Annotated in this window: 53 protein-coding genes and 1 tRNA gene (2 of these 54 running past the window's edge); 27 read left to right on the top strand and 27 right to left on the bottom strand. The window is 46.7% G+C overall.

The window, feature by feature from the left end; all coding sequences use genetic code 11:
- The 4 genes in view from ACO0KY_RS05565 to ACO0KY_RS05550 are tightly spaced (at most 57 nt apart) and all read right to left on the bottom strand, a layout consistent with a single transcriptional unit that may run on beyond the window.
- Positions 1-748, bottom strand: partial view of an ABC transporter permease gene (locus ACO0KY_RS05565; protein WP_246447047.1) — the 5' portion only. Its footprint begins 395 nt before the window's first position; only the first 748 of its 1,143 coding nucleotides appear in the window; it begins with the start codon at positions 746-748; its stop codon lies beyond the left edge, outside the window.
- Positions 745-2,517 carry an ATP-binding cassette domain-containing protein gene (locus tag ACO0KY_RS05560; protein WP_186910470.1) on the bottom strand — a complete coding sequence of 591 codons (1,773 nt, stop codon included), beginning with the start codon at positions 2,515-2,517 and terminating at the stop codon, positions 745-747. The genes ACO0KY_RS05565 and ACO0KY_RS05560 overlap by 4 nt, the downstream gene beginning before the upstream one ends.
- Entirely contained in the window at positions 2,514-3,491 is a 978-nt protein-coding gene (hlyD, locus tag ACO0KY_RS05555) for a secretion protein HlyD (RefSeq protein ID WP_423044781.1), read from the bottom strand. Before hlyD ends, ACO0KY_RS05560 begins: the two co-directional genes overlap by 4 nt.
- A 57-nt stretch (positions 3,492-3,548) precedes the next feature.
- Complete coding sequence (locus ACO0KY_RS05550) at positions 3,549-4,199, bottom strand: TetR/AcrR family transcriptional regulator (RefSeq protein WP_186910468.1); 651 nt, start codon at positions 4,197-4,199, stop codon at positions 3,549-3,551.
- A 271-nt stretch (positions 4,200-4,470) separates the two neighbouring features.
- Between ACO0KY_RS05550 and ACO0KY_RS05545 the strand changes: the two genes are divergently transcribed.
- From ACO0KY_RS05545 to ACO0KY_RS05530, 4 genes are all read left to right on the top strand, one after another.
- Entirely contained in the window at positions 4,471-5,577 is a 1,107-nt protein-coding gene (locus tag ACO0KY_RS05545; protein WP_423044780.1) for a patatin-like phospholipase family protein, read from the top strand.
- A 7-nt stretch (positions 5,578-5,584) separates the two neighbouring features.
- A complete protein-coding gene (locus ACO0KY_RS05540) occupies positions 5,585-6,331 on the top strand; it encodes an acetoacetate decarboxylase (RefSeq protein WP_422994285.1) in 747 nt (248 codons plus the stop codon).
- Positions 6,332-6,340: 9 nt separating this feature from the next.
- Positions 6,341-7,123, top strand: a complete 783-nt coding sequence (locus ACO0KY_RS05535) for a 3-hydroxybutyrate dehydrogenase (protein ID WP_423044779.1) — start codon at positions 6,341-6,343, stop codon at positions 7,121-7,123.
- A 405-nt stretch (positions 7,124-7,528) separates the two neighbouring features.
- A complete protein-coding gene (locus ACO0KY_RS05530) occupies positions 7,529-8,329 on the top strand; it encodes a hypothetical protein (protein ID WP_423044778.1) in 801 nt (266 codons plus the stop codon).
- 222 nt (positions 8,330-8,551) lie between these two features.
- Here ACO0KY_RS05530 and ACO0KY_RS05525 read toward each other — a convergent pair whose 3' ends face one another.
- The 4 genes from ACO0KY_RS05525 to gor form a co-directional block, all read right to left on the bottom strand.
- Entirely contained in the window at positions 8,552-8,992 is a 441-nt protein-coding gene (locus ACO0KY_RS05525) for a ProQ/FINO family protein (protein WP_423044777.1), read from the bottom strand.
- Between the two features lie 543 nt (positions 8,993-9,535).
- Positions 9,536-10,720 carry a YeeE/YedE family protein gene (locus ACO0KY_RS05520; protein WP_423044776.1) on the bottom strand — a complete coding sequence of 395 codons (1,185 nt, stop codon included), beginning with the start codon at positions 10,718-10,720 and terminating at the stop codon, positions 9,536-9,538.
- Positions 10,721-10,794: 74 nt separating this feature from the next.
- Positions 10,795-11,274, bottom strand: a complete 480-nt coding sequence (locus tag ACO0KY_RS05515; RefSeq protein WP_423044775.1) for a DUF1348 family protein — start codon at positions 11,272-11,274, stop codon at positions 10,795-10,797.
- Between the two features lie 109 nt (positions 11,275-11,383).
- Positions 11,384-12,769 carry a glutathione-disulfide reductase gene (gene gor, locus ACO0KY_RS05510; protein WP_423044774.1) on the bottom strand — a complete coding sequence of 462 codons (1,386 nt, stop codon included), beginning with the start codon at positions 12,767-12,769 and terminating at the stop codon, positions 11,384-11,386.
- Positions 12,770-12,875: 106 nt separating this feature from the next.
- Here gor and ACO0KY_RS05505 point away from each other — a divergent pair, with 106 nt between their 5' ends.
- The 7 genes from ACO0KY_RS05505 to ACO0KY_RS05475 all read left to right on the top strand — a co-directional run bounded on the left by ACO0KY_RS05505 (position 12,876) and on the right by ACO0KY_RS05475 (position 17,538).
- On the top strand, positions 12,876-13,205 hold the full coding sequence (locus ACO0KY_RS05505) for a phage virion morphogenesis protein (protein ID WP_423044773.1): 330 nt from the start codon (positions 12,876-12,878) through the stop codon (positions 13,203-13,205).
- Positions 13,206-13,277: 72 nt separating this feature from the next.
- Positions 13,278-13,913, top strand: coding sequence for a GIY-YIG nuclease family protein (locus tag ACO0KY_RS05500; protein WP_423044772.1), 636 nt, complete (start codon positions 13,278-13,280; stop codon positions 13,911-13,913).
- A gap of 462 nt (positions 13,914-14,375) precedes the next feature.
- Complete coding sequence (locus tag ACO0KY_RS05495; RefSeq protein WP_423044771.1) at positions 14,376-15,035, top strand: DUF2059 domain-containing protein; 660 nt, start codon at positions 14,376-14,378, stop codon at positions 15,033-15,035.
- 176 nt (positions 15,036-15,211) lie between these two features.
- Positions 15,212-15,382, top strand: coding sequence for a hypothetical protein (locus tag ACO0KY_RS05490; protein WP_423044770.1), 171 nt, complete (start codon positions 15,212-15,214; stop codon positions 15,380-15,382).
- 12 nt (positions 15,383-15,394) lie between these two features.
- Positions 15,395-15,841 (top strand): phage baseplate assembly protein V, encoded by a 447-nt coding sequence (locus ACO0KY_RS05485; RefSeq protein ID WP_423044876.1) that lies wholly within the window; start codon positions 15,395-15,397, stop codon positions 15,839-15,841.
- 54 nt (positions 15,842-15,895) lie between these two features.
- Positions 15,896-16,279 (top strand): hypothetical protein, encoded by a 384-nt coding sequence (locus ACO0KY_RS05480; RefSeq protein WP_423044769.1) that lies wholly within the window; start codon positions 15,896-15,898, stop codon positions 16,277-16,279.
- Positions 16,280-17,055: 776 nt separating this feature from the next.
- Positions 17,056-17,538 carry a hypothetical protein gene (locus ACO0KY_RS05475; protein WP_423044768.1) on the top strand — a complete coding sequence of 161 codons (483 nt, stop codon included), beginning with the start codon at positions 17,056-17,058 and terminating at the stop codon, positions 17,536-17,538.
- Positions 17,539-17,852: 314 nt separating this feature from the next.
- Here ACO0KY_RS05475 and ACO0KY_RS05470 read toward each other — a convergent pair whose 3' ends face one another.
- The 6 genes from ACO0KY_RS05470 to ACO0KY_RS05445 all read right to left on the bottom strand — a co-directional run bounded on the left by ACO0KY_RS05470 (position 17,853) and on the right by ACO0KY_RS05445 (position 22,469).
- Positions 17,853-18,344, bottom strand: coding sequence for a TlpA family protein disulfide reductase (locus tag ACO0KY_RS05470; RefSeq protein ID WP_423044767.1), 492 nt, complete (start codon positions 18,342-18,344; stop codon positions 17,853-17,855).
- Positions 18,341-19,000, bottom strand: coding sequence for a TPM domain-containing protein (locus tag ACO0KY_RS05465; protein WP_423044766.1), 660 nt, complete (start codon positions 18,998-19,000; stop codon positions 18,341-18,343). Before ACO0KY_RS05465 ends, ACO0KY_RS05470 begins: the two co-directional genes overlap by 4 nt.
- Positions 18,997-19,710 carry a LemA family protein gene (locus ACO0KY_RS05460; protein ID WP_423044765.1) on the bottom strand — a complete coding sequence of 238 codons (714 nt, stop codon included), beginning with the start codon at positions 19,708-19,710 and terminating at the stop codon, positions 18,997-18,999. The genes ACO0KY_RS05465 and ACO0KY_RS05460 overlap by 4 nt, the downstream gene beginning before the upstream one ends.
- A gap of 531 nt (positions 19,711-20,241) precedes the next feature.
- Positions 20,242-20,317: transfer RNA gene (locus tag ACO0KY_RS05455), tRNA-His, on the bottom strand.
- Between the two features lie 401 nt (positions 20,318-20,718).
- On the bottom strand, positions 20,719-21,756 hold the full coding sequence (dusA, locus tag ACO0KY_RS05450; RefSeq protein WP_423044764.1) for a tRNA dihydrouridine(20/20a) synthase DusA: 1,038 nt from the start codon (positions 21,754-21,756) through the stop codon (positions 20,719-20,721).
- 161 nt (positions 21,757-21,917) lie between these two features.
- Complete coding sequence (locus tag ACO0KY_RS05445) at positions 21,918-22,469, bottom strand: glycoside hydrolase family 19 protein (RefSeq protein ID WP_423044763.1); 552 nt, start codon at positions 22,467-22,469, stop codon at positions 21,918-21,920.
- Positions 22,470-22,640: 171 nt separating this feature from the next.
- Between ACO0KY_RS05445 and ACO0KY_RS05440 the strand changes: the two genes are divergently transcribed.
- Positions 22,641-23,390 carry a S24 family peptidase gene (locus ACO0KY_RS05440; RefSeq protein ID WP_423044762.1) on the top strand — a complete coding sequence of 250 codons (750 nt, stop codon included), beginning with the start codon at positions 22,641-22,643 and terminating at the stop codon, positions 23,388-23,390.
- A 51-nt stretch (positions 23,391-23,441) separates the two neighbouring features.
- On the opposite strand, the gene ACO0KY_RS05435 is transcribed toward ACO0KY_RS05440, so the two are convergent.
- The 4 genes from ACO0KY_RS05435 to ACO0KY_RS05420 all read right to left on the bottom strand — a co-directional run bounded on the left by ACO0KY_RS05435 (position 23,442) and on the right by ACO0KY_RS05420 (position 28,881).
- Positions 23,442-27,524 (bottom strand): DEAD/DEAH box helicase, encoded by a 4,083-nt coding sequence (locus tag ACO0KY_RS05435; protein ID WP_423044761.1) that lies wholly within the window; start codon positions 27,522-27,524, stop codon positions 23,442-23,444.
- An 82-nt stretch (positions 27,525-27,606) separates the two neighbouring features.
- Entirely contained in the window at positions 27,607-27,927 is a 321-nt protein-coding gene (locus ACO0KY_RS05430; RefSeq protein ID WP_423044760.1) for a hypothetical protein, read from the bottom strand.
- A gap of 79 nt (positions 27,928-28,006) precedes the next feature.
- Positions 28,007-28,339 carry a DMT family transporter gene (locus tag ACO0KY_RS05425; protein WP_423044874.1) on the bottom strand — a complete coding sequence of 111 codons (333 nt, stop codon included), beginning with the start codon at positions 28,337-28,339 and terminating at the stop codon, positions 28,007-28,009.
- A 107-nt stretch (positions 28,340-28,446) separates the two neighbouring features.
- A complete protein-coding gene (locus ACO0KY_RS05420; RefSeq protein WP_186914157.1) occupies positions 28,447-28,881 on the bottom strand; it encodes an EamA family transporter in 435 nt (144 codons plus the stop codon).
- A gap of 433 nt (positions 28,882-29,314) precedes the next feature.
- On the opposite strand from ACO0KY_RS05420, the gene ACO0KY_RS05415 reads away from it, so the two are divergent.
- Positions 29,315-30,130 carry a M48 family metalloprotease gene (locus ACO0KY_RS05415; RefSeq protein ID WP_423044759.1) on the top strand — a complete coding sequence of 272 codons (816 nt, stop codon included), beginning with the start codon at positions 29,315-29,317 and terminating at the stop codon, positions 30,128-30,130.
- A 286-nt stretch (positions 30,131-30,416) separates the two neighbouring features.
- Here the strand turns inward: ACO0KY_RS05415 and pmbA are convergent, their stop codons facing one another.
- Positions 30,417-31,769 (bottom strand): metalloprotease PmbA, encoded by a 1,353-nt coding sequence (gene pmbA, locus ACO0KY_RS05410; RefSeq protein ID WP_186914155.1) that lies wholly within the window; start codon positions 31,767-31,769, stop codon positions 30,417-30,419.
- A 180-nt stretch (positions 31,770-31,949) separates the two neighbouring features.
- Here pmbA and yjgA point away from each other — a divergent pair, with 180 nt between their 5' ends.
- The 3 genes from yjgA (at position 31,950) to ACO0KY_RS05395 (ending at position 34,047) form a co-directional block, all read left to right on the top strand.
- Positions 31,950-32,558, top strand: coding sequence for a ribosome biogenesis factor YjgA (gene yjgA, locus ACO0KY_RS05405; protein WP_423044758.1), 609 nt, complete (start codon positions 31,950-31,952; stop codon positions 32,556-32,558).
- Positions 32,548-33,162 carry a molybdopterin adenylyltransferase gene (gene mog, locus ACO0KY_RS05400; RefSeq protein ID WP_423044757.1) on the top strand — a complete coding sequence of 205 codons (615 nt, stop codon included), beginning with the start codon at positions 32,548-32,550 and terminating at the stop codon, positions 33,160-33,162. The genes yjgA and mog overlap by 11 nt, the downstream gene beginning before the upstream one ends.
- A gap of 213 nt (positions 33,163-33,375) precedes the next feature.
- The gene (locus ACO0KY_RS05395; RefSeq protein WP_423044872.1) at positions 33,376-34,047 is read left to right on the top strand and encodes an alpha/beta hydrolase; all 672 of its coding nucleotides are present in this window, start codon (positions 33,376-33,378) and stop codon (positions 34,045-34,047) included.
- A 491-nt stretch (positions 34,048-34,538) separates the two neighbouring features.
- Here ACO0KY_RS05395 and ACO0KY_RS05390 read toward each other — a convergent pair whose 3' ends face one another.
- Both ACO0KY_RS05390 and purU read right to left on the bottom strand, forming a co-directional pair.
- Positions 34,539-35,081, bottom strand: a complete 543-nt coding sequence (locus ACO0KY_RS05390; RefSeq protein WP_423044756.1) for a YaeQ family protein — start codon at positions 35,079-35,081, stop codon at positions 34,539-34,541.
- On the bottom strand, positions 35,081-35,950 hold the full coding sequence (gene purU, locus ACO0KY_RS05385) for a formyltetrahydrofolate deformylase (protein ID WP_423044871.1): 870 nt from the start codon (positions 35,948-35,950) through the stop codon (positions 35,081-35,083). The genes ACO0KY_RS05390 and purU overlap by 1 nt, the downstream gene beginning before the upstream one ends.
- A gap of 264 nt (positions 35,951-36,214) precedes the next feature.
- On the opposite strand from purU, the gene ACO0KY_RS05380 reads away from it, so the two are divergent.
- Complete coding sequence (locus tag ACO0KY_RS05380) at positions 36,215-37,240, top strand: NADP-dependent oxidoreductase (RefSeq protein ID WP_423044755.1); 1,026 nt, start codon at positions 36,215-36,217, stop codon at positions 37,238-37,240.
- A 126-nt stretch (positions 37,241-37,366) separates the two neighbouring features.
- On the opposite strand, the gene otnI is transcribed toward ACO0KY_RS05380, so the two are convergent.
- Together otnI and ACO0KY_RS05370 are read right to left on the bottom strand one after the other, a co-directional pair.
- Positions 37,367-38,155: a 2-oxo-tetronate isomerase gene (gene otnI, locus ACO0KY_RS05375; RefSeq protein WP_423044754.1), complete on the bottom strand. Its 789-nt coding sequence runs from the start codon at positions 38,153-38,155 to the stop codon at positions 37,367-37,369.
- 10 nt (positions 38,156-38,165) lie between these two features.
- On the bottom strand, positions 38,166-39,125 hold the full coding sequence (locus ACO0KY_RS05370) for a bile acid:sodium symporter family protein (protein ID WP_423044753.1): 960 nt from the start codon (positions 39,123-39,125) through the stop codon (positions 38,166-38,168).
- A gap of 384 nt (positions 39,126-39,509) precedes the next feature.
- On the opposite strand from ACO0KY_RS05370, the gene pepF reads away from it, so the two are divergent.
- The 4 genes from pepF (at position 39,510) to ACO0KY_RS05350 (ending at position 45,383) form a co-directional block, all read left to right on the top strand.
- On the top strand, positions 39,510-41,375 hold the full coding sequence (pepF, locus tag ACO0KY_RS05365; RefSeq protein WP_423044752.1) for an oligoendopeptidase F: 1,866 nt from the start codon (positions 39,510-39,512) through the stop codon (positions 41,373-41,375).
- A 233-nt stretch (positions 41,376-41,608) separates the two neighbouring features.
- Positions 41,609-42,208, top strand: coding sequence for a hemerythrin domain-containing protein (locus tag ACO0KY_RS05360; RefSeq protein WP_423044751.1), 600 nt, complete (start codon positions 41,609-41,611; stop codon positions 42,206-42,208).
- A gap of 419 nt (positions 42,209-42,627) precedes the next feature.
- On the top strand, positions 42,628-43,521 hold the full coding sequence (locus ACO0KY_RS05355) for a DUF1186 domain-containing protein (RefSeq protein ID WP_423044750.1): 894 nt from the start codon (positions 42,628-42,630) through the stop codon (positions 43,519-43,521).
- A 587-nt stretch (positions 43,522-44,108) separates the two neighbouring features.
- Entirely contained in the window at positions 44,109-45,383 is a 1,275-nt protein-coding gene (locus ACO0KY_RS05350; RefSeq protein ID WP_422996787.1) for a dicarboxylate/amino acid:cation symporter, read from the top strand.
- Between the two features lie 175 nt (positions 45,384-45,558).
- On the opposite strand, the gene hrpA is transcribed toward ACO0KY_RS05350, so the two are convergent.
- Positions 45,559-49,602 carry an ATP-dependent RNA helicase HrpA gene (hrpA, locus tag ACO0KY_RS05345; protein WP_423044870.1) on the bottom strand — a complete coding sequence of 1,348 codons (4,044 nt, stop codon included), beginning with the start codon at positions 49,600-49,602 and terminating at the stop codon, positions 45,559-45,561.
- 278 nt (positions 49,603-49,880) lie between these two features.
- On the opposite strand from hrpA, the gene ACO0KY_RS05340 reads away from it, so the two are divergent.
- The 3 genes from ACO0KY_RS05340 to ACO0KY_RS05330 all read left to right on the top strand — a co-directional run bounded on the left by ACO0KY_RS05340 (position 49,881) and on the right by ACO0KY_RS05330 (position 52,928).
- Positions 49,881-51,155 carry a tetratricopeptide repeat protein gene (locus tag ACO0KY_RS05340; protein WP_423044749.1) on the top strand — a complete coding sequence of 425 codons (1,275 nt, stop codon included), beginning with the start codon at positions 49,881-49,883 and terminating at the stop codon, positions 51,153-51,155.
- A gap of 103 nt (positions 51,156-51,258) precedes the next feature.
- Positions 51,259-52,569 (top strand): amino-acid N-acetyltransferase, encoded by a 1,311-nt coding sequence (gene argA, locus ACO0KY_RS05335; protein WP_186914142.1) that lies wholly within the window; start codon positions 51,259-51,261, stop codon positions 52,567-52,569.
- A gap of 86 nt (positions 52,570-52,655) precedes the next feature.
- Complete coding sequence (locus tag ACO0KY_RS05330; RefSeq protein ID WP_186914141.1) at positions 52,656-52,928, top strand: oxidative damage protection protein; 273 nt, start codon at positions 52,656-52,658, stop codon at positions 52,926-52,928.
- Positions 52,929-52,989: 61 nt separating this feature from the next.
- Here ACO0KY_RS05330 and rpiA read toward each other — a convergent pair whose 3' ends face one another.
- Together rpiA and ACO0KY_RS05320 are read right to left on the bottom strand one after the other, a co-directional pair.
- Positions 52,990-53,661, bottom strand: coding sequence for a ribose-5-phosphate isomerase RpiA (gene rpiA / locus ACO0KY_RS05325; RefSeq protein WP_423044748.1), 672 nt, complete (start codon positions 53,659-53,661; stop codon positions 52,990-52,992).
- 96 nt (positions 53,662-53,757) lie between these two features.
- Complete coding sequence (locus tag ACO0KY_RS05320; protein WP_423044747.1) at positions 53,758-54,765, bottom strand: serine/threonine protein kinase; 1,008 nt, start codon at positions 54,763-54,765, stop codon at positions 53,758-53,760.
- Positions 54,766-54,897: 132 nt separating this feature from the next.
- Here ACO0KY_RS05320 and ACO0KY_RS05315 point away from each other — a divergent pair, with 132 nt between their 5' ends.
- The gene (locus ACO0KY_RS05315) at positions 54,898-55,599 is read left to right on the top strand and encodes a UPF0149 family protein (protein WP_186913635.1); all 702 of its coding nucleotides are present in this window, start codon (positions 54,898-54,900) and stop codon (positions 55,597-55,599) included.
- A 205-nt stretch (positions 55,600-55,804) separates the two neighbouring features.
- Complete coding sequence (locus tag ACO0KY_RS05310; RefSeq protein WP_186913634.1) at positions 55,805-56,056, top strand: acyl-CoA-binding protein; 252 nt, start codon at positions 55,805-55,807, stop codon at positions 56,054-56,056.
- On the opposite strand, the gene ACO0KY_RS05305 is transcribed toward ACO0KY_RS05310, so the two are convergent.
- The gene (locus ACO0KY_RS05305; RefSeq protein ID WP_423044746.1) at positions 56,048-57,016 is read right to left on the bottom strand and encodes a 2-hydroxyacid dehydrogenase; all 969 of its coding nucleotides are present in this window, start codon (positions 57,014-57,016) and stop codon (positions 56,048-56,050) included. The two genes, ACO0KY_RS05310 and ACO0KY_RS05305, sit on opposite strands and share 9 nt — an antisense overlap.
- Before the next feature lie 388 nt (positions 57,017-57,404).
- Between ACO0KY_RS05305 and fdxA the strand changes: the two genes are divergently transcribed.
- Positions 57,405-57,671, top strand: the 5' portion of a protein-coding gene (gene fdxA / locus ACO0KY_RS05300; RefSeq protein ID WP_186913632.1) for a ferredoxin FdxA. Its footprint extends 57 nt past the window's final position; the window shows 267 of its 324 coding nt (coding positions 1-267); it begins with the start codon at positions 57,405-57,407; its stop codon lies off the right edge, out of view.

The raw sequence follows: 57,671 nt of genomic DNA, 5'->3' as shown, positions 1-57,671 counted from the left end.
TCAAACACAAAGTCATTGCTGCCATCCCCAACACGTAATAGGGCAGAATTTTTGACAACAGCAGTTCAAGTTTGGTCACTGGTGTGGCAAGCAAGGCTTCCATCGTGCCACGCTCCCATTCGCGCGCCACCACCAATGAGGTCAGTAAAGCACCAATAATTGTCATGACGACCGCTATCGAACCGGGCACTAAAAAGTTTCTACTTACGTTCGATGGATTAAACCAGGTTCGCGTTTCTACATTAATCGTCGGCCCCGATTGGATAGAGCGATTTTGTCCCATCGCCGTTTGCCAGCGTGCCCATGCACCATTCACATACGCAGAAACAAATTGCGCCGTATTTGGTTCGGAGCCATCCGCCAACACTTGAATTGCGGCCGCGCCTTGCCCTTGTTGCACCTTGGCGGAAAAATCGCTTTTAATAATCACCATGCCGCGAATTTCGCCACGCACCAATGCTGCCATCAATGCCTGACGGCTATTTCCGCTACGGACATTAAACGCGTTACCGGCACGCAGCGTTTGCTCAAACTGCAAAGCAGCTGATCCGGTATCTTCTACCAGCAAACCAATGCGCAAATAGTTGGCATCAAGGTTAATCCCGTAACCAAATACAAACAGCAAAATTAACGGCATGACAAATGCAATCAAAATACTGCTCGGGTCACGCACGATCTGATAGGTTTCTTTGCGACATAAGGCAAACAAACGCCGGATAGATAAAGTGGGCATTTTCGAATGGCTCATTGATCGGCCTCCAGCACTAATTCGATAAACGCGTCTTCCATCGTCGGATTGGGTCGTTGCTCCGTCGCGACCTTGCGTTTTAAATCATCTGGCGTACCCAGCGCCAGCAGTTTGCCACGGTAAATCAAAGCGATGCGATCACAATATTCGGCTTCATCCATAAAATGTGTCGTCACCATAATGGTCACACCTTTATCTGCCAAACCATTAATATGTGTCCAGAATTCGCGCCGTGTCACCGGATCAACACCAGAAGTAGGCTCATCGAGAAACAGCACCTGAGGTTCATGCATCACCGCACAGGCGAGCGCCAGCCTTTGTTTGAAACCAAGGGGTAGTTTTTCGGTTGGTGTATTCAGATAGGGTTGCAAAGCAAACGCATCAAGCATCTGCGCTATTTTTTTCTGCTGTGAATTTCCGCGTAAGCCATAAATACCAGAAAAAAATTCCAGATTTTGTTGCACCGACAATTGCGCATACAAAGAAAATTTTTGCGCCATATAACCAAGTAACTGACGCGCTTTGGATGGGCTATCTTTTAGATTATTGCCCATCACCAAAGCCTGACCAGATGTCGGCTTCAACAAGCCACATTCCATTTTAAAAGTCGTCGATTTACCAGCACCGTTGGGCCCGAGTAGGCCAAAAATTTCACCACGTGCCACTTTAAAACTGACGTGATCGGTCGCCACAAAATCGCCAAAGCGCTTAGTCAGATCGCGGGATTCAATCACAGGTATCGGGTTTTGATCATGAGACGAATTAAGCTTATTCAAATCAGGCATCAACGACGCTAACACCGATTCTCCACCCGGGCCACCACCTAAGGCACTGATAAACGCATCTTCTAATCGTGGTGCCACTTCTGATAGCGCGGCATCCAGGCCAGCATCAAGCAACTGCATATCAGGGCGCTTACTTACATCACGCAGAACCAAACGCACGTTTCGCCCTTGAATCACACCGTCCATCACTTCAGGTAAACGTAAGGCTCTACGCAAGACATCACGTCGGTGACCAGTAATGCCACTCACATGTAAACAGCGGCCACGCATCTGATCCATTAATGTTTGCGGCGCGCCGCTGGCTAAAATAGTGCCATTGTTCATTAAGCGCACGTCATCGCATAACTCGGCTTCATCCAGATACGCGGTACTCCAGAGGACGGTGATCCCGCCTTTTGCCAACTCGCGCACCATCTTCCACAGTTCACGCCGCGAGATCGGATCAACACCAACACCAGGCTCGTCGAGCAGCAATACTTGCGGCGTACCCAAGAGCGCGCATGCCAGACCAAGCTTTTGCTTCATGCCGCCAGACAATTTTCCAGCATAGCGATCAGTGAAACGAGTCAGATCCGTGAATGCCAATAATTTTGCAAAACTCTGCTCACGCTCCGCACCAGTCACATTACGCAAATCTGCATACAAAGTCAGGTTTTCGATGACACTCAAATCTTCGTACAGACCAAATTTTTGTGGCATATATCCGACGTGCTCATGCAGCTCATCACTTTGTGTAAACGGATTGATGCCATTGATGCTGACAGTACCCGAAGTAGGTTGTAGCAAACCGGCAAGCAAACGCAAAAAAGTCGTTTTACCAGCACCATCAGGACCAACCAGACCAGTGATCGTTCCGCGCGAAATTGAAGTATGAATACTCGCGACTGCGTCAACATGCTGGCCTTCAAACCGCTTCACCAGATCGGTAATGACAATCGCGTCATCACCACCTGACAACGAAGAAGATGGTGTCACCGATGTCATTGAGCCAGCCCGATGGTAACTGGCATACCTTGCCGTAACTGAACATCCGCATCTTCAACGACAACCCGGATGCGATAAACGAGCGAAGTACGTAAATCCGTCGTTTCAACTGATTTTGGAGTAAATTCTGCAGTTGGAGAGACAAAACCAACGACACCGTGATAAGGCTTTCCCGGGCGAGTATCCGTGCTCAGCAGCACGTGTGCGCCAGCTGGATAGTACCCCAATTGCGGCTCAGGCACATAGGCACGCACCCAGACCGGTTTCGTCAGCGACAAATTAAACGCAGGTGTTCCTGCCTGCACCATCGTGCCAACCTCAATCGCTCGCGTCAGGACAATGCCATCACTAGCGGCCAGCAGATTGGCATCGCGCACCGCCAATTCTGCCGTCGCCAGGTTGGCTCGCGCCTGAGCTAATTGCGCATCGGACTCTGCAATCTCTTCTTTTCTGTAACCACGTTGCAATTCCAACGCCTGTTGCTGTGCAACTTTTAATTGCGCGACCGCCTGATCGCGCGCTGACTTAGCGTCATCCAAAAAATGCTGCGTCGATGCTTGCTCTGCCACCAATGCACCTTGTCGGGAAAATTGCTTTTCAGCGTTGGTAAGAGCTGCTTCTGCGGCAGCTACCTTTGCTTTCGCCTGCTCGACATCTTCCTGACGATAACCTGAATGCATCATGCTATTGCGAGCGCTCAATGCCGCCAGATTCGCCGTCGCACCGTGTAAGCTATTGTTTAATGGCTCTATATCCAGTACGGCAAGTACGTCGCCTTTTTTTACAATTGCGCCTTCGTCCACCCTGACCTCAGAAACCCGTCCGCCGCTACGAAACGCCAGGGTCGCCTCACGAATATCGACGTTGCCGTAGATGGTCGCATTAGCATCTGTTTTGTTTTTCGAAAAAAATCCAACATACGCAACCGCCAATAAACCCAGCACCACCGCCAATACAATCAGTTTCTTGTTCATAGCTATCCTTAATCAATTCAATATTCTCGAACGCACGACATTCTTTTATTCACAAAACTATTTCTGAAAAGCGATGCCGGCTAATGCCCAAAGCAATCGCTGTTTAGCCGAATCAGGGTCACGCATCAGATCACGAATTTTTTGCGCATCGTCAGGCAACCAATCACAACCCTGCATCATTTCACCAGCCAATAACAAAGGCATACCCACAGCTGTCATCACAAAAATTACCAAATGCAAGGTTGAGCCAGAAGCCACCGATTTTTCTTGCTGCGCCTCACTCATCAGGCGATAAATAATTTGTGGGTGGCGATTTGGTAGATTCAGTAAAAATTTTTGCGCAGCAACTTCCCCGGCAAAGGCATCGGCAAATAAGTGGCTGATGAATGGCGCTTTGGCACTCACCAGATCGATCAGATTTTCCACGGTGCTTTTTAAACGAGATAATGCTGACGCATTACCAGCAGCTTCACTCGTCATTCGCAGTTGTTGGTACATGGGCTGATACCAGATCTCTACCAATTCAGCCAAAAAATTATCGCGATTACGGAAGTGATACACGAAACTACCTAAATTGACGTTCGCATGCGCCGCTAACTCACGCACAGTGAGCCCACGCAAGCCTGTTAATTCCACCAGAACCAAACCACTTTGCAATAGTGATTCGCGGGTACTGAGATTCTTTGATGATTTCGAGTTTGATTTCATGAATTTATTTTATACATGCGTATAAATAATCACAAGGAACAATATTCAACGTAATGTATCAAACACCGAAGCTTGCAAAATCAACAAAAGACCCCACCTTGAAACAGTTGCTTTAATATCAAAATTTATTTTACATTTTTGCATTAAATTAGTTCCCCTAAGTAACAAAGCGGTCATACAATTAATGCAAGATTCGGTTAATATTTACAATCGAATGATTGTTCAGATTCAAAGATCCAAAGATATTCAGTCTTCATCCCGAAAGGACAGCATGACGCATCAAAGCACAGTTCTCATCTTGCAAGGCGGAGGCGCACTAGGCGCTTACCAAGCAGGTGTCTATCAGGAATTGCATGAACATCACACCCCGCTTGATTGGGTCATAGGAACCTCAATTGGTGCAATTAACGGCGCACTTATCGCCGGCAATCCACCGGAAAAACGCGTTGAACAACTACGCGCCTTTTGGGATAGCTTGGCTCCAAACGCAGTGCACCGCTCCAGCTTCTGGCCTTCTATGGCCCCTTGGGCAGGCGTTAGCAGCACCCTCAATACCGTAGGCACAATGATGAACGGGGTTGATGGTTTTTTTAAACCACGGCCAGGTGCAGCATGGGACATCAACGCCAAAGTTCCTTTGAATCAGGTGGCGTTCTACGATACCTCCCCACTTAAAAGCACCTTAGAAAAATACGTTGATTTTGATTATTTAAATCAAGGCAAGGTGCGCCTTTCTGTCTGCGCCGTCGATCTGGACAACGGACAAAGCGCGGTATTTGACAGCAAAAAACAAGTCATCCGTCCCGAACACATTATGGCAAGCGGCGCATTGCCGCCCGGCTTTCCACCAGTTGAAATTGATGGGCGAGCCTATTGGGATGGTGGCGTGTATTCAAATTCCCCATTAGAAATTTTTTTGGAAGAAGGCGATAAAAACGACGCTCTCTGCTTCATGATTGATTTATGGGACCCCACAGAAACCCGTCCGTCTTCAATTTCAGAAGCAATGGCACGCTACAAAAATATTCAGTACGCGAGTCGCTCCAAAGAACAATTGCTGGCACATCAAAAAATTCATGATTTGCAAAAGGCGATCAGGACTTTATCTGAACATCTGCCTGAAGCTGAACGTAATAACAAAAAACTCAAACCACTGATTTCACTCGGATGCGATCACACCATCAACGTGGTCAATCTGATCATGAAAGCTTTGCCTGACGACCATTATTTCAAAGATGTGGATTTCAGCTCCAGCACCATACAAACGCGCTGGGAATCGGGAATCCACGATTGCAAACGGGCGCTCAGACACAAAGCATGGCTACAACCATTGCCACCCCACGCAGGGCTTATCATCCACGAACTTCCACAGGAATAGGACGACCATGACCGAAGAAGAAATTCGCCGTAATGCATTTGCAATGCCATACACTAATCCTGCGTTTCCTCCAGGACCATACCGCTTCACCGACCGTGAATTCCTGATCATTAGTTATCGCACTGATCCTGCGCTGCTGGAAAAAATTATTCCAGCACCATTAAAATTGGCTGAACCCATCGTGAAGTATGAGTTCATCAACATGCCGGACTCAACTGGCTTTGGTCACTATTGCGAATCTGGACAAGTTATTCCAGTCACGCTTGATGGCGTACATGGCTCTTATGTCCATAGCATGTACCTGAACGACCATCCACCAATTGCTGGTGGCCGTGAAATCTGGGGCTTCCCCAAAAAATTAGGCGATCCTGAATTACGGGTACACAAAGACACGTTGATCGGCACACTGGATTACAGTGATGCCCGCGTTGCCACTGGCACCATGGGCTTCAAGCACACACAACTCGATCACGCTGCAATCAAAGCCTCATTGGAAGTACCGAATTTTCTGTTAAAAGTGGTCCCCCATGTGGACGGCACACCTCGCATTTGCGAACTGGTGCAAGTCAACTTTACCGATATCGTTGTGAAGGGCGCCTGGGGTGGACCGGGAGCATTGGAATTGTTTGCCAATGCGCTCGCACCTGTCGCCAACTTACCGGTATTGGAAGTACTCTCTGCTGTGCATATTTTGTCGGATCTGACTCTGCCTTACGGCAAAGTCGTTCACGATTATCTCGCCCCAACCAAGTAAAGGAAACCTATGTTACTCAAAGATAAAGTTGCTCTGATTACTGGCGCTGCCAGCGGTATCGGTAAAGAAATTGCGATTGAATACGCAAAACAAGGCGCAAAGATTGTCATCGCTGATATGGCATTAGAAGCAGCACAAGCAACTGCTAAAGAAATCGAACAATCCGGTGGCATAGCGATGGCTGTTGCCATGAACGTGACGGATGAAGCACAAGTTGATAAAGGTGTTGCCGATGCAGTCGCCGCCTACGGCACAGTCGATATTTTAATCAGCAATGCTGGCATTCAAATCATCAGCCCCATCGTTGATCTGAGCCTCGATAACTGGAAAAAAATGACGGCGATCCACCTCGACGGCGCTTTCCTGACTACACGCGCATGCATGCGCGCGATGATCGCCAGCGGCAAAGGCGGCAGCGTGATTTACATGGGCTCGGTTCACTCCCATGAAGCGTCCCCATTGAAGGCTCCTTACGTAGCTGCCAAACATGGTTTGATCGGACTGGCAAAAGTCGTTGCGAAAGAAGGTGCGAAACACAATATTCGCTCCAACGTCATCTGCCCTGGCTTTGTTCGCACACCATTGGTCGATAAGCAAATCCCAGAACAAGCTAAAGAGCTAGGCATCACAGAAGCCGAAGTCATCAAAAACGTGATGTTGAAAGAAACAGTCGATGGTGAATTTACGACTGTTCAGGAGGTTGCTCAGACCGCATTGTTCCTCGCTGCTTTTGGCACCAATGCGTTGACAGGTCAATCCGTGACTGTAAGCCACGGCTGGCATATGCAATAAGAAGTTAAGCGAACTGGCGTATCAATGCGCCATAAAACCAGAGCCCTCAGCCTTAAAAGCTGCGGGCTTTTTTTATAGAAATACTGGAGAAAAACACCATCGTTTTTTATGAAAAACTGATGATTTAATCGAAAGTAGTTATCTTAATGCACGTAAAAATATAATTTACACAATAAATTTTACAAGAAATGTGAATTCTGATACGTGCCGACCAATTTCCAATTAACTAGGTGATTCCACCAGATATAATGCTTTTGGGCAAACGGTACTTTCAAGCCAAAGCAACAAATCCAGAAAGTAACCTATAAAACCATGAAAACTGCGTTAGCACCGCAAACAAAGTGCATCTCGACAGCTTGAACTGTAATCAACTCACTCGGTTTTCAGGCTGCATGAAAGTTGATAATGCCGGTGACACTTACTCTAAAAAATATTCTCAAGAAAATCCTTCATCGATTTTCTTTTGTCCAGCGTCCACAACAGAGACGACATTTGCTCGTGCCACTCATTGTCACGTTGACGATATCAACAAACCTTTATGCCGAGCCGATAAAGCTGTACTACGAAAACAGGGTGCCATTCATGTTTTTGGAGAATAACCAACTTAAAGGAACATTGGGCTTGCCTGCCACGGAGACGTTCAAAGCTGCCGGGCTAGCGTTCACGTTATCAGAAGCCCCCGTGGCCCGCCAGGAATTAACGATCACGAACAATACAGAGGCGGCATGTGCAATCGGCTACTATTGGACGACCAACCGCGCCAAATCAGGCAAATACACCCTAGCTATTGCGCATGGCATGTCGCAAGGGATCATTATTCGTAGTGATAATCCAAAGATGCACGCTATCAACACCATGGAAAGCCTATTAGACGCCCCCTCACTCACCATCGCGTTGCGTCACGGTTATTCGTATGGCGAAACGGTAGATAAGCTCCTGCTGCAGTCAAAAGCGCGAGTCCTTCGTCCATCAGATGATAGTCATGGAAGAGTGAAATTAGTTGCAATGGCAATAGTGGACGCGGCTCTGTTTACGCCTGAAGAAGCAGCGTATCAAATCAAACAATTCGGTACGCAAGCAAATGGCCTTACTTTCAGACAGCTTCACGATTCGCCAGAAGGCAAGCCACGTTATCTGTATTGCAGCAAAATGGTGGGGGATGAGACTATTCAGAAACTGAATGCAGCAATAAAAAAACGGCGTTAGTCCATTAATAAAACTAACTACCTGCAAAACTAACTACCTGTAAAACTAAACCGCTTATTCTCAACGATACAAAACATTGTTGCGAACCGCATGGCCTATTATCGCCCAATTATCACAGGCATTTTGTTTGTGATATGAAGTGCATAGCTCGTAGCAACGTTAGTGAATTTGCGCCGCATTTCTATTTGAAGATTTTGCGACGCTTATCAGTAAACGACAAGTTTATTTGGCAAATTTCATTGCCAGTCGATTCAATTTCTCAGCACGTTTTTTGGCGTTTTCCGCTTCTTCTGCTTCGGCTTTTTTCTGACGTTCAAAAGCGGCCTGCTCTTTGATACGCGCAGCATTTTTTTGTGCTCTTTCTTTGAGCATCGTCACCGCATAGGCTCTATGCGTATCATTCAGTGCATCAGTTGGATTGCCCTCGAGATCAAAACGAGTTTCCGCTTTTGCGAGTTTTTGCAAATAGCGCGTTGACTTCGTGTGATAGGCAAGCGTCATACGCAACACTTTGCGATCCACGTCTGGCAGCTTAGCGATAATCTGTTTATCAATACCGATTGACAGCGGTTCGCTATTCAAAAAGACCGGAAACGCCTCTTTCAAGGTTTTTAACAGCGCCTGTGCAGCTGAAACAGGAATAGACTTACTTGTAGTTTGCATGAATATAAAAGTAAAATTTCACAAAGTCCTCTAGCATAACATACGTGCCACGCCTCTCCCGCAAATCATGCGAATTCAACGGCAGCTCGCCCCTCAGATCGAATAAGCGACTTAACAGTAAGCAATCGACAATTTATCTCTCGTCGTCACGCCAGACATTGTCAATATTAGCAACGATCTGAAGGACTTTCAAATTGCAAATGCGAAATATCAAAAAGCATATTATTAGCGCACTTTCTCTGGGAATCTGATGATTGCCTAATTTTTAGCATCTACGAGGAGAGCGAGGCTGGGCGCCATTTTCAGCAAAGTTATACACAGAAACTGTGGATAATAATTTAGTCGTTTTAACTCTTTAGAATTTACTTTTTACAGTTTATTTTTTACCGTAAAGCAACTTCTTAAATACATGGCGAAAATAGTATTTTGGATGGGAGAATAGCCCAACAAGGTTACCATGCGCAGCCTGTGCCGAAACTTGTGCAGCTTATATTGCTCAAAGCAAGGTGATTGCAGCTTAAGTTATCTCCCGATCACCCATGATTAAAGCTTAGGTAAGCCAAAAAAGGGACGCAATTGAATACCGATCCAGCTACGTGGAAGTGCGCACGCGATCCAAAGCCAGCCGTGTAAACTGGTAGATGCGACGCCAGAGAAAAAAGCCCCGACATTGCAACCAAAAGCGATGCGGGAGCCATATCCCATACACAAACCACCGATCAAGGCTGCCATCAGAGAACGTCGAGAAATGACGCGGGTGGGAGAAAACTTGCCAGCCAATGCCGCAGCACATAGAGAGCCCAGCACTAAACCCATGTCCATCACGGCGGTAACATCTTCAAAGATGCTTGATTCCAGCGCATCCTGCTGAAATCCACTATTCCAGAAGCTACTCAGCGCAGGATCCCATCCAAACAACAATGCTATTTTAGCCCCCAGCAAAGTAAATCCCCAGGTGATGCCCCATGGTCCGCCAGCGATTAACAACGTCGCAAAATTCAACAATGCCAAGGCCAGAGCCCCCATCAGTAAAGGCCAGGGTCCGGACAAACAGCGACGCCAGGTTATTGCTCCTGAAGTGACTACCTGCACGCGATTCCAACGGCGCAGAACAAACCATAGCGCTGCAAGAAACCCGCCCTGCAGCGCAACGGCAGTGGGCCAACCCAATAGCTCACCGAGCACAATTGGCGGCGCAGAAGGCAAACTTTGCCACCATGCCATGTGCAGACTGGCAAGAAAGGAACCGCCAATAAAGGTAGAGAGAGTGAATAACATACGGGTGCTACCGCCACCCAGAGCGAACAAGGTGCCAGATCCACATCCATTGCCGAGTTGCATGCCAACACCAAACATCAATGCACCAATCACTACCTGTGCTCCTAAAGGCGCGACAGCCCCACTCGCAAGATCACCAAACACGGAGCCAGTGGCCAATACCGGCGCAAACAATAGCATCGCAACCGCCAGCATAACCACCTGCGCTTGCGCACCAGCGCTATCACGGGCAACCAACAGACGCCGATAAGCGCCAGCAAATCCAAACGTCGCGTGATACAAGCTCAAACCAAACAAGACCCCCACCACCAACAGCACGGCCAACCGCTCTTGCTGACCGCTGAATAACCACACAACCACAGCAGCAATCGCGGCGAGACCGGTCGCCAGCGGCCTATATTGAACCGGGAGCACATCAGCGCTAACAACTTCTTTCACATGTTGATCCACCAAAGCACTCCTCAGCTTGACTAACAGTTCAGATCAACACACTCTTCAGCCCATATCGTGCCACACAGGTTACATCACAAGCCAAGTTCGCTTAACCCCGGATAATCATCCGGTCTACGCCCTTGTGGCCAATGAAATTTCCTGTCGCTTTCTGAAATCGCCAGATCATTGATGCTTGCATAGCGCAGCTTCATTAAGGCATGAGAATCGAATTCCCAATTTTCGTTACCGTACGAGCGAAACCATTGACCCTCGGCGTCATGCCATTCGTAAGCAAACCTGACAGCAATACGATCGCCATCGAAAGCCCATAATTCCTTGATGAGTCGATATTCTTTTTCGCGCTCCCATTTGCGCGTTAAAAACTGGACAATTTCTTCACGACCTTGCGGAAACTCAGAACGATTGCGCCATTTGCTGTCGCTTGTATATGCCAATGAAACGCGGACAGGATCACGACTATTCCATCCATCTTCCGCCATTCTGACTTTCTGGATAGCAGTCTCGCGGTTAAATGGAGGAAATGGCGGACGCACTTCTTCAGAAATATTCATCGTTTTTATCCTTCAATAAAATTAAAACTCTATCTTAAATCTACCGACAGAAACTGCGAGGTAAAAACGTAATTTATCACCGATAACTTTCTTTCGCATAGAGCCGGCTTCATAAGGTCTTTCTGACTGCGGATTTCATCGTCACAAACTCCTCAGCAACGGTCGGATGCAAAGCAATCGTTGCATCAAAGTCTTGTTTCGTCGCCCCCATCCGCAAAGCAATGGCGACCATCTGAATAATTTCCGGCGCATCATCTCCTATCATATGCACCCCGAGCACCTTTTGCGTCTCTACTTCAACAATGAGCTTCACCAGCACCCTTTCTGTTCGCCCCGATAAGACATGCTTTAAAGGCTTGAAATGGCTTTCGTAAATATCGATATTTTTATATTTACTCAGGGCTTGTGCTTCGTTCAAACCGACAGTTCCGATTGCTGGCTGTGTAAATACGGCGCTCGGCACAAGCGATAAATCAACCGATGTAGGTGTACCACCAAATAGCGTTTGTGCAACAGCATTACCCTCTCTTATGGCAACTGGTGTCAGCGCCACGCGGCTAGAAACATCACCCACTGCGTAAATGGAATCAACAGAAGTTTTGCCATATTCATCCACCTCAATGGATCCATTTTTAGCAAAACGAACACCAGCAGAACTCAAATTTAAATGATCTGCGTTGGGAGATCTTCCTGTTGCAAACATCACCTGATCAACACCAAACAGAGCTTGCTGTTGATCTTTAAAGTAAACGTTTAGGGTGCCGGATGAATTTTTTTCTATACGTTCTACTTCACAAGAAAATTCAAACTGAATATTCTTTTTGATGAGCTCTTCTTTGATGTGCGCCCGGAGACTAGAATCAAAACCCGCCCCCAGCAAATCTTGGCCACGATGTACAACAGTGACTTTGGTGCCTAGCCCATGAAATATTCCAGCAAACTCAAGTGCAATGTATCCTGCACCAACGATCACGATGTGCTTTGGTTGCTCTTTTAAATGGAACACTTCATTGGAGGAGATCGCATATTCAACACCATCAATAGACGGCAAAGCAGGACGACCGCCTGTGGCAACTAATATATATTTTGCCGTGATGCGGGCATGTTGCCCATCGTTGATTTCAATCGTATGTGCGTCAATGAAAGTGACGTGACCGCGAAGCACTCTCACATTCGCATTTAGCAGGTTTTTTTCATACACAGAACTTAACCGGGCAATCTCTTCATTCTTCCCTTCAATGAAGGTTTTCCAAGAAAATGAGCGATCGCCCACAGACCACCCAAAACCTTTAGCATCCTCAAAAAATTCCGAAAAATGCGAGGCGTAGACCATGAGTTTTTTTGGAACACAGCCCCTGACTACACAAGTACCGCCATATTGAAACTCTTCTGCGATGGCAACTCTCGCACCCAATTGACTTGCAATCCTGGCAGCCCTCACCCCTCCAGAACCACCACCAATGACGAAAAAGTCCACATCAAAATCTTGTTCCATAGATCACGATCCATTTCTAGTAAGCGAGTTAGATTAGCTAAGCCTACTAGCAATTCTATTTTGCTGCAGATTTTTTGATAAAGAATAATATTCATAATCAATACTCGTGTTTACAAATATTTCCTGTGGACGCTACACGCCACGCAAACAGCACAAAGAATTCAAGAATAAACAAGGTCGGATAAAAAAACAGAAAGCGACCATGTTCGCCAAGCTGCGCACGAATGCGCATATGAAAACTTCGGCAGACGCAAATCAGATCGAGGTGGGGTTTTACGGCAGAGTTGCGCGGATTGCGCGGGTGCATCAGCTTGGGTTAAGGGATAGGGTCAGCAACACTGGACCAGCGATTACATATCCCAAAAGAGATTTGATCGGATTCAGTGAACGAGATTGGGAATTGATAAAAGCATCTATGTTGAAATTTAATAGATAAATTATCAAAATAATCATAAGAATTTCAGCATTCATTGGTAAAATTTCAATTGAACACTACCTATATATTTTTATGTCAAACTTTACCAACCTGATTCGTGAAATCCTTCTTGAGCATCCAGAGGGAATGACTCCACAAGAAATCCGGGAAACAATTAAACAAAGCTATCCCGAATACTACGGCACAGACTCTCATAAAAGAAACGTCGAGAAAAAACATTACAAAGATATAGATCATGCGTTGCTTGCACAAATTTATCTGATCTCACGATCAGCCGGAAATATCACCGCAGATAAATCTCAAAAGCCAATTCGCTTAAGTCTTAGTCCAGAATCCGACACCGCGAGTGGCTTGCACGAAGAAGAAATAGATACCGAAAATCTAGAACGCCTTGAAGCTGATCTCGGAACCTTATACGTTCTTGGTACCAATTTATTTACCAAAGATGGCGATGAAATCATAAAAATTGGCATCACCAGCGGCAATGTCAACAACCGCATCGCTCAGCTTTACACAACTGGCGTCCCATATCGTTTCAGGGTGATAACCCAACATGAAACAAAAAATTACGCTGAATTAGAACACGCTTGCCACAAACTACTTGATCCATTTCGCCTAAACCAATCACGAGAATTTTTCTCGGCTAAGTGTTTACCGCACGTTGAGCAAATTGTTTCGTTGCACAAAGATATTTTGAATGTAAAGTAATACAGGAGGCCGTAGAATCTAACGTCCCCTACTACCCAAAACATGCGGCATATCAACACACATCACAATGTTAAGTTGGGCAAGAATCAGATCGAGCTAAGGTTTTATGGCAGAGTCGCCGGGATCGCCGATAGCGTACGGGATTATACAATTCAAATTGTCAGCTATCACCGACAACGCATTATCGATGCTGCTCTTGCTCTTAGACAGCGTTGGTGAAAACCTGTAGTTAAAAACATGGGACTCGATTAGTAAGGTCAACAAGTAAAATTGATGGAAAAATTCAATTCAACTAGCGAGATACCCCCCTTGTTGCCGAGGATGTTGCACTGACTAAGCGTGTTGAGCACCTACGGAAAGTATTGCACCAACAATTAAAAATGAGATGCAATGCGGACTTTTTATTGTTATTCTGACGGCATTTTTTAGACACCATCAATTCCAGCGTCAGGAAGGTTTATTTTGCGAAAAACGATCAAAATTGGTACCACACTTTTATTGTCCCTATGCACAGTCGCCCACGCCGACGAACAGGCGAGCCTAGAAAAAGTTCGTCAGATATTGAGCCTGGCAAGGTTGGATGAAGTGGAAACTATCTCAGAGCAAGTTTGCACCGAGAGCTATCAATCTTCGTATCTATCGCCAGATGCCTCAGTCAAAAAAACAGGCAACTACTATGGCTTTACGCCCGAATCAAAAGAGTGGCCAGAGATCAAGGCACAGTTCGAACGGAGCACCGCTAGCTATTGCAAAATCCTTAAGCACGAGGATATTGCAGCAATTTACGAAAAACATTATCGCCAGTTCTTAAACGACAATGACGCGGATAAATGGATTGCTTTTTATCAAACTGAGAGTGGTCAGAAGTTAGCCAACAACCAAAAGACGTTGATTGCCGACGTAGCCCGCTATCAATATGCAGTTAGTTTGGCTCAGGCTCAAAAAGCAGCGCCTGACAGTGTTTGGCCATCAAAAGAGGCAAATGAAAATAAACACACAGATCGAGAAAACGCTTTCCCATTTATCTTGCTACAGTACGGCGCGATCGCTTTGATCGTGTTTTTTATCGCGACCTGGGTAATGATGTTTTACAAGCTGTTTATTAAAAAAGAGCGGGATTGATTTTTACCATTATGGACAATTTATGAGTATTGATCAGAAAAATCGAGCGAAATAAGACCCAACTTCTAAATAAATTCGCTAAGGGAAATTAAGTCGAAATTATTGATTGGTCGGTAATCCCCTTATCAGCCCGCCACCACATGACCGAATAAGCATCTCCGGTCATCATCGTCAGCATGGAATTTAATTTTGCTGACCTCTCCCGCTGCTTACAAAATCTGATTCGCTTAGGCACGATTGCCGAAGTGAAGTACAGCCGCATTCCGCGTGTGCGCGTGACGGTGGGTGAGATCACTACTAACTGGCTGTCTGTTATCACTACTCATGCTTCAGCGACCAAGGCCTGATCACCACCTGCGATAGACGAGCAATGCCTGGTGTTTTCTCGTTCGGGTGACTTGGCGGCTGGTGTGGTGTTGGCAGGTATCAACAGCAGCCACCAGCAGGCGCCGGATGATGACCCGCACAATACGTGCATTGTTTATCCCGATGGTGCAAAAATTGATTACAACCATCAATCGCATGCCTTCAATGTGACTTTACCCGATGGCGGTTCGGCAGTAATTGAGGCGCCTGCGGCTGTCACTGTTCGCTTTGCCGCCGTCACACCCGATGCGCCACCGACCACATGTACCCGGAATTTGCTGGTACAAAAAGCCCCAACCTACATGGGCGGCATGAGCGGTCAAGGCTCTGGCGCAGTAGCTGCGGCGTGGTTGATTGTGAAAGTGACCCATAGCCTGAGCACACAAGGGTTGACGACGCAACTGGAGATGGGATCGAAGAACAATGAAAAAGAATCGTAACGCACTATAAAGATTGATAAAATATCAAATCAATCAAAACTATATCCATTTGTCATGTCGATCTTAATCTTCTTGTCTATTCTCTGCATGTTTGCCGTCCACACTTCATTCGTCAAGTTGGCGGCATTTTTATACAAGAGAACCATTTTAAGTTGGAAGCATGCCTTTATATATACCACTGGCATTACTGTCGTATCGATGTCCTATGCAGCTTTAACCATACTCACAGAGCACCTAATTCCTGTACCAGTAACGATATTGATAGGATTAGCAATGCAACTTGGATTTGGCGGATGGTATCTCGGTAGTAAAGCGCAGGCAGCCAACAACGGGGCTTTAGGTTTCAAACAAGGCGTATGGATTGCTGTCATTGCATATGTTCTTCTATCAGTCTGCACTATCCCAATGTTCGTTTTTATTTTCCTGAGCTTCCCCTGAAATTTAGTTCCCCAAAGTTGCGTTTATTTTACGTCACTTTTGGGGAACTAAATTTGAGGAGAAGTTCAAGCTTCGCCCAAGCTATCTATACGCCCCCCGTCTCTAGCTCGCGAAGGTGACAGTTTATTGGCCGGTTTGATTCAAATAATTGGTTTTCTCGCTTCTACTGTAGGTCTTGTTATGATTGGCTTTCGTGTATTTAAACGCTATCGTGTTCGTAATGCATAACATAGCAGTCGATAGTGACGCCGTTGTATTGTTTGCTCTTCGTGTAAGCTGCGACTCGCGGCGCACATCACTTTTGCGTTAAACCGATGGAAGAAGACGAGTTTCCTTTCCAGGCCGAGTTCGAAGGGAGAATGCGGCGCGCGCGCGAGCATCTGGGGCTCTCTGTCGGTGATATTTACGAGGACTGCTCGTACCACCCAGTGCTGTGTGTTGCCGTGGATTACGAGCAGGACGAGATTTCAGGCGTTTCCTTGATTGACGGAACATACCCACGCTCCTGCAGTCTCTGCCATTGCGGTGTGAGGAAGCTCACCGTCGAAGAGGCTTGGGATATCCGCCGAAAGGGTCCGCGAGACCCCGATGTAAGGGAGGAGTTCGCTGCCGAACGGAGGTGGTGGCGTGGGTAGCTACGCAAATGTCGAGCGACCCTGGTTTAACAGGTCGTTCGATGCGTAAACGCACAGGCAAGGCGTCGCAAGCGGGACGCAACACCGTACGTCTCGCGGCGCCTTGCCTGTGCGGGCCGGTCAACTCCGACGTTCGGCGTCATGAGTAACGAAGTAACCGTTCTGGCTGAAATTGAATCCGCATTCGGTAACGTTCCGAGGCCGGAGCATTTCACAAACTTCGAACATTGCTCAGAGTGCCTTGAACACGACCAAACACTTCTTTCGTGCGAACGTGAGGCCCTTGGGCGCGACCACGTTGGTACGCCAGGCTGGGATCCAGTTACGTTTTGCAAGCCAGTAGCAAAGGCCTATCTCTTTCCCGCCCTAGCTCGTATCGCCCTAACCGGTCAAGATGAAAAATATGATTGGTATCCCTTCCAACTTTTGAATCATCTGTACTCGGGTTACCAATACAACGATTTCTACCTCTATTGCGATCCAAGGCAACGCCAAGCCATCGCTGCTTTCCTCTGGCATATGATCGATAGGCACGCAAAAACCATTGACTCATACAATGCGGCTGATGAGTTCATCCGCTGCCATGAGCTCTGGAGCGGCGTAGAGCAAAGCAACGCAGAGTAAGTACACGGGGAGGTATATCAGCTCTAAATAGCAGCTTAAGAAATTATACTTAAGCGACAACTGGCTTGAAAAATTCCAAATTAGTTTGAAAGCAATCTTGTACCATTCCAGACCAGCGCATCGTTATGTCGTTTTAGGAAAAGATCGCAATTCAACTGAATGGATCAAAAACGTTACGGTACGTTTATTTGAATTTGAATACATACCGAATGTCAGCGTGAATCGGTTAGAAAAAATAGGATGCGGTGTTTTATTACCAAGATGCCGATCCGTTAGAAATGCCACACTAAAAATCAACTAGAGTTAAACTAAAACTACTTTCCTAAATTGCGCTCAAATTCTTTTTCCATCCATTCCCTAAGTAGCTCACTACCTGCGAAATTGAGCTTCTCATCTGCAGCAATAAGCTTGCCATTCTTCCCGAAGATTAAAATGCACGGCGCAGAATAGATTTTCCAGCGATAGTCTCTGATCGCCTTATTGTAAGCATCACCATCCACGCTCATGGCAATTTTTCGTATTGCGACATCGGGACGTATCTTCACGAAGTCTTCCATGTCCCGATCCATTTTCAGACAACCCGGGCATTTGATATCATGAAAATAGATGATAGTAATGACTCCAGGTTGCACCAAGTCCTTTGGCGAGATGGGCAAGCGACTCTCTTCTACTTCAAGAAAGCGGTTACCCACTTGCTCAGAGGAGTAATTGACAGTGGAGAGCAGAACAATATCAAGCGCACTTTTTCTGGTCGCTAGAATTAAGATACTCACCCCAATAGTCAAGAAAATCAATATATGTTTCACCTCATTTCCTTGTCTTTCTTGGCGCGAGAATAAAATATAACTATAGCGTACATCACACCCAATACAACCAATATAGCGATCAATATATTTTCAGGCTTTGTTGGTGTATAGGGCTGCGTATAATCATAAAAAGTTGCACAAGTATCTTCCCCTTCTGCGATTTCGATCATTTTTTCCATGCCAGCGATAACCGCGTCAGACTCCCCATTACGCTCATTAATCGGCGTAATGATTTCCCGGAAAATTCTAGCCAACTTCACATCAGGTAAAGCTCCACTAATTCCCTCGCCGGTCTCAATAAAAGAACCTTTTTCACTGACCAAAAACAGCACCCCATTACCCTGATGATTATTCCCAATATTCCATTTCATGAAGACTCTATGAGCATAAGCTTCAACGCTCTCTGCGCCCACAGATGGAACAGATAAAAAGATAATTTGAGTTCCATTGTGTCGCTCTAAGGCCTGCAATTTTTGTCTCAGAGGTTCTACTTTCGACAATCTCAGAACGTCGCCATAATCATTGACAAAATCATAGCGATCAGGAATTGGAAACGCATTGCTCACTGGGTTCTCGGCACCCAAACCAACTACTGGAAGCAGCGTTATCGAAAAAAAAATATGAGTAAAGAAGCGAAAGACAACGCTCACATTCATCTCAGATCCACTTTAGGAACAAGCCCGATCATCGCCTCGTTTTCTACATTGAATTTTGGCCTAGATGTAAGACCAGTTTGCTTTGCCATAACATTGGTAGGAAACGTTCTGATCACCATATTGTATTCTGCGATGGCCTCGATATAACTGGAGCGTGAATAATTGATTCTATTTTCGGTTCCCGCAAGTTCGACCATCAGATCCTGAAACAATGCACTCGACTTAAGCTCAGGGTATTTTTGAGCAACTAAAAGTAAGCGAGATAGCTGCGCTGAAAGTTGATTTTGCGCTTGCGTGAACTGATCAAGAACCAATGGATCACGGCTTTGATTAGTCGCTTTTGAAATCGCATTTAGCTGGGCTCTTGCATTAGTGATTTCACCATATAGCTCAGACTCATTCGCAGCATAAGACTTCACTACCGTTACCAGATTAGGAATAAGGTCGGCACGGCGAGCATACTGGCTTAATACCTTAGACCACATGGCATCAACATATTCATCCTGGCGTTGTAAATTATTATATTGAACCGTTGCGTACCAGGCACTCCAAGTCAGAAACAATACAGGCAAAATAATAGAAATCACTATCCAATGATTTTTTGAAAAGGTGAATGTTGCCTCCGTAAAACGAACACCACGAGGTTCAAATCCAAACTCGTCACTTGTGTCATTCGACGAGTCAGTTCTTTTATCGGGAGTATTGTTCATCATTTTCATTTTTCTAAATTAGTAATCAGCCAAGGCCTTATCCAGCCAACAGATGTTGTGGAATTAATGTTCAGCACTCGTCGCCAAACGTCAATACCGCGCATCGAAACATTGCATAATGTAAAGATTATCACAATAATCTCAATTTTTTTGAATTCCGCTGAATTCCCTCTAAAAAAGACAAGCAATTCGCCCCTGAACACTAAGCTAGAAATGTCATTTAAATGAAACTCGAAGTAAAATATTTTTGAAAAATTTACGTCTTATTGACCTTACATTTTCTACCCAAGACCAAAATTGCATCAGCAGATACGCGCAGGAATTTACTGGCGCCAGATTACCTGAAACGCGCGCGCGCGAATAAATCACAGTTACCGACTCTGCGACTAATTAAACCAGGAAGATAACTAAATGACCTGGCATTTTGCAAATCGGATTACACCGCAGTTACATGGATTCGAAAAGCAAGTAGACAAAAAAAAAGGGTTACACGCCTAAGCATGTAACCCTTTGATTTTACAACGTATTCGGTGGGGTGGACGATGGGGCTCGAACCCACGACAACAGGAATCACAATCCTGGACTCTACCAACTGAGCTACGACCACCACTGAAACCCTTAGTGAAATACTGCACCAAGAGAGCTCCGCATTATACAAGTCTTTCGACTAATTAGCAATAGTCAGTCCAAATGACATTTTTTATTCCCTTTGGGCCCTCCTGGCGATGCACAGAAAAGCGTTTCCTGCCGATCATGCAGTCCATAGCGAATCACTCATACAAAAAAGCCCGCACTAAAAAAATTTAGAGCGGGCATAAACTCACACCTTAGTGAGATGAGGAGCGTGCAGTGAAACAGGCGACAATATAGCGGTTGAAGCTATACTCACTTGCAGTTATTACAAATTTTTACGCTTACCACTACCGCGACACAAATACGTATTCAATGCTTACATTTGCTAACGTATCAGAGAAAAATTAGCTGGCACCGTCCAATAGGTCAATAGCCTCAGGCAGATAATTCTTCCGCACTTCTATCGTAAGCCGTAATCGTCTGCATGCGTTCAATTGCTTCGATCAAAATGTTCGGGTTACCCAGCGCGAGTTTTTTGCTATCAGAGAGAGTTTGACGGAAAGCGCGGGCACCAACCATGCCCATCATCAAACCCAGCATGTGACGAATCACGCTATTGATGCGCAAGCCTTTGCCACCATTGCCGTACAGCTCTACTTGACGATGAATATACGGGATCATCGCGTGCAAAATTTCTTCTCGTGTTTTTACCGGACTATCATCACCATAAAAACGCGCATCAAAACTCGCCATGAAATACGGGTTGTGATACGCCTCACGCCCTATCATCACGCCATCTACGTGCTGCAAATGCTGCGTCATTTCATCGGTCGTTTTGATGCCACCATTCAAAATAATTTCTAACTCAGGAAATTCTTTTTTGAGGCGGTACGCATAGTCATATTTGAGCGGCGGAATTTCACGATTTTCCCTCGGACTCAAGCCCTTGAGAATCGCATTGCGTGCATGGACGATAAACGTCTTGCTACCAGCTTCTGCCACTTGCCCGACAAAGTCACGCATGAATTCATATGAATCCACATCATTAATCCCAATCCGATGCTTAACGGTGACATCAATGCTGACAACATCTTTCATCGCCTTAACGCAATCTGCGACCAATTGCGGCTCTGCCATCAAGCACGCACCAAACGCGCCTTTTTGCACGCGCTCGGACGGGCAACCACAATTGAGATTGATTTCATCGTAACCCCACTCCTCCCCCATCTTCGCGCATTGCGCCAGATCTGCAGGCTCACTACCGCCTAATTGCAAAGCAACAGGATGCTCGCCCGGATTAAATTCCAGATGACGCTGCACGTCACCATGTAACAAAGAGCCAGTCGTCACCATCTCGGTGTACAACCAGGTATGACGCGTGATATGACGATGAAATTCGCGGCAATGGCGGTCAGACCAATCCAACATCGGGGCAACCGACACGCGGCGTGGGGGTAAAGCAGAAGTAGTCACAATAGAAACAACAAATATTCAACAAAGCGCTATTGTACCTTGAGTGCCCCGTAACAGTAGAAATCACCAAAGCTAACGAAGTGGAATGGAGAAATTTCAATCAACATGTGCACAAACATCGGCAAAAAACTCTTTAAAAAACCTTACCCTTATCAACAAGTTCAACCCAGGCAACGTTGAGACTTTTTTTCCTCATTGTCTAATAAAACAGCCCTTGCTGCGGCATATAAAGCAAAGCGATTCGACAAATTACATGCGGCGCCATTAATGCGCCTTGTGATCATGATAAAGAGTCCATCATCTGCGAGCTCATTGAGTCCTTCATTTTTCCAATACCAGGCGGCTGAACGCGCGGCAAACGCTGGCTGCTCCAGCAATTCTGGTTGGTCGAGACAATCAATACCGAGACCTTTCATGACGGCGCTGTAATTTTTGCGCCCAGTAATATTGATCAAACCACGCCCTTTATACCTAATCCCGTCACCCTTTTGCGTATTACCAAGATCAATGCGTCCCTCATATGTCCGACCACTCACTGGCTCTTGCACATAGAGCAGTTGCGCACTTTCGTGCCCCACTTGCGCCAGAAACGCTGATTGACGCCAAGCCGTATTGATTTCAAATTCCTGCATTGCCTGAGTTAGTGGAGCGAAAAACAATTCAGCCTGGGAACCTGCAAGTGGAAAGATGCTGTGCAATTGTTCGAGAGTCAATTATGTCTCCTTCTATTTTTAGCAAAACAACTATTTACGCCGTATAAGTGGAACGTCGCGATTTAAATAAGAAAAGCAAAGTTTCGTTTCTATTTGATACATAAAAATATAGCATTGCTATACAACAAAAGCAAGCCAAGCTATAGTTTATTTTCTATAGCATTGCTATGCATGGATATATGGACAACAGAAGAAGAAGCTCGCCACTTAAAAGCCAGGTTTGAGAAAATCAACCGGGCAAAGTTCGCTCGCGATCAACATTTGCGAGGTGGTCAAGCAATGATTTATCAGCACATCAATGCTGTCCGACCAATTAGCCTGGAGGCCGCATTAATTTATGCCAGAGGACTAGGCGTGACTCTCGCTGACATAAGCCCCCGCCTCGCACAGGAACTCAATTCCGCAGTAAAACAAGTGAGCATCGACCCTTCATCAGAGAAAACAGATTCTTTTTCAACACACACAGCTGGTAAGGTTGGCGTAGCAAATGATGCTGCGCCGTATTTAATCGAAGTCCGAAGGGTTACATTTCACTTGTCTGCAGAAACAGTTGGCTTTGCCACCGATCAGACATCTGACGATGACCAGCCGCTCGCATTCAGAAAAAGCTGGTTTAAAAAAAACAACTACAATCCTGAAAAACTTGTCGCCATAAAAATTAAAGATAAATCGATGGAACCTGCACTGTATGCTGGCGATACAGTGATCATCAATACGGAAGACAAAACACCAAGCGATGGAGAAGTATTCGCAGTGAACTACGAAGGCGAGGCTGTCGTTAAACGCCTCGTTCGTGACAACGGTCAATGGTGGCTTTTCTCAGACAACCCCGACCAACGAAAATATCGTAAAAAGATTTGCCAGGGCGATGCCTGCATCATTGTTGGAAAGGTGATTTATAAGCAGAGTGAAAGGATTTGATTCCTTAGTTCCATCAGGCGGGCGCAAGCCGCCCGAGGTGACGACGTCGCTTTACACACTTTCTTTCAACAAACGCAGCAATGCGGATGTATCGAGGCGTGCCGAAGCATCACCGCCATCAAGCAAACTATCTGCCAGGTCACGCTTCTCAGCATGTAAAGCAATGATTTTTTCTTCTATCGTATTTTGTGTCACTAGTCGATAAATTGTGACGGGTCGTTGCTGCCCCATGCGATGCGCACGATCAGAGGCTTGATCTTCCACAGCGGGGTTCCACCACGGATCGAGGTGAATGACATAATCGGCGGCGGTCAGGTTCAAGCCCGTGCCACCCGCTTTGAGACTGATCAAGAATACATCACCCTCGCCCGCCTGAAATGCGTCGACGCGGCGTTTACGCTCGGTTGCAGGTGTGCTGCCATCGAGGTATTGGTAGCTGATGCCGCGTTGTTCGAGGCTGCTGCGCACGATCGCTAAGTGATCAACAAACTGACTGAAGACTAAAGCTTTGTGGCGATTTTCCAATAGTTCTTCTATCGTGTCTTCCACCACGGTGAGCTTACTGCCGCTGATAGTCGAATTTTTTAATACCAACTGTGGATGGCAGCAGAAGCGGCGTAGTTTGGTGATCTCTGCCAAGACTTTGAGTGACTGACCTTCCTCTGCACTCAGGGCGGCAATTTTATCCAAAGCTTCCTGACGCAGTGCTTCGTATAGATGACGCTCCTCATCACTGAGTTCAACTTGCAAAGTAATCTCAGTGCGCGATGGCAATTCGGTCAGTACTTGTGTTTTGGTACGGCGCAATATAAATGGTTGTATGAGCTTTTTCAGATGCTGACGCGCGTCTTTGTCACCGCGTTCGATCGGAGTGCTAAAGCGTTCGGTAAAGCGATCTTTGGAACCAAGCAAACCGGGATTGATGAAGCGGAATAAGTTCCATAACTCACCAAGATGGTTTTCGACAGGTGTGCCACTGGCGATCATTTTGAAATCGGCATTTAATGCCATTGCTGCCTGGCTACGTTTGGTTGCCGAGTTTTTGATGACTTGTGCTTCATCGAGTACCACACTATGCCAGTGTTGCGCAGCAAAGCTTTCGGCATCCGATTGCAACATACCATAACTAGCGATGACAATATCAAATGGTCCCAGATCTGCTAAAGAGCGGTTGCTGTTGTAAGCCCGCACTTTTAAGGTCGGTGCAAAACGCACAACTTCCGCTTGCCAATTCATGGCCACGGAGATGGGTGCCACAACTAAAGCTGGGCCATTAGGCGCGCGATCAAGCAACAAAGCCAAAGCTTGCACGGTTTTACCCAAGCCCATGTCATCCGCCAGACAAGCACCAACACCCCAATGCGCAAGGCGCGCCAACCATTGATAACCAGCTAACTGATAATCACGCAATTCAGCTTGTAGCGTTGATGGTACCTTCGGTAAAAAATCGACCAGCGCATCAAGCTTGCTGACTTGTTCACGCCAGGCGGCATCGGTTTTTAATTCGCCCACTTCTTCAGCCAGGGCAGCCAAAGCGGGTGCAGCAAGCGCATTAACTCGCACGCCATCTTTACCCGTCAACTCTCCAAGCGCGCGCAGCTCATCGAGTCGTTGGCGGAAACTTTCGGTCAACGCCAGATAGTCATTGTCGCCTAATTTTAAGAAGCGTCCGCGGGTTGATTCAGCCATTTGCAAAAGTTCGCGCAGAGCCAGTACACGACCATCATCGAGCGAAATTTCACCACCAGCGACAAACCATTCGCCTTGCTTCTTAATCGTTAAGCGCAGGTTTTGCAAAGAGCGGCTGCCCTTAATTCGGAAACGTTCACCCTCAGGCCAGATCAATTGCAAGGTGGCTTCTGGTATCGCCTTGAGTTCACCCAACAATTCCAGACATTGCTCGGGATGTTGTAATTGCCATTCTTGTCCATTGTCTTCGGCGTTGACTAACGATGAGCACGCGCTGACTATTTGCTGCAAATTTTTTGCTTCAAGTTTTAAATTCCGACTTGCTTGCACCGGCACGCCGCCTTGCTCGCCAAGCACATTCGCAGCACCCTTACCAGGAGTGAACCAGCCACCATCTGCCAGTGGCCTGACCAATAATTGCAAGCGCAGACCTTCTTGTAACGGGAGCAAATGCGCATAAATTGTCTGATCCGCATCCACGCTTTTCATATGCGCAGCCAGCTCTGGCAAATCAGAATGAATCGCTAGATGCGGTGCAATTGCCGCAATCACATCAACCAATTGTGCTTTGGCGCTACTTGGTACTGTTAATCCTCGTCCCAGAATGCCTGTGATTTGCTTAATTTCAGGGCTAGAGGCATACACAGCTAAACGGGTCGGGGTTTCTTTTTTCCAGACGATACTGGCATCCGGACTGACAAATGGATCCAATTGCAGCGTAATCTGATCGCCGCTTTCTTTAAGCTGCAAAGCAATGTCGGCTTTAATCACATCAATGCGCACATCCGGCGCATCATCCCAATACACCGCAGGATGCCCGACAATCAAAGGCAATGCTCTATCGATATTGAGTTCAAACTCGCTACCGCCGTAGTAACTATCCGAAAATCGCCGTATGCAGCCAGCAATATTGATATCTTGCTCTGTCAAAAATGACATACTTTCTTGCTCTTGCACTAAACGTCGCAAAGCGACTGGACGTCCTTTACTCCATACACCTTTGGCACTACGCTTTTGTTCACGCGGCTCGGCTTTCAATTGTTGAAAATGGTATTCCAGCAACCACGCAAGACGCGTGTCGTCACCAGCTTTGGCAAGCTTTACTTCGGACATGGGTTTGAGTTGAGTTAGGGCATTCAATGCACGTTGCCATGCTTCTTCGCGATGCAAGACTTCAATCAGCGGGCGAATGTTTTTTTGTGCATGCCAATCAGGCATGATTTGCGGTTCATTAAATTGGCGCGCTAGTAGCACATCTAATTCTGCGGCCACCCATAAATAACCCAAGCGCTGCATAGTAGCGCGCATATCGACTAATTTGGGGTGTAATTTAGGGTGTGGCGGTGCGTCTTGCCAATGGGCTGCCAACGCCTCAAATAAGGCATCCACGTCGTGTGGTATGCGGGTACTGAAATGCGATACAGGCAGCACTACACCTTGTGCCAGATGGTTGACCAAAGGCTGCAATACGTAATAGCTATACGCATGTTTTTGTTTTACACCGTCATCTACCTGTGCCTTGGCAAGTTTAAGGCTGGCGGCATCATTTTTCGCAAGCAGTGCAACGCTACTGAATAATCCCAGCAATTCGGGAATGAAGACTTTACGCTTACCAGTGACTGCTTTTTGAATTTCAATGTAAGTCTGGATCACACCAACGGCTGCATTCATGTTGTGCTGCAGTACCGCAGAGGCGATTAAAAACTCCGCCTGTGTTTGCGGTGATAAGCGCAATTTAAATTGTTCTAAGCGCTCAAAATCACCACGCAGTAAAGCTTGCCAAGCGAGTAACCCCATCAATTGCGGCCAGCTATTCGCTTGCTGCTCCGCCTGCTCACAAGCAAAGTCATACGTTAATCGGCAATCGTTTAAATTCCAATTCGCTTTGGCGATCACATCAGTGAGCAACATACCTTGATCAATCGGTCTTAGGGTCGTAAATAAATCCAGCCCATCCTGATCAACAAAAAATTCAAAACCCGGCGCAGGCATATGATCAGTCGCAACACTAAAAAATTTTTCTCGCCACAGCAGTGCTTCATCGGTTCTTCCGTGTAGCACTGAGAACATCATTTCGCGTCGATAAAAATTGGCGTCGTAGGATTTCCAGTGGTGGTACTCACCATGTCGTTTCAACAGATCGCGGACATTATTGATCCAATTTTTTAATGCTCCACTTTGCTGCAAATGCAGTAGCACAGCCATGCGCAAGTCTTCGCGCAAGACGAAGCCAAGGCCAATTTCCTGCCTTAGCACCATACGATGAGTTAATTCTTGCCCAACGTCCTTGAGCACCTTGGCTTGATACGGATTGCCCTTCATGTCAGTCTGACCGCTCAACTGCATCAATTCCAGCAGTTTAGTCTGGCTTAAAGGCGCCTGGTACAGAGCGGCGGCATATAACAGCGGAAAGTGATACGGATGTAGGTCAGAAAGCAAAGGCATAAAACAATCTAAGGGAAACGATCTATCAAAGTGGAAATGCTATTTTCAGGCAGGCCGGTGAACAATCAAGCAGCAACGAAGATTAACGCTCAATAAAATAACGTGCGATATAACCACCAGCCAGACAGACCAAACCACTGACAGTTAAAAAATGATGCAAAGCAGGTGAACCTACAGTTGCTTGTGCCTTGCGCTCTAAAAATTCAGGCGTTGGATTACCAAATACCAACGGCTTTAAAAAAGACTCCAGACACCAGAAGACAAATGCAAACCCAATCAGAACTTCACTCATCAAATGCGAAGAGAAACCTCGCAACAAACTAGAATAAGCAGACCATGAAAACAAGGTCAGTGCCATCGCACGAGAAAGAGGGAATAATTTGAGTTTATCAAGAATAGACATTGGGGGTTCAAAAATTAGTACAGGTTATCACACGTATCAGTTTTGACTCACTGAGTCTTGAGACAATGGAGACAATGAATTAATGGCTCACCGTCTTAGAAAACATATTCAGCACAATTACGCCAGCAACGATCAAGCCTATTCCTAGCATGGCAGGCACATCCAATTCCTGACCATACAATATCCACGCGACCAGGGAAATCAACACGACGCCAACTCCCGACCAGACCGCGTAGGCGATGCCAACCGGTATGCTGCGTAAAGTTAAAGATAAAAAGTAAAACGCCGCGCCATAACCAAACGCCAGTATCACTGTGGGCAAAGGACGCGTAAAACCTGCCGATGCTTTAAGTGCAGAGGTCGCGACGACTTCGCAAATAATTGCCAAACCAAGATAAAGCCAATTCATAATTTCTTCCTGCAACACTATCACGCTGAGAAATACATGATGACTATGTTAAAGTCCACATTATCCCAGAAACTGCCAAGCACGACATCGCAATACGGCGGATAAACGGACTAACGCTTAAAAGCGAGCAACAATACGCCACCCGCCACCATTGCAATACCACTCCACTCACGCAAACTCGGCCGCTCATCCAAAAAGACAACAGCAAATATCGCCACAAGCACGAGACTCAACTTATCGATCGGTGCAACCTGAGAAGCTGGCCCCACTTGCAATGCCCTGAAATAACAAACCCACGAAGCACCCGTCGCCAACGCTGACAAGCTCAAAAATATCCAAGTTTTGGCAGACAATTCAAATGGATTGCGCCATTTGCCAGTACCCCATACAAAAGCGATTAATACCAGCATAATGATGGCGGTACGGATCAAGGTGGCGAGATCAGAATCAACCCCACGAATGCCCACCTTGGCAAAGATGGCCGTCATCGCCGCAAATACCGCCGATAACAGCGCCCAGATCATCCACTGATTAGAGAAAGACATCGTCACTCCTAAAATGCTAACGTTTTACATCAAGCTGTGATCCTATAAGATAAAACTATTATAACGAACTACTCAAGAAGACCGGACGCAAAAAAGGCCTTGCGCATTGAAAGCCCCACGACTATTGACAGGCGAGGCCTTACGAATATACAGCTTATTGGCGTCAATACTAATGCCCCGGTGTCAATTATCCATTGCTGCAATCATCCCAGCAAACTCAGTTTCAATCATCATGAAGCTGCAGATTTCAACCCAAAACCTTGCCAAAAAGTCTTTACCCATCTTGCCCACATCAAAACACGATGCAAAGACAAACGTAAAAAATAGATACATCTCTGCAGATTGCTTGCTGGCACGACTTTAGCGCCCTATATTAAATTAACAGGTTGTAGTCGATGTCCTCACCTCAAACATATTCTGTGCGGAGGATAAAATGTTCATACGACATTTACTTACCGTAGGTCTGTTTGGTTTTTGTGTAAGCCTGATACCTGGCTATGCACAAGTGCCAGAGACTGGGCGCTGGCAAGAGTTGGCATATTCAACCGCAGCAGTCAATGCAGAAACGGCAGATCGCTATCATGAACATATCGACGCACTTCGTAGTCACAAACAACTCGATCAAGATCCGGCTTTATTAAGCAGAATAAAAACCATCGCCCGCGGCTTAATTTCGGCAGCATCAAAGTTAAAACCTGAAAGCAGTACATGGCGATGGGAAATCCACATCACCAGCGAACAACAAGTCGACGCTTACTGCATGGCAGGTGGAAAAATTCTGATCGGCAGCGAATTTGTACGACGTTTAAAACTGAGTAATAGTGAGTTAGCCACCTTACTTGGGCATGAAATGGCACACGCCATTGCAGAACATCATAGAGAAGAACTATCAGAAGCACTCCATATCAATGCACAACCCGGAGATACGCTAGACGTAATGATGGGACGTTTGGAGACGGATATCTCTATGCAATTAAAGTTGGCCACACTGTCCAACATTCAAGAAAGTGAAGCAGATCAATTAGGGATGATACTCGCGCATATGGCCGGCTGGGATAGCGCTAGTATGGTCAGCTTTTTCCAAAAACTACAGCGAGTTGAAGCGAATTCTGTTCCGAATAATAGCTACCCATCGACCGAATCACGTTTAAGCATGGCACGAGGTTTCAATAAATTATGGGCAAAGATTGAATCTGATCAGAAAAGTATTGTTACTCGCAGATCACGCGCAACTAATGACCAGAAATAGCACCATCATTAAAATATTGAGGAGTAGCAATATCATGGCATTCAAATACCGATATGGCATTTTCTTTTTGACCGCAAGGATAGTTGGTTTGAGACGCCGAATCCACGTCAGCCACAGGCGCGTTTCCAGCATTAAAGTGCATCGAGACTACGATTGCAGTTGGCGAAACAGCGGATAAAGAAATGGCTGAGCATAACGAAACTACTTAGGGAGAATGCAACCCGCGCAGGATAACTACTCACGGAATAGCGGGTTGCCCCCTTACCAATCTACCGAACTAGCGAACTCAACTACCTGCCACCATCATACTTTCAATCAGGATGGAGCCAGTTTCTTTGGTGCCACGGGTCAGAGTATCGGCACCAATAGCGACGATTTGCTTGAACATATCGCGCATATTGCCCGCAATCGTTATTTCTTCTACCGGGTATTGAATCACACCGTTTTCTACCCAATAACCAGACGCACCACGAGAATAATCACCCGTCACATAATTGACACCTTGCCCCATTAACTCAGTCACCAACAAACCTGTGCCCATCTTTTTGAGCATACCGGCAAAATTATCGCTACGTTTGGTCAGACTGGAAGTCATACTCAGGTTATGCGAGCCACCGGCATTGCCAGTAGTTTTCATGCCCAATTTACGTGCAGAATACGAAGACAAAAAATAACCTTGCAATACACCATTGCTGACCACGTCACGACGACTAGTGCGGACACCTTCGTCATCGAACGGCGAAGAACCAACGGCACCCAGAACATGCGGATCTTCGACAATTTGTACATGCTCAGGAAAAATTTGTGTCCCCAAGGAATCCGGCAAAAAAGTGGACTTACGATACAAAGCACCACCCGACGTAGCCTGCACAAATGAACCCAATAAACCCGCCGCCAGTGGTGCCTCAAATAGCACCGGACATTTACGGGTGTCGAGCTTACGTGCGTTCAGACGCGCTAAGGCACGTTCCGCGGCATAGCGGCCAATGTCTTCTGGCTTAGCCAATTTTTTTGGATTGCGTTGCGAAGAATACCAATCGTCACGCTGCATTTTGGCACCCTTGCCCGCAATAGGCGCAACCGAAATGGTATGACGCGAAATCGGATAACCGCCCATGAAGCCACGTGAGTTGGCTGATACAAAATGCGATTGCTGTACGTGCACACTAGCGCCTTCGCTATTGGTAATACGCTTATCCACTGCAAATGCGGCAGCCTCAGTACGCGTAGCAATTTCAATTGCTTCCTCGGCACCAATTAACCACGGATAGCACAGTTTCAGGTCACGCGGTGCCATTTCAAACATATCAGCATCAGCCAAGCCCGCACAATCATCTTCTGCGGTAAAACGCGCGATGTTATACGCAGCATCGACAGTGTCACGCAAAGCCTGCGTCGAAAAATCAGACGTGCTGGCATTTCCACGACGCTGACCGACATAGACGGTAATACCTATACCTTTATCTCGATTTTGTTCTATCGTTTCCACCTTGCCTTTTCGGACACTGATCGATAAACCGCCACCTTCGCTAATTTCTACTGCGGCATCCGAAGCGCCTTTTTCTTTTGCAAATAGCAACATATCTTGTGCAATTTGTTGCAATTGGTCTTGGGTGTGGGTAAAAACGGGTTTGCTCATAGAGGAGTTTCTGTATATAGAAAAGGCTAAAAGGACAGCTCTGATTGACCATTAAAACAGCGTCGCCAGCAATATTAGATAAACGATTCGTCTGTTTTACAGGGCATTTTTGAGTATATCCCAGCTAAAAAGGGTATCATAGCAGCCGTTTAGTAAAGTTTATAGTAAAGGCGCAGAATTATGCCAAATCCAAATCGTGGCTCATGTGGCTACCAGTCCAATGAGTTTGAAGAAGAGTACGACCGTCCGTCCAAGTCCGAATTAAAGCGCCAGATGACGGCGCTGCAAAAATTAGGACAAGAGTTGGTCGAACAGCCACGTGATCGCGTCAAACGCGTCCCTATGCCGGAAGATGTACGTGACGCCATTCTCGCATGCCAGCAAATTTCCAGTCATGAAGGCCGTCGTCGCCAGATGCAGTACGTAGGCAAAAAAATGCGTACGCTGGACGAAGAAGAAGTCGCATTGATCCAAAAGACGATCGATAGCTGGAAAGGTGCTTCTAAATCAGAAACTGCCGCTATGCATGCACTGGAACGTCGCCGCGACAAATTGTTAACCGACGACAACACACTGACCGAATTACTGGCAGAACATCCAGAACTCGATGTGCAGCATTTGCGCACGCTAATCCGTAACGCCCGCAAAGAACAAGCTGAAAACAAACCGCCAAAAGCCTACCGCGAAATTTTCCAGATTCTGAAACAATTGCAAAAATCCAACACTAAGGATGATGCGACTGACGACGAACACCTGGAAGACGAAGAGGACGAGGACGATGAGTATTGATCCCCTGGATCGTGCTTTACGCATAGGTCTGGTCTCGATTTCTGACCGCGCCTCTGCGGGCATTTATCAGGATCAGGGCTTACCAGCCTTACAAGAATGGTTTGGCCTTGCACTTAGCAGCGCATGGCAAATGGAAACGCGCTTGATTCCTGATGAACGTAGCGCCATAGAACAAGCATTGATAGAACTGGTCGATGTAGCAAAATGCGATCTGGTGATCACCACAGGTGGCACTGGTCCATCGCGCCGCGACGTCACGCCAGAAGCGACCTTAGCTGTCGCCAGCAAGGAAATGCCAGGCTTTGGCGAGCAAATGCGTCAGATTAGCCTGCAATTTGTACCAACGGCGATTTTATCCCGCCAGGTTGCAGTGATTCGCGAAACGCCCGATCACGCTGCGTTGATCCTGAACCTGCCAGGCCAACCAAAGTCGATCAAAGAGACATTGGAAGGCCTTAAGGATGCTCAAGGCAAACAAATCGTCAACGGTATTTTCGCCGCTGTCCCCTATTGCATCGATCTGATCGGTGGACCCTACATCGAAACCAACGATGCCGTCTGCAAAGCGTTTCGACCAAAATCCGCCATCCGCAATAAAGTCTGATGCCAGGGTTGGCGATTCGCAATCAATATGACTGAGATGACTAAGCCTACGCCACCCAATTTCCGACGACGCTGGTGGCTGGGCGCTTGTACGGCCAGCGCCATCAGTGCGGGATTGGCTGCCATTGCCTACGCTAAACAATCAGTCAATGACAGCAACAGCACTAAAAGCGACACAAATAAACCTCCAACCAAGAAGAAAGCCAAGCCAGACATGAGCAACTTACTTGAAACGATAGAATTAGAAAGCGCCCCACAACCGACGGTTGCTATTATCTGGATGCATGGTCTGGGTGCGGATGCGAATGACTTTGTCCCGATTGTCAAAGAATTAGATTTGCACGCTTGCCCCGCTATCCGCTTTGTGTTCCCTAATGCGCCGACGATGCCCGTGACGATTAATGGCGGTTACGTCATGCGCGCGTGGTATGACATTCTGGGCACCGACATTGCCAAACGCGAAGATGAAAAAGGCTTGCGCAGCTCACAAGCAGAAATCGAGAAATTGATCGCACGCGAAATTGCACGTGGCATCCCTGCCAACCGCATCATTCTGGCTGGCTTCTCTCAAGGCTGTGCAATGACCTTGCAAACAGGCTTGCGCTATCCGGAAAAACTGGCTGGCTTGTTGTGCTTGTCTGGTTATGTGCCATTGCGTGACGTCGTGGCGACAGAGCGCAGCGTTGCTAACCAACACACACCTATCTTCCTAGCACATGGCCGCGCTGATCCGGTGATCCACATTCAACGTGCAGAACAATCGCGCGACTTACTCAAAGAAATGGGCTACCCGGTCGCATGGCATGAATACATGATGCAGCACTCCGTTTGTCAGGAAGAAATTGACGACATTGGGAACTGGTTGCGCTCGGTGTTGAAGGCGTAACATTCAAGGATAACAATTTGTAGATACTGTTATCCAACTCAATCCTAGTAGGTTTTCCTAATGTCGTCCTTATAGCGTCATTTTTGCGTCATTTTTGCGTCATTTTTGCGTCATTTTTAATATGTAAATAGATCGCTCTTCGTAGAGCCAAGCCGGGTGTGGCCCGGCAGCCACTTACTTTTCTTTGCTTCGCCAAAGCAAAGTAAGCAAAAGAAAGGCGACGCTGAGACTTTGCCCTGCGGGTGCCGTCACTGCGTGTCGGCACAATTTGAGCGTCACGTAAAACGGGAAAGTATCTAAACTCGCTGCGCTCAGACAAAGATACTTTCTGATCCGTTTTCCGTGAAGCACAAATTGCTTAGTCTAAAGCGGTGACAGTCAAAAGCGACATTGCCATGTATACGGATAATCAATTGTTTGGCGGGTGCAATTCACCAGTCCCATGCACTTGGTGATGACGGCGTGCCCTACCCGCCATACCAAACCGTCGATTAGCTAGAATCCTTCCAGGTCTCAACGTCAATTTGCACTGACGCCTCACCCGCCGACATCCAGATCTGACCATCTTGTATCGTGCATTGCAGTTGCATCGAACGTTGTGCAAGCTTTTCTAAAGCCTGACTTTGCTCTGCTGGCACATTCATCACTTTCAGATTTTTGGCTCTATCAAGGCGGCTATTCATTTGCTTCCACCAGATATCGCTGGCACTGGCAAAACTATATACAACGACCTTATCTGAGCGGCCGCACGCTTTGAGCAAGCGTCGATCATCAGGCTGACCAACTTCCACCCATAATTGAATCGCATCGGTATAATCTTTTTCCCACAAATCTGGCTCTTCGGTATCCGAAATACCTTTGCCAAATTCCAGGCGCTCAGCCGCATGAATCGCGAACGCCAGCACTCGGATCATCATGCGCTCGTCGGTTTCCGATGGATGACGTGCTATGGTCAGACTGTGATCTGCATAGTAACCGCGATCCATATCCGAAATATTTAAATCTGCTTTATAGATAATTGATTTGAGTGCCATTATTTGAATACCACCGTTTTATGACCATTTAACAAAATACGGTGTTCGACAAAGCATTTCACTGCACGCGCCAAAACCACACATTCCACATCCCTACCAATTGCTGTCAGCGTCTCTGGCTCCATCGCATGATCGACGCGTTCAACATCTTGCTCAATAATTGGCCCTTCATCCAGATCACCAGTGACGAAATGCGCCGTCGCACCAATCAATTTGACGCCACGTTCATGCGCCTGATAGTACGGCTTAGCACCTTTAAAGCTCGGCAAAAACGAATGATGAATATTGATCGCTTTTCCACGTAACGCATCGCACATCGCTGGTGACAAAATTTGCATATAACGCGCCAGTACTACTAACTCGATATCATTGGCCTCGACAATATCCAAAATCTTTTGCTCTTGCGCCTGTTTGGCCTCAGGTGCTGCACCGGCTGCTAAAGGAAAATGATGAAACGGGATATTGTAGCTGGCCGCCAATTGGTAAAAATCAGTGTGATTAGAAACAATGGCTTTGATCTCTACCGGCAACAAACCACTCTTGTAGCGGAACAACAAATCGTTGAGGCAATGGCCAATTTTGGACACCATCAACATCACGCGCGGCTTGTGATGTGCGTCATGCAACTGCCAGCTCATCTGGATGCCAGCCCCGAGAGCTGCAAACTCTTCACGCAAAGCGGCGTCGCTGATCGCTGAGTCTTCGACGGCAAAATGCACGCGCATAAAAAACGTCGCCGATTGCGCATCACCAAATTGTGCGGAATCAATAATGTTGCAGCCATGCTGCGCCAAAAAGCCCGATACGCTGTGAACAATGCCACGCTGATCAGGACAGGATAAAGTGAGGATATATTCTGGTTGTCGTATCATAAAATTAATATCTATCCAAAAAACCTTTATTTGGAATGAAAAACAAATTTAATTTGGTATTTTCGGGATGAAAGCGAAAAATTTAACTGACTATTGTCGCACGTTCCGGAGCACAATTCAGCATACAACGTGTTTCGAGATAAGTTCCCAATAAAAAGCACGAACGTTCTAATTAATGTATAATCATCGTTCAGTAGCAAAAGATAGAAAAATTGGCATTTCATCCACGACTCAAACCTTCATATACAACAAGGAGACAGCATGACAACAATAATGAATCAGCAATATCGCCTCGCCGCCCGCCCTGTCGGAACACCAAAACACAGTGATTGGTCGTTTACCTCTGAAGCAGTACGCGAGATCGCCGATGGAGAAATTTTGGTACAAACCATTTACCTGTCGCTCGATCCGGCAATGCGTGGCTGGATGAACGAAGGTAAGTCATATATACGCCCAGTTGCGATTGATGAAGTTATGCGAGCTGGCGGCATTGGTAAAGTCATCGCTTCTAAATCGCCTAAATTTGCAGTCGGTGATTATGTCTCTGGCGGTACGGGCGTACAGAAATATTGGGTGGGTGCCGCCAACGATAAAACAGCGGCTTTCTATAAAATTGATCCACGCCTTGCGCCATTACCAAAATTCTTAAATGCCTTGGGTATGCCAGGCATGACAGCGTACTTTGGCCTGCTCGATGTTGGCCAACCCAAAGCGGGTGAAACCGTCGTGGTATCCGGTGCTGCTGGTGCTGTCGGACAAACCGTAGGTCAGGTCGCAAAACAAAAAGGCTGCCGCGTCGTAGGCATCGCAGGCGGTAAAGACAAATGTGATTTTGTCGTTAATGAACTTGGTTTTGACGCCTGCATAGATTACAAATCTGGCTCAGTCCGCGATGGCTTGAAAGAACACTGCCCGAACGGCGTTGACGTCTATTTTGATAATGTTGGCGGCGAGATTCTCGATACCGTACTCACGCGCATCAACATGAAAGCCCGCATCATCATCTGCGGTGCAATTTCTCAATACAACAATACAACCCCAATCAAAGGCCCTGCTAATTACTTATCCCTGTTGGTCAATCGTGCTCGTATGGAAGGCATAGTCGTGTTTGATTATGCAGCACGTTATGCTGAAGCAGTTGCCGAAATGAGCAAATGGATGGCTGAAGGCAAGTTCCAGACACGCGAAGATATTGTTCAAGGGATAGAGACTTTCCCTGATACCTTGATGATGCTGTTTGATGGTAAAAATTTCGGCAAGTTGATTTTGCAGGTCAGCCCGGAATAAAAGTACCACCAATCCCCTCCCCCGCAAGCGGGAGAGGGATCGGCGGGCGTATTTTCTGTAGAGCGGGAATTATCCCTACACGACGATGAAACCGCTCACCGCCACCATACGGACGAAAGCTATTTCCTACAAATACGGTCTCAACCACCCCAGGCCCTCAGACGTTCCCGCCCTTGGCCGGTATTCACAACCAAGCCAACCCTCATAGCCCAATTGATCAAGTAGTTTAAATAGATACGGGTAATTCACCTCGCCATCGCTTGGCTCATGTCTGTCCGGCACACCTGCAATTTGTATGTGACCAATACCTGCATGCGCGCGTGACATGTCGCGCTTTAGCTTAGCGGCGATATCACCTTCCATGATCTGGCAATGGTAAATATCAAATTGCACCTGCAAATGTCCGATATCAAGCTCCTCACAAATTTCCTGTGCCTGATGCTGGTAATTAAGAAAATAGCCGGGCATATCGCGGTTATTGATGGGTTCGATCAAAATAGTGAGACCTTCCCGAGATGCCACCAAGGCGGCATAGGCAAGATTACGCAAGTAGACGGCGCGATGCCTCTCCCTATCTTGTTCGGGGTCGATCAATCCGGCCATCACATGAATGTGTCGGTTACCCAACACCTTGGCGTATTGCAGAGCCAGATCAAATGCGCGCTTAAAGTCATCCTCGCGCCCGGGCAAAGAAGCTATCCCTCGTTCGCCCGCAGCCCAGTCGCCAGGCGGCGCATTAAACATCACTTGCTGCAAACCATGCACATCCAACTGATTGCGAATCTCCGCTGCGGTATGTTCGTAAGGAAATAAAAACTCTACGCCTTTAAAGCCGTCTTTTGCTGCCGCCTCGAAACGACTCAGAAAATCAACCTCCTGATACATCATGCTCAGATTGGCTGCAAATTTTGGCATCACACACTCCCTATCGTTTGGCGTAACGTTGAGCAAGAACCGCACAAACCATCAGTTGCAATTGATGGAATAACATTAAAGGTAACAATACCATACCAACAGATCCACTGGAAAACAAGACTTTGGCCATCGGTACGCCACTGGCGAGGCTCTTTTTTGAGCCGCAAAACACGATGGTGATCTCGTCTTCTTTGCTAAAACCCAGGCGGCGGCTGACAAACATCGTCAAACCCATAATCAGCGCCAACATCACCGCGCTCACACCCAAGATACTTAGCAACATCATTTTTGGTACTTGCGCCCACAATCCCTGCACCACCGCTGCGCTAAAAGCAACAAATACCACCAATAATATGGAACTCTGATCGACCATTTTTAAGACTTGTGCATGACGGGTAATCCAGGCCTGCAAAAATGGCCGCGCCAACTGCCCCAGAACAAAAGGCAGTAGCAACTGCAACACAATATTGAATATGGCATCCATGGATGAATGCCCTTCTCCCTGAGTCTTAAGCAACAAACTAACCAACAAGGGCGTAATAAAAATACCGAGCAAATTACTGGCTGACGCACTGCAAACTGCAGCAGAGATATTCCCGCGAGCAACCGATGTAAAGGCGATTGAGGATTGCACCGTTGAAGGCAACATGCATAGAAATAAAATGCCGACATACAAATCCGGCGTCATTATTGGCAGCAATGCAGGCTTGAGAAGCAAGCCCAGAACCGGAAAGGCAACAAAGGTCACCAGCAAGACCACCAAATGCAAGCGCCAGTGGGTCAAACCCGAAATCACCGCTTCACGCGAAAGCTTCGCGCCATGCATAAAAAAGAGCAGTGCAATCATCCAGACCGACAATTGCTCAAAGACCTCCGCCACAGTACCGCGCGCCGGAAAAAAACTGGCGATCAAAACAACACCGAGCAAAAGTAAAGTCATGTTGTCGGGTAAAAAACGTGGGCGCTGCATATTGTCTCCAGAAAACAAGATAAATCGATTGTACGCGAAACGCTTGCCATGACGCCAAGACGTTGATGAACAACACTTGTGAATAAAATTACCGCAATCGAACCAAAGAAATTCGCAATACAACCCAACAAAATCGTAGAAAAGCTAGCAAAGCACTTCAAAACCAAAGATTCTTTTGAATTGAATTAATTTTAAATTTAAACACTATAAAAGTACTTCATTCGTGTGGGTTTCGCTGTATATTTTTGGTCTTTCAACAATTAATTAAGGGCTTTCGTAGCGCTCTATTTTCGATAGAAAACATGATCCGGCAAACGTTAAAGCAACAAAAGCCTATCCATGTAGTGTGAAGAACAGCGCCCCCCAATTGCCCTCGGAGACCCCATGAAACGTACATTGATCGCCGGTTTACTGGCATTGGCTTTTTCCATTCCTGGCTACAGCTTTGCAAATCATCCAAATGACATTGAAGCAAATCAATGGAATCTCAAGGATTTGTATATGGATCGTGCAGCATGGGACAAGGATGCCAAACATCTGGAAACCCAATTAACTCAACTTGAAAAATGCAGCGGTCACCTTGGTAGCAATGCGAAACAATTCAAAGAATGTCTGGATCTCACCAACGACATCCTCAAACGATACGCACGCCTGGCTAACTATGCAGCCCAATACCGTGACCAGGATACCGGTAATAATGCAGGCCAGGATATAGCTCAAAGTGCAGAAATTCTCGGCAGCAAAGTTGAATCCGCCAGTTCTTTCCTACGTCCGGAATTACTCACGTTAGGCCAAAAGAAAATAGACGCTTTCCTGGCACGCGACAAATCGCTGGGAGGGTATGCATTTTACCTGCATGATATTTTGCGCGGCTCGAAACATACCTTAGACAAAAAAGGTGAGGAACTGGTTGCTACATTCGGTATGGCAACCAATGCTGCAAGCGCAGTCTATGCAACCTTATCCAATGCTGATATGCCTTGGCCTAAAGTTAAATTATCCAATGGCGAAGAAGTAGTGATCGATCAATCGGCTTACACCAAATACCGCGCATCGGGCAATCGCGCTGACCGCAAACTCGTATTTGATGCATTCTGGGGCAAATGGAAAGAATTTGAACGCAGCTATGGCGTGACGTTTTATGAACAATTGAAAAAAGATTCCGCCTATGCCAAGGTACGCAACTACCCAGACTCACTGACCAGCGCTTTAGATGGCAACGACCTGCCACGCGCTGTCTATGACACCTTAGTCAGTCAAACTCAAGCCAATTTGCCGACCTTGCATCGCTATTTCCAATTGCGTGCAAAAATGTTGGGCGTGAGTGACTTGCGCTATTACGACATCTACCCCGCTTTGGTCACCGGCAATTATCACTATCCGATCGAAGACGGCGTCAAACTGATGCTGGCGTCAGTGAAGCCTTTAGGTGAAGACTATGTCGCAGCAATGACAAAAGCTACGACTGAACGTTGGATGGACGTGTACCCTCGTCCACACAAGCGCTCTGGCGCTTACATGTCTGGTACTGCTTACGACGTGCATCCGTATTTGCTGCTGAATTACAATGACGACTATGAGTCAGTCTCGACATTGGGTCACGAGTGGGGTCATGCCATGCACTCGTATCTGGCAAACAAAAACCAGTCTTTCCTGAATTCTGACTACCCAACCTTTACGGCAGAAATTGCGTCGACGACGAACGAGGTCTTCTTACTCGATCACATGTTAAAAATCGCCAAGACCGACGATGAACGCTTGTTGTATCTGGGTTCCGCGCTGGAAAACCTGCGTGGCACCTTCTTCCGTCAAGCGATGTTTGCTGATTTCGAACGCGAAGTTCATGCTCGCGTCGACAAAGGCGAATCGTTGACCGGCGAAGGTCTGAGCAAAATTTACGGTGACATCCTAAAGCGTTACCACGGCGACAAAGAAGGCGTCATGAAAATCGATGACACCTATGCGGTTGAATGGGCTTACATTCCGCACTTCTACAATCGTTTCTACGTATTTCAATATGCAACTTCAATTGCTGCGGGATCAATGTTTGCCGACGAAATTCTCAAAGGTGAGCCTGGTGCGCGTGACAAGTATCTGAACATTTTAAAAGCAGGCGCTTCAGCTTATCCTTATGATCTGGTCAAAAATGCTGGTGTCGATCTGGCTTCACCTGCGCCATATCAAGCGGTGTTTAAACGTATGAACACCATTATGGATCAAATCGAGGCAATCCTCGCCAAGCGCAAGTAAAGTCTCTGCTCTGGAAAAAGTAGTCCATACAAGTCCAATTTTGCGATTTATATAAAAATCCCCGCTGTGCATTGTACGTGCAGCGGGGATTTTTCATTTGATACCAATATTCGTCGAGACAGCAACAACTAGCCATTAGTGCCAAAAACATTCTTTGATACGCATCAAAAACACTTTGGTATTAGAGGAGTACATTTAAAGAAACAATTTGAAGACTATTTTGGAGACTATTCATGGCCGCACGTAACTTTCACCCCGTCTCTGTCGACATTATTCAACACGAACACGAACATTTATCCGCTGTCATTCAGGGCATGCTGTACTTTGTGCGAGGCATTGAAAAAGGCGGAGCTGCGCCAGATCTGAAAGTTTTCCGTGCCATGCTGTATTACATCAGCGAATATCCGGAAAAAGTCCATCATCCCAAAGAAGATAAATTTTTATTCGGAAAAATTAAAGAGCGCACCCATCAGCTCGATGCAGAACTGGATGCCTTAATAGATCAACATAGCAAAGGAGAATTGCTTGCACATCAATTGCAAGATGCTTTACTTCGTTATGAATTTACTGGTGCAGAAGCCTTCCCACATTTTCATCATCTTGTTGAACAATATGTCAAATTCTATTATGCGCATATGACAACCGAGGAAAAAGTGATTATCCCGATTGCGAAACAAGTCCTCAACATCAACGACTGGCAAGAAATTGATCAGGCCTTCATTAAAAATCGCCAACAACTCGATGATGCGGGTGAACGCTATCGTTACGAACAATTGTTTTCGATGATCGTCAATATCAGTCCTGCACCAATAGGAATTGCAGACCCTTTGTAATTTCTATCATTTGCAACAGCGATCACTGCTCCAAGAGCCCAGCACCCACACATACTAAATTTGATTTGCTACCAAGATACGCAAACCACCAAGTTGGCGTATCTAACTACCATTTGAGTTACGGCAATTTATACAATGAAAGATTTTTTAATAGAGAACCTCTAGTTTATCTATATCAATTTTTCAATCAAAATTACCCAGCACCGCGGCGTATTGATTCAATCATCAGAAATACGCGGCTATTGAACGAGCGCGCCATCAGCTAAAAATAAATGCTCCCAAATCCAAACATAAGTCAACACTTGGGTATGTTTTTTTATGTATTTTTAGTTACGCTATTTTCTGCTTAAAATGAATACAGGCTGTTATACTATTTCTCACCTACCCCCTCCTTTCTTTCTACTTACAAACGCACAAACATGTCACAAGCCTGGCTCACTCTGCGCGAACAACTTGAATACTTTTCGACCCCGTTTCCACGTGCGGCGATTGCATTTGCAGAAGAGCATAAAGACGACGTCACGCCATATTTAATTGAGGTACTGCAAAATACCGCTAAAAATCCAGAGATCACGGAAGATGGCGACTACATGCTGCACATGTATGCAATGCACTTACTTGCTTCATGGCGCGCGACGGATGCCTATTTGCCCATGCTTGCGATTGGTGGCTTTGCGGACGACGTTATTGACAGCATGATGGGCGACGTAGTTACTGAAACCTACGGCCGCTGCCTGGCTTCAGTATGTGACGGTAATGTCGAGTTACTTAAACAGCGCTTTGAAGATGAACAAACCAGCATCTGGTCACGCACGGCAGCACTGATCGCATGGCAGGTCCGTGTCATTGCTGGTGAAAATGACAGAACTGAATTACTGAATTACCTGAGCATCCGTGGCGAATTGATTGCGCAACAACGCAAACATGTTGATCACGGGGACGCTGTCTTGTTAGAAACCATCGTTGACGTTGCAACGGTTCTTTGCGCGGCTGAAATGGCGGAACAAGTAAACCGTTGGTTTGCCGATCAATTGCTCGACCCACAAATGAGCGATCAGGACTGGTTTAATGAACACATCTCCCTCAATTACGAAGCTAGCCGCGCTTTAGAATTAGAACATGGCAAAGGCTATGTGCACGACGTAGAAAAAGAAATGGGCTGGTGGTCGGGATTTCATAAAGAGACCCAGGCAAATTTCCGCAACGTCTATACGCAACATACAATACGTAAAGAACCCAAAATTGGCAGAAACGATCCTTGCCCCTGCGGCAGCGGCAAGAAATACAAAAAATGTCATGGCGTGGATGTTTAAATTTTTTGCATGACAACGAATTTATTAAGCAAAATATTAAGCAAAAGCCAGTAGATTTGAGCCAAAGAATAAGTCATGTCTTCAGGTTCTTATGGTTCTTACGGATCTTAAAATTGCACCACAAGAACAATCTACCCTTCAGCAAACCACATTTATTACCAAAATAAATAGCAATTTAAATACTTATTTCACCCTACACATCTTTTTTCCGCATTTTATTCAAAAATGTGCCGCGCAATTGTGGTTTTCCCTAATATTTCGTTTTTTTTGTTAGTGCCATGATGCGAGCCCATTGTGCCTATACCAAACACACGCACTAAAGACGAGTGAAGACACACTGAAATAGCCCTTACTGGCAAACACAAATAGATCAAAAGTCTCGGTGTACTTAATTTGGCATGTTCGATATATCGGCCATGCCCGAATCCCTTTGAGAATTTTCAATTCTTCGCATCGTTTTACGACAATCTGGTGTTACCTATATCGATGCGCAGCAGATTAATGGCCAGATCAATTGAAAATTTTTGCTTTTAAAAACTGAATGAAGGGTGCGGACGAAACACCGTCTGCATGAAATTGGAGGAACTATGAAAAAAGCATCATCCACCCCGATGATATTTGCAGCGATGGTAGCGGGTATCGCGGTTGGCTATGTATGCCATGAAACCTGGGCAACAACCAAGTTCATGACAGACCTGGCAGGATATTTTTCGATCGCTACTGATGTGTTCTTAAGACTCATCAAAATGATCATATCCTTGTTGGTATTCTCAACCTTGACCGTTGGCATTGCTCACCTTGGCGATACGAAAACAATTGGTCGCGTTGGTATTAAAGCGATGGGCTGGTTTGTTATTGCTTCCCTGGTCTCATTGACTATCGGTATGTTACTGTCAAACGCATTGCAATTAGGCACCCATCTGGGTTTGCCGCTGCCGGATGTCAATGCAAGCACCAATTTGAAAACTAGTGCGTTTTCATTGAAAGATTTTATTAGCCACCTGTTCCCGAAATCTCCGATTGAGGCGATGGCAAACAATGAAATCTTACAAATTGTGATCTTTTCCATCTTCTTTGGTTCTGCCTTAGCAAATCTTGGCGAGTCCGGTAAGAAGCTCTCTGGCATGATCGATGAACTGGCTCACGTCATGTTGAAAATGACTGGTGCCATCATGAATCTGGCGCCGATCGCCGTCTTTGCTGCGATGGCTTCCGTGATCACAACTCAGGGTCTGGGTGTATTAGTTACTTTCGCAAAATTCATGGCGGGCTTCTACTTCGGCCTGGCGATTTTGTGGGGCTTGCTGATTTTGGCTGGCTTTGCTTTCATCGGCAAACCTATCTTCCGTTTAATGCAATTAATTCGCGAACCTTTCCTGGTTGCGTTCTCGACTGCAAGTTCTGAAGCGGCCTATCCTAAGATTCTGGATGCACTCGATAAGTTTGGTGTTAAACGCAAAATTTCCAGCTTTGTATTGCCTATGGGTTATTCGTTTAACCTTGATGGTTCGATGATGTATTGCACATTTGCAGTACTGTTCATCGCTCAGGCATATGGTATTGACTTACCGATGAGCACACAGATCACTATGCTGCTGTTGTTAATGGTCACCTCCAAAGGTATGGCTGGTGTACCACGCGCTTCGCTGGTGGTGATTGCTGCGACATTAAATCAATTCAACATCCCTGAAGCTGGTTTGTTGCTGATCATGGGTGTCGATCAATTCCTGGACATGGGACGCTCTGCAACGAATGCAGTTGGTAACTCCATCGCCGCAGCCGTCATCGCGAAGTGGGAAAATGGTCTTGATACCGAAGCGCATTTAACATCTGTTCCAACCACAGTGAAAAAAGTAGCCTGATCCTCTATCAGATCAAATCCGAGCAAAAATAAAAATGGTGGCACCTATGGGTAGCCACCATTTTTTTTGCTTCATTCAATAAAATAATTTGCAAATAAAAGTACAGTGAATAATAAAGGCTTACAGAAAACGTTCTTCTGCAAGCCTTTATTATTCGTGCATCACTCAAGTGTCCCTAGCGCTGCATACTTTCCCATACTTTTTGCAAACGTTTAACCGATACTGGCATCGGCGTTCTCAGTTCTTGCGCAAACAAAGATACGCGCAACTCTTCTAGCATCCAACGGAATTCCAACATCTTAGGATCGATGTCAGATCCATGCCCGGATTTGCGCGGCGTACGCTGCCAGGCTTGCGCGACGCTATTCCATTCAGCCATCAACTTCGCATCACGCGCAGGATCAGCGCGCAGCTTATCAAGGCGAATGGTGATCGCTTTCAGATAACGCGGAAAATGCGCCAATTGAGTAAAATCGGTATCAGCAATAAAGCGTTTGGTGATTAACATTTGCAATTGATTTTGCATATCAGCAGCCGCCTGGGCGTGCGCTTTAATACCTTGCAACTTCTTAGGCAAACTATGGAACTCTGCCAAAATTTGCCCCGCCAGACGTGCAATTTCGTTCGCCAATAAATTCAGACGCGCTTTACCCTCTTCGCGACGAATATTGAACTCGCCTGAATTGGTCGGCAAAGGTTGTTGCAAACAAGCGCGTTCAATTGCGGTTTGTATAATCTGTTCGCGCAGTTCTTCTTGCGAGCCCAAGGCCATAAATTGCATACCCATTTGCTGCAAGCCGGGAATGTTTTTTTCCAAAAACTTAACTTGCTCTTTCAACTGCAATGCAAACAAGCGGCGCAAGCCTATACGATGTATGCGTGCCGCTTCATCCGGATCATCGAACACTTCAATGTGACAGTGGCTTTGCTTATCCACCAACGCGGGATAGCCAATCAAGGTTTGTTTGCCTTGCTGCACTTCCAATAACTCAGGCAAACTATCGAAAGTCCAGGCGGTCAGATTCTCCTGCTTCAATACTGGCGTAGAAACCTGATTGCGAACTGCTTGGTTGGCATGTGGTGCCTGCACAGGATTTTTCTGTACCGTTTTTGTCGCGACTTCGTGTTGACTACCATCGAGCAGTGCCAATTTTTCCGCACTGGCAATTTTTTGAAAACTTTCGCGTGCCTGACCACCAAATTCTGCCCGCAGATTAGCCAGATTACGCCCCATATCTAACTGGCGACCATGCTCATCAACGACTTTAAAATTCATCGTCAGATGGACCGGCAAGGTTTCAAATTTAAAATCAGTCGTTTTGCAGAGCAAGCCTTTTTGTTCGCGTATATCCGCAATCACGGCATCGAGAAAATTGCCTTTACCAAACTCATTTCGTTCGCAAAATCCGGCCGCATATTCAGGCAAAGGCACACAATGGCGGCGAATTTTTTGCGGCAAAGATTTGATCAACAAATGAACCTTTTCTTTGAGCATGCCCGGTACCAACCATTCACTCCGATCGGCAGATACCTGATTCAATGAAAACAGCGGCACCGTCAATGTCACGCCATCACGCGGGCTACCTGGTTCAAAATGGTAGCTGAGTTGCAGCGCCACCCCTGACACTTGCATATTCTTGGGGAATAAATCAGTAGTGACACCAGCCGCCTCATGCCGCATCAACTCTTCTTTATTCAGATATAGCAATTTAGGATTCGCTTTACTGGCCTCTTTATACCACTGCTCAAACATCACGGCGTTATGTACATCTGGAGGTAGGTATTGATCATAAAATGCAACAATCAGGTGATCATCCACCAAGACATCCAAACGACGTGATTTGTGTTCGAGGTTTTCGATCTCCCGCACCAACTTTTGGTTGTAAGCAAAGAACGGCGAGCGAGTTTCAAATTCGCCTTCCACCAAAGCTTCACGGATAAAAATCTCACGCGCTTCTGTTGGATGCGTCAAACCATACTGAATACGGCGTTGGCTATACACGACCAAGCCATATAAAGTTGCCCGTTCAAACGCTGATACCTGCCCCGCTTTCTTTTCCCAGCGTGGTTCGCCATAGGATTTTTTCAGCAAATGACCACCAATTTTTTCCAGCCACTCTGGCTGTATCTGGGCAATACAACGTCCGTATAATCGCGAGGTATCAACTAATTCTGCTGCCATAATCCAGCGCCCGGCTTTTTTCGCCAGACTGGAACCCGGCCAGATAAAGAATTTGATACTCCGCGCACCCAAATAATGCGCCTCTTCTTCCGATTTATAACCAATATTGCCTAACAGACCCGTCAGCAAAGATAGGTGTAATTGCTCATAGGTTGCAGGCGTTTCATTCAAGCGCCAGCCTTGCTCTTTGATGATGGTCAGTAACTGCGAATGTACTTCGCGCCATTCACGCAGGCGCATCTGACTCAGGAAATTACTACGGCAATTGTCTTGCAACTGACGATTGGTTTTCTTGTGCTCGATGGCATCTTCAAACCATTTCCAGATTTTCAGATACGACAAAAATTCGGACTTTTCATCAGCAAATTTCTTATGCGCCTGATCAGCAGCGGCTTGCGCCTCCATAGGCCGGTCGCGAGGATCTTGCACCGACAACGCCGCGGCAATGATCAGTACCTCGTGCAAGGCCTGATTATCTCGCGCAGCCAAGATCATGCGACCAACCCGCGGATCTAAAGGCAACTTAGCGAGTTGTCGACCGACCGCCGTCAGTTGATTGGCGTCGTCCATCGCGCCAAGTTCTTGCAACAACTGATAGCCGTCTGCAATCGCACGACCTGGTGGTGGTTCGATGAATGGGAAAGTCTCGACATCAGTCAAGCGCAAAGACTTCATGCGCAAAATAACGGCTGCCAACGATGAGCGCAAAATTTCTGGTTCAGTAAATCGGGTACGTTGATTAAACTCTTGTTCGTCAAACAGCCTGATACATACACCGGCAGCAACACGACCACAACGACCAGCTCGTTGATTGGCTGCCGATTGCGCAATCGCCTCGATTTGCAATTGCTCTACTTTATTGCGATAGCTGTAGCGTTTCACGCGCGCCAGACCAGTATCAACCACAAAACGTATGCCTGGCACAGTCAACGAAGTCTCAGCCACGTTGGTCGCCAACACGATACGTCGCGCATTCGAAGCCTTAAACACCCGCTCTTGCTCTTGCGCAGATAGTCGGGCGAACAAAGGCAAAATTTCTACATGCGGCGGATGATGTTTGCGTAAAGCTTCAGCGGCGTCGCGAATTTCTCGCTCACCCGGCAAGAACACCAATACATCACCAGATCCAATACGACACAATTCATCGACCGCATCCGTAATCGCGGTCATTAAGTCGCGCTCTTTGTCTTTTTCGGTGTCCTGTATCGGACGGTAGCGCAACTCGACTGGATACAAGCGACCGGATACTTCTATCACCGGCGCCGGAACGATCTGGTCACCTTTTGTCTGCGCAAAATGATTAGCAAACCGCTGCGCATCAATGGTTGCCGAGGTGATGATGATTTTCAGGTCACGCCGTTTAGGCAACAACTGCTTCAGGTACCCCAACAGAAAATCGATATTCAGACTACGTTCATGCGCCTCATCGATGATGATGGTGTCGTATTGGCGAAGCAACGGATCGGTTTGCGTTTCCGCCAGCAAAATACCGTCCGTCATCAATTTGACCGATGCACCCTTCGTTAAGGTGTCGGTGAAGCGTACTTTGAAGCCAACGTGCTCGCCTAAAGGCGAATTCAATTCTTGTGCGATACGCTTTGCTGTTGATGAGGCTGCAATACGACGTGGCTGGGTGTGACCGATTAAACCTTTTTGTCCTCGTCCCAACTCCAGACAGATTTTTGGCAACTGCGTGGTCTTACCGGAACCAGTTTCACCGCAGACGATAATCACTTGATGTTTTTGCAACGCTTCAGCGATGTCGTCCCGACGACCAGATACGGGTAATTCTTCCGGATAAGTAATGATCGGAGGTGGATTGCGAAACGGTATTTCAGCCTCGCCTGACAAAGCAGGGGTTTTACGACGTTCAGAAGTTAAATGTACGCCTTGAACAGATACCACTGAAGGCGACCGGGTTTCACGACCTGCGCCATGCTTGCCGGCTGGCTTATCGACTGGCTCACCGACTGCACTTGCAGGTACGGCAGCATTTTGGGCTTGTGGCCGCGCTCCAACTGACGAAGTTTCGGGCACAGTCGCATTTGTAACAGCAGCAGGAGTCGCTGCTGCCTGACGTAGTTGCTGACGTAGATCACGTAATCCAGACAAACCATCTATAGTGGTACCGCTGGCTGATTTTGGGTGTTTTTTAGGGGAATGATTAGAAGACATAGCGGTGCGCATTATCCCAGATTTTCATTCTTCACTGTGAATCAAGAGCCATGAATGCCACAAAAATACTTTAGTTTATTTTTTAACCTGAATGTATATACTTAAATTCATTTAGACAATAACAAAACCAGAGGCACAAAATGCAAAATTGGCTGTCAGGATCGCTTAACCTACTACAAATGAAGCTGGCTGCTGAGAAGCAATGTGTGCAAGGAAGCAACGTATCGGAAACGAATCGTCGCAGTGCTACGTTTATTCAACTTTTGCTGGCGATAGCATTTTCCGGCGTACTGAGCGGATGCAACAGTGTAAAAATCTCGCCTTCATCGAATGAGCTATTTCAAGATTCTATGTTTCGGGCACCTACAGCGAAAATAAATCCGGATGAAGTTTTCGCGCTAAGCGATGAAATGAGCACCTACCTCCGTAAAGAACAAGTCAAATCAAACATTCTAAGAAATGGATTGAAACAAGGTTTATTTAAGATGATTTCAAATAACAAATCGATGCGGATTGAATACGATGCCGAAATGACGCGCAATGCTGCACAAACTTTTTCTTCTCGATCTGGCAATTGTTTATCTCTTGTGATTTTGACTGCCGCTTTTGCAAAAAAATTAGAATTACAAGTTCAGTTTCAAAAAGTCGTCCAAGACAATAACTGGAGTCAGTCAGACAACCTGATGTTTGCCGTGGGCCACGTCAATGTTAATTTATCAAAGAAAGCAACATCCAACATAGGAAGTTATGATGGCAGTCAAGCATTAATTGTTGATTTCATGCCGTCTGAAAATTTACAAAACCAAAAAATCATACCGATAGATGAAAAAACAATTCTGGCGATGTACATGAATAACCGGGCGGCAGAACAACTTTCACAAAATCAAATCGATGAAGCATATTGGTATGCCAAAGAAGCAATAAAACAAGACCCCTCCTATCTGAGCGCCTACAATACCCTTGGTGTTGTTTATCGCCGTCATAACAATCTGCATCAAGCCGAACAAGCATTTCGTGAGATATTAAAATACGACACAAACAATCTGATTGCGCTCGCTAACTTAGCTGAGCTACTGCAGAAATCCGGACGTCTTGAAGAGAGTCTAGTCGTCACAAACACTCTTCATCAACTCCAGCCTGTCGCGCCTTTTTATTACTTTGACCTCGGGAAAAAAGCACTACAAAACGACCATCCCGTCGAAGCGATTAACTTAATAAAAAAAGAGTTGGATCGAGATCCTTATTACCATGAGTTTCATCTGTGGTTAGCTTTAAGCTATATCAGGCTTGGAAATCTGAGCGAGGCAAAAAAAGAATTAGTGTTAGCAAAAGAAAATAGCATCACCCATAGTTCTTTTGATTTCTATACCAGCAAAATGGAACGTCTCAATGCGAGCTTATCAAATTCACACTAAAAACACGCGTTGCACAAGTTGCTTTAAAAAGAGCACGTAAATTTGATTGCACGACTTAATCAGAACTGGCTATCAACCCCAAGTCTCAGATTATAATAAGCGCATGGAAAATCCCGTTCAATTCGTTGATTGGCTGCGCTCGGTCGCGCCTTACATTCATGCCTTCCGTGGCAAGACTTTTGTGGTCGCCTTTCCGGGCGAACTGGTAATGGCTGGTGCCTTACCGGTATTGGCACAAGATTTGTCGCTATTGCATGCGCTTGGCATCAAAATCGTGATTGTGCACGGTTCAAGGCCACAGGTCGCTGAACAACTCGCGTTGCGGAATGTGGAAGGCCAGTTTCACAATGGCATTCGCATCACCGATACCGCTGCACTGGAATGCTCTAAAGAAGCGGCGGGTGAATTACGCCTCGATATCGAAGCTGCATTTAGTCAGGGTTTGCCAAATACGCCGATGGCGCATGCCGCTATCAGGATTATCTCTGGCAACTTTGTGACTGCCAAACCGATCGGCATCGTTGGCGGCGTTGACTTTGGCCTCACAGGCACAGCGCGTAAAGTTGCTTACGATACGATCCACAGAATTCTCGATGCTGGCAACCTGGTTTTGCTCGGACCTCTAGGTTTCTCACCGACCGGTGAAGCCTTCAATCTGACGATGGAAGACGTGGCAGTTTCAGCCGCGACCGCGTTACGCGCAGACAAACTGATCTTTATTTCAGAAACCCCGATGATGATCGATCAGGATGGCGATGAAATCCGTGAATTGTCGTTTATTCAGGCAGAGCAAGAGCTCAAAAAGAATTACCTGCCTCTGGATTCCGCGTTCTATCTGGAGCATGCGATCAAGGCATCACGCGGCGGCGTACCCCGGATACACATCGTGCCTTACGAGATGGATGGTTCCACCCTGTTGGAAGTATTTACCCATGACGGCGTTGGCACCATGGTGTCCTCCGAAAACCTCGAGAGTCTGCGCGAAGCAACCATTGAAGACGTCGGCGGCATTATTAAACTGATTGAACCGTTAGAAGCTGACGGCACCCTGGTCAAACGTGGACGCGAACTGATAGAACGAGAAATCAATTACTTCTCCGTCATCGAGCATGATGGCGTGATTTTTGGTTGCGCGGCACTGTACCCATTCCCGTTCGACAAAATGGCCGAAATGGCATGCCTGACGGTCAATCCTGATGTGCAAAGTCAAGGCGACGGCGAACGCATTCTCAAACACATGGAAAAGCGCGCACGCCGGGCAGGCTTCCACTCCCTATTTGTACTGACCACCCGCACCGAACACTGGTTCCTCAAGCGCGGTTTTGTCAAAGCTTCGGTCGATGATCTTCCTAAAGACAGACAAAAAATGTACAACTGGCAGCGTAAGTCTTTAGTGTTGATCAAACAGCTATGATCGATAGCGCATCCTTGAGAAATTGAATTTTGACTTATAATCCGTGCTGTTTTTAAGTATCTACAGATTGACTAAGGAGTATTACCATGGCCCGTATGGTCCACTGCATTAAATTAGACAAAGAAGCCGAAGGCTTGGACTTCCCTCCTTACCCAGGCGAATTGGGTAAAAAGATTTACGAAGGCGTGTCCAAAGAAGCATGGGCTGGCTGGATGAAGCACCAAACCATGTTAGTCAATGAAAACCGCCTGAATCTGGCAGACATTCGCGCCCGCAAATACCTGGCAACGCAAATGGAAAAACACTTTTTCGGTGACGGTGCGGATGCCGCTGCTGGTTACGTACCACCGACAGAATAAGAATTTGGTTTCTATTCAAAGAAATGCCCGCTGCTGCGGGCATTTTTATTTCGCGGTTAAATCAGAAACTTAGCGTCTTAACACCTTCAGGTGTACCCAGCAGACACACGTTCGCACCGTGACGTGCAAACAAGCCAACTGTAACAACGCCGACGATGTTATTGATCTCCGCTTCCAGTGCGACAGGGTCAGCGATTTGTAAGCCATGCACATCCAAAATCATATTGCCATTGTCTGTCAGCAATGGTTTGCCATCCTTCAAGCGCAAACGTGCTTCGCCGCCGATCGCATTGAGCTTACGTGCAACGACAGCGTGCGACATGGGGATGACTTCAACTGGCAATGGGAATTTACCCAGCATTTCTACCAATTTAGAGCCGTCAGCGATGCAAATAAATTTTTCTGCAACGGAGGCAACGATTTTTTCGCGAGTCAAGGCAGCACCACCACCTTTGATCATCGCGCCATGCGGTGTAATCTCATCCGCGCCGTCGATATACACAGGCATGGAACTAACATCGTTCAAATCCAACACAGTGATACCATGTCCGCGCAGACGTTCTGCGGTCGCTTCGGACGAAGCCACAGCTGCTTTGACCTTGTGCTTAATCTTCGCTAATTCATCAATGAAAAAATTAGCCGTTGAGCCGGTGCCAACACCGACAATTTCGCCCTCGACTACGTAGGCAATGGCCGCCTGGGCAACGGCTAGTTTCAATTCATCCTGTGTCATGGTGTGGCTCCTATTTGCATCAGATCAAAAAATTTCCGGTATTTTAACGGATAGAGGCATAAAGCCACAGCCTTTGCGACTAACTCAAGAGTTCAATCAGACTGGCCACAAGGGAGGTTCATCCATTAATGCTACTTGTTCACGCAATTCAAGGATGCGATCTTGCCAATAACGTTGAGTATTAAACCACGGGAATGCGGTGGTAAAAGCGGGATCCGTCCAGCGTTGCGCCAACCATGCCGAATAATGCAATAAACGCAAAGTTCGCAATGCTTCAACCAAATACAGTTGACGTGGCTCGAACTCAAAAAAGTCTTCATAGCCAACCAGAATATCCGTCAATTGACTTTGCATTTCCTGACGCGAGCCAGATAAAAGCATCCACAAATCCTGTATCCCCGGCCCCATGCGACTATCATCAAAATCAACAAAATGCGGTCCCGCCTGATCGCCAGCATCGAGCCACAGCACATTTCCCATGTGGCAATCACCATGCAATCGGATAAGCGCCACATCACCTGCCCTGTCATAGCAACGGGTAACGCCATCCAAAGCCTGCTGACTGACGCTCTGGTAAGCCTGCAAAAGATCAGGCGGTATGAAGTCATGCTGCAATAACCAGTTGCGCGGCTCTACACCGAAGGTGTTGATATCAATCGCAGGGCGATGCTGATAGGGCTTTATCGCACCAACAGCATGAATGCGACCGATAAAACGACCCAACCACTCCAGCGTCGCCGCATCGCCAATCTCTGGAGCGCGACCGCTTTGACGGGCAAACAAGGCAAATCGGTAGCCCAGAAATTGCCGCAAAGTTTCACCATTTACCCCCTCCAAGGCAGGCACCACAGGTATTTCCTGCGCCACCAGCTCCTGCACAAATTGATGTTCTTCCAAAATTGCCGCATCCGACCAGCGTTGCGGCCGATAAAACTTAGCAATCACTGGTGCCTGGTCATCCAGAGCAACCTGATAAACACGGTTTTCATAGCTATTAAGCGCCAATAAGCGTCCATCACAGTGCATGCCACAGCTATCAACGGCATCGAGCACCAATTCAGGCGATAAGCCTGCAAAAGATTCGGGGAGTATTTGTTCATTCATAGATAGAATTGTACGTGGTAATTGACACCCAAAATCAGAATCTGTCTGCATCAAAATGCGATAAAACGCGTTACAGCGCATCAACAAAGCGCTACACTTCCGGTATTTTCTTACTCATATTCAGGTTACACCATGCATTTAGACGAACCGCTCAGCGACAAAGAATTCAACGAACTCGACAAATTTTTAATGTCTGACCGTGTCGGCGACGATGGAATGACGATGGATGCCCTGCATGGCTACCTGACCGCCATCGCACTTGGCCCTGAAATGATTCCGATGAGCGAATGGCTGCCATTGGTCTGGGGCTTACCGGATGCCGCTGAACCAAAATTTAAAAATGAAAAAGAAATGCAACGCATCACGCAACTGATCGCGCGTTTCATGAATGAAATTCAGATTACTTTTGAAGTGGCACCACAAGAATTTGAACCACTATTTTGCGTGCTGGAACAAAACGGCAAAGAATTGATTGATGGCGAAACCTGGGCCTGGGGCTTCTGGGAAGGCATGCAATTGCGCGAAGAAGCCTGGGAAGCCGCATGGGAATCCGCAGAAATCGGTCCTTTGTTGCAGCCTATCTATTTGCTGGGCGCTGAAGAAATCGAAGAAGAAGAATTAAAATTTGTCGATACTCCAGAAAAGTGCCATGCATTGGCACTGTCACTTGAAGCGTCGATTCCAGCAATACGCCGCTTCTGGGCACCATTGCGTAAATCCGGCGTGACCACCGTGAAACGTGAAGCACCAAAAGTAGGACGCAATGACCCTTGTCCTTGCGGTAGTGGCAAAAAGTACAAAGCATGCTGCGGCGCTGAGCCGACGTTGCATTAATCAAAAACTCTCATTAGCTTTCGTAGGGCGGCTGCAAGCCGCGCTACGATGAGGTTTGCGCCGAATTGGTGGATTGCAACCGCCCTACTTGCCCCCAATCAAAAGCTGGAGGAAAACCTCTAGCATCAATATGGTGATTTAACCAAGAGTCGTGTTACTTTTTGAACCTTGGTATTTTTCAACCCAGACACAGTCGGAAATCACGATGAGCATTCAAGAACAATTCAACCTCGCCTTAGCAGAATCCAAAAACCTGCCAGAACGTCCTGACAACATGACGCTGCTGAAGATCTACGCTTTATTCAAACAAGGCAGCACCGGCGACGCCACTGGCGACCGCCCTGGCATGACCGATTTTGTTGGCCGTGCTAAATTTGACGCATGGGCAAATTTGAAAGGTACATCGCAGGAAGACGCGATGCAGCAGTACGTCGACCTGATTAACTCCTTAAAATAATTTCAACAAATTAGGCGGAGTCTGACCACTTAAGCCTGCAATCAGATTATCCGCCGCACATTTTGCCATTGCCCTGCGGGTTGCTTCCGAGGCGCTGGCGATGTGCGGGGTCAAAACCACGTTACTAAGACTCAAAAAATCCGGATGGAACTTCGGCTCGCTCTCAAATACGTCCAGACCCGCAGCAGCGATACGTTTGTCACGCAAAGCAGCAATCAAAGCAACATCATCGACAATACCGCCACGCGCCAGATTAATCAGCGTCGCTGTTGGCTTCATCATCGCTAACTCAGCCGCGCCTATCGTGTGATGCGAGGCGGCAGAATACGGCAGGATTAACATTAAATGATCTGCCTGACGCAAAACTTCTTCTTTGCTCGCGTACTGCGCGTGATTGGCATACGTTTCCTGCTCAGGACTCAGGCGCGAACGATTGTGATAGATCACTTTCATATTGAACCCCGTTGAGCGTCTGGCAATTGCCTGACCAATTCTGCCCATACCAATGATTCCCAGGGTAGAACCATGCAGATCCGCACCAAGGAAATAGTCATAGCGCCACTTGCTCCATTGGCCGTCACGCAACCAATGTTCTGATTCTGTAATGCGACGCGCCGCCGCCATCATTAAAGCCCAACCAAAATCTGCAGTCGTTTCATTTAAGACATCGGGCGTATTGCTTGCTAACACACCACATGCTGTCATCGCCGCCAGATCAAAGTTATCGTAACCAACAGCCATGTTGGCGACCATTTTCAAGTCTGGCAATTGCTGCAATAACTCACGACTGATGCGTGCGCTGGACGTGGTCAAAGCGCCAGCCTTACCTTTCAGGCGCTGCGTCAGTTCTTCCGGGCTAAAAACCACATCATCTTGATTTGATTCCACTTCAAAATGAGCAGACAAATACGTCAGTACGTCGGGAAATATGGCGCGGGCGACCAAAATTGCTGGTTTCATAAGTAATCCAAGAAAAAGTGTCTGGTAGTATCTGATATGTTGCTGACATCTTAACGTTAACGACACACTTATTTAACTCTCAGGGATAATTTGAAAAAATTTCATGTCTCAGCCAGTCGCGGCAAAACATCTTCACTGATGACGCTTGGTGATGCACATCAATGCAAACAGTGCCTTATCTGTCTATAATTCTCCCTGATCTTCCGGCTTCTCGTAGATGCACAAAAGCACTCCCAAGGGCGGGAATGTATTTGCTTATGCGCAAACTATATAAGCCCGATTTGTTAGAACTGTGAAATTGCCTTAAAATACAAGGCTTTGCAGCCCTAGCATGAGTTTTCTGCGATCTGGCTGTGCCAAAACCCCGAATTTTAAAGATTGGACTGTTATGACCCACGTTGTGACCGAATCCTGCATCCGCTGCCGCTATACCGATTGCGTGGATGTCTGCCCTGTGGACTGCTTCCGTGCTGGCCCGAATTTCCTGATCATCGATCCGGATGAATGTATCGACTGCGCTGTGTGCGTAGCAGAATGCCCGGCCAACGCCATCTTTGCTGAAGAAGACGTACCTGCCGATCAGCAGCAATTCATCAAAATCAATGCTGAATTGACGCGCAAATGGCCATCCATCACCAAAACTGTTGCGCCGCTG

The sequence above is a fragment of the Undibacterium sp. Dicai25W genome, from assembly GCF_049340505.1.
GTDB lineage: Bacteria > Pseudomonadota > Gammaproteobacteria > Burkholderiales > Burkholderiaceae_D > Undibacterium > Undibacterium jejuense.
The sequence above is the reverse complement of the archived record's forward strand: the minus strand, read 5'-3'. Positions and strand labels throughout refer to the sequence as shown.

Bases quoted from the DNA above. Each gene is read 5' to 3' on its own strand.
- ACO0KY_RS05530 (WP_423044778.1), top strand. From the start codon at position 7,529: ATGCCGGTGACACTTACTCTAAAAAATATTCTCAAGAAAATCCTTCAT.
- ACO0KY_RS05525 (WP_423044777.1), bottom strand. From the start codon at position 8,992: ATGCAAACTACAAGTAAGTCTATTCCTGTTTCAGCTGCACAGGCGCTG.
- ACO0KY_RS05430 (WP_423044760.1), bottom strand. From the start codon at position 27,927: ATGTCTATTCTTGATAAACTCAAATTATTCCCTCTTTCTCGTGCGATG.
- mog (WP_423044757.1), top strand. From the start codon at position 32,548: ATGAGTATTGATCCCCTGGATCGTGCTTTACGCATAGGTCTGGTCTCG.
- ACO0KY_RS05545 (WP_423044780.1), top strand. From the start codon at position 4,471: ATGACGCATCAAAGCACAGTTCTCATCTTGCAAGGCGGAGGCGCACTA.
- ACO0KY_RS05350 (WP_422996787.1), top strand. From the start codon at position 44,109: ATGAAAAAAGCATCATCCACCCCGATGATATTTGCAGCGATGGTAGCG.
- ACO0KY_RS05460 (WP_423044765.1), bottom strand. From the start codon at position 19,710: ATGAACAATACTCCCGATAAAAGAACTGACTCGTCGAATGACACAAGT.
- ACO0KY_RS05370 (WP_423044753.1), bottom strand. From the start codon at position 39,125: ATGCAGCGCCCACGTTTTTTACCCGACAACATGACTTTACTTTTGCTC.
- ACO0KY_RS05475 (WP_423044768.1), top strand. From the start codon at position 17,056: ATGAGTAACGAAGTAACCGTTCTGGCTGAAATTGAATCCGCATTCGGT.
- rpiA (WP_423044748.1), bottom strand. From the start codon at position 53,661: ATGACACAGGATGAATTGAAACTAGCCGTTGCCCAGGCGGCCATTGCC.
- argA (WP_186914142.1), top strand. From the start codon at position 51,259: ATGGAAAATCCCGTTCAATTCGTTGATTGGCTGCGCTCGGTCGCGCCT.
- otnI (WP_423044754.1), bottom strand. From the start codon at position 38,155: ATGCCAAAATTTGCAGCCAATCTGAGCATGATGTATCAGGAGGTTGAT.
- ACO0KY_RS05355 (WP_423044750.1), top strand. From the start codon at position 42,628: ATGTCACAAGCCTGGCTCACTCTGCGCGAACAACTTGAATACTTTTCG.
- ACO0KY_RS05540 (WP_422994285.1), top strand. From the start codon at position 5,585: ATGACCGAAGAAGAAATTCGCCGTAATGCATTTGCAATGCCATACACT.
- ACO0KY_RS05490 (WP_423044770.1), top strand. From the start codon at position 15,212: ATGGAATTTAATTTTGCTGACCTCTCCCGCTGCTTACAAAATCTGATT.
- ACO0KY_RS05320 (WP_423044747.1), bottom strand. From the start codon at position 54,765: ATGAATGAACAAATACTCCCCGAATCTTTTGCAGGCTTATCGCCTGAA.
- ACO0KY_RS05415 (WP_423044759.1), top strand. From the start codon at position 29,315: ATGTTCATACGACATTTACTTACCGTAGGTCTGTTTGGTTTTTGTGTA.
- ACO0KY_RS05560 (WP_186910470.1), bottom strand. From the start codon at position 2,517: ATGACATCGGTGACACCATCTTCTTCGTTGTCAGGTGGTGATGACGCG.
- ACO0KY_RS05500 (WP_423044772.1), top strand. From the start codon at position 13,278: ATGTCAAACTTTACCAACCTGATTCGTGAAATCCTTCTTGAGCATCCA.
- hlyD (WP_423044781.1), bottom strand. From the start codon at position 3,491: ATGAACAAGAAACTGATTGTATTGGCGGTGGTGCTGGGTTTATTGGCG.
- pepF (WP_423044752.1), top strand. From the start codon at position 39,510: ATGAAACGTACATTGATCGCCGGTTTACTGGCATTGGCTTTTTCCATT.
- ACO0KY_RS05480 (WP_423044769.1), top strand. From the start codon at position 15,896: ATGTCGATCTTAATCTTCTTGTCTATTCTCTGCATGTTTGCCGTCCAC.
- ACO0KY_RS05310 (WP_186913634.1), top strand. From the start codon at position 55,805: ATGAGCATTCAAGAACAATTCAACCTCGCCTTAGCAGAATCCAAAAAC.
- gor (WP_423044774.1), bottom strand. From the start codon at position 12,769: ATGGAACAAGATTTTGATGTGGACTTTTTCGTCATTGGTGGTGGTTCT.
- ACO0KY_RS05420 (WP_186914157.1), bottom strand. From the start codon at position 28,881: ATGTCTTTCTCTAATCAGTGGATGATCTGGGCGCTGTTATCGGCGGTA.
- ACO0KY_RS05330 (WP_186914141.1), top strand. From the start codon at position 52,656: ATGGCCCGTATGGTCCACTGCATTAAATTAGACAAAGAAGCCGAAGGC.
- ACO0KY_RS05435 (WP_423044761.1), bottom strand. From the start codon at position 27,524: ATGCCTTTGCTTTCTGACCTACATCCGTATCACTTTCCGCTGTTATAT.
- pmbA (WP_186914155.1), bottom strand. From the start codon at position 31,769: ATGAGCAAACCCGTTTTTACCCACACCCAAGACCAATTGCAACAAATT.
- ACO0KY_RS05315 (WP_186913635.1), top strand. From the start codon at position 54,898: ATGCATTTAGACGAACCGCTCAGCGACAAAGAATTCAACGAACTCGAC.
- ACO0KY_RS05535 (WP_423044779.1), top strand. From the start codon at position 6,341: ATGTTACTCAAAGATAAAGTTGCTCTGATTACTGGCGCTGCCAGCGGT.
- ACO0KY_RS05395 (WP_423044872.1), top strand. From the start codon at position 33,376: ATGAGCAACTTACTTGAAACGATAGAATTAGAAAGCGCCCCACAACCG.
- ACO0KY_RS05380 (WP_423044755.1), top strand. From the start codon at position 36,215: ATGACAACAATAATGAATCAGCAATATCGCCTCGCCGCCCGCCCTGTC.
- ACO0KY_RS05360 (WP_423044751.1), top strand. From the start codon at position 41,609: ATGGCCGCACGTAACTTTCACCCCGTCTCTGTCGACATTATTCAACAC.
- ACO0KY_RS05550 (WP_186910468.1), bottom strand. From the start codon at position 4,199: ATGAAATCAAACTCGAAATCATCAAAGAATCTCAGTACCCGCGAATCA.
- ACO0KY_RS05390 (WP_423044756.1), bottom strand. From the start codon at position 35,081: ATGGCACTCAAATCAATTATCTATAAAGCAGATTTAAATATTTCGGAT.
- ACO0KY_RS05305 (WP_423044746.1), bottom strand. From the start codon at position 57,016: ATGAAACCAGCAATTTTGGTCGCCCGCGCCATATTTCCCGACGTACTG.
- ACO0KY_RS05440 (WP_423044762.1), top strand. From the start codon at position 22,641: ATGGATATATGGACAACAGAAGAAGAAGCTCGCCACTTAAAAGCCAGG.
- ACO0KY_RS05340 (WP_423044749.1), top strand. From the start codon at position 49,881: ATGCAAAATTGGCTGTCAGGATCGCTTAACCTACTACAAATGAAGCTG.
- ACO0KY_RS05465 (WP_423044766.1), bottom strand. From the start codon at position 19,000: ATGAATGTGAGCGTTGTCTTTCGCTTCTTTACTCATATTTTTTTTTCG.
- ACO0KY_RS05515 (WP_423044775.1), bottom strand. From the start codon at position 11,274: ATGAATATTTCTGAAGAAGTGCGTCCGCCATTTCCTCCATTTAACCGC.
- yjgA (WP_423044758.1), top strand. From the start codon at position 31,950: ATGCCAAATCCAAATCGTGGCTCATGTGGCTACCAGTCCAATGAGTTT.